This window comes from Serratia sp. NGAS9 (assembly GCF_009905295.1).
Classification (GTDB): domain Bacteria; phylum Pseudomonadota; class Gammaproteobacteria; order Enterobacterales; family Enterobacteriaceae; genus Serratia; species Serratia bockelmannii.
In genome coordinates this window covers 114,979-172,649 of record NZ_CP047605.1, presented here as the reverse complement: position 1 = coordinate 172,649, position 57,671 = coordinate 114,979, and the positions used below count along the sequence as shown (strand labels likewise).

Annotated in this window: 44 protein-coding genes, 1 tRNA gene and 1 other RNA gene (1 of these 46 running past the window's edge); 7 read left to right on the top strand and 39 right to left on the bottom strand. The window is 60.0% G+C overall.

The window, feature by feature from the left end; genetic code table 11:
• Window positions 1–306 precede the first annotated feature (306 nt).
• From wecG to trxA, 14 genes are all read right to left on the bottom strand, one after another.
• Entirely contained in the window at window positions 307–1,047 is a 741-nt protein-coding gene (wecG, locus tag GUC32_RS00745; protein ID WP_025304866.1) for a lipopolysaccharide N-acetylmannosaminouronosyltransferase, read from the bottom strand.
• A gap of 14 nt (window positions 1,048–1,061) precedes the next feature.
• Window positions 1,062–2,429: an ECA oligosaccharide polymerase gene (gene wzyE, locus GUC32_RS00740; RefSeq protein ID WP_043142238.1), complete on the bottom strand. Its 1,368-nt coding sequence runs from the start codon at window positions 2,427–2,429 to the stop codon at window positions 1,062–1,064.
• Complete coding sequence (locus GUC32_RS00735; protein ID WP_060448382.1) at window positions 2,426–3,511, bottom strand: TDP-N-acetylfucosamine:lipid II N-acetylfucosaminyltransferase; 1,086 nt, start codon at window positions 3,509–3,511, stop codon at window positions 2,426–2,428. Before GUC32_RS00735 ends, wzyE begins: the two co-directional genes overlap by 4 nt.
• The gene (gene wzxE, locus GUC32_RS00730) at window positions 3,508–4,758 is read right to left on the bottom strand and encodes a lipid III flippase WzxE (protein WP_369435485.1); all 1,251 of its coding nucleotides are present in this window, start codon (window positions 4,756–4,758) and stop codon (window positions 3,508–3,510) included. Before wzxE ends, GUC32_RS00735 begins: the two co-directional genes overlap by 4 nt.
• A 1-nt stretch (window position 4,759) precedes the next feature.
• Complete coding sequence (rffA, locus tag GUC32_RS00725; RefSeq protein WP_049203642.1) at window positions 4,760–5,890, bottom strand: dTDP-4-amino-4,6-dideoxygalactose transaminase; 1,131 nt, start codon at window positions 5,888–5,890, stop codon at window positions 4,760–4,762.
• Window positions 5,877–6,608: a dTDP-4-amino-4,6-dideoxy-D-galactose acyltransferase gene (rffC, locus tag GUC32_RS00720; RefSeq protein WP_043142245.1), complete on the bottom strand. Its 732-nt coding sequence runs from the start codon at window positions 6,606–6,608 to the stop codon at window positions 5,877–5,879. Before rffC ends, rffA begins: the two co-directional genes overlap by 14 nt.
• Window positions 6,586–7,467 carry a glucose-1-phosphate thymidylyltransferase RfbA gene (gene rfbA, locus GUC32_RS00715; protein WP_043142249.1) on the bottom strand — a complete coding sequence of 294 codons (882 nt, stop codon included), beginning with the start codon at window positions 7,465–7,467 and terminating at the stop codon, window positions 6,586–6,588. The genes rffC and rfbA overlap by 23 nt, the downstream gene beginning before the upstream one ends.
• A gap of 48 nt (window positions 7,468–7,515) precedes the next feature.
• Window positions 7,516–8,589: a dTDP-glucose 4,6-dehydratase gene (gene rffG, locus GUC32_RS00710; RefSeq protein WP_187181939.1), complete on the bottom strand. Its 1,074-nt coding sequence runs from the start codon at window positions 8,587–8,589 to the stop codon at window positions 7,516–7,518.
• The gene (wecC, locus tag GUC32_RS00705) at window positions 8,580–9,842 is read right to left on the bottom strand and encodes a UDP-N-acetyl-D-mannosamine dehydrogenase (RefSeq protein ID WP_049203647.1); all 1,263 of its coding nucleotides are present in this window, start codon (window positions 9,840–9,842) and stop codon (window positions 8,580–8,582) included. The genes rffG and wecC overlap by 10 nt, the downstream gene beginning before the upstream one ends.
• Window positions 9,839–10,969, bottom strand: a complete 1,131-nt coding sequence (wecB, locus tag GUC32_RS00700; protein WP_043142254.1) for a non-hydrolyzing UDP-N-acetylglucosamine 2-epimerase — start codon at window positions 10,967–10,969, stop codon at window positions 9,839–9,841. The genes wecC and wecB overlap by 4 nt, the downstream gene beginning before the upstream one ends.
• An 85-nt stretch (window positions 10,970–11,054) precedes the next feature.
• Entirely contained in the window at window positions 11,055–12,107 is a 1,053-nt protein-coding gene (wzzE, locus tag GUC32_RS00695; RefSeq protein ID WP_033631474.1) for an ECA polysaccharide chain length modulation protein, read from the bottom strand.
• A gap of 27 nt (window positions 12,108–12,134) precedes the next feature.
• The gene (wecA, locus tag GUC32_RS00690; protein WP_025304855.1) at window positions 12,135–13,232 is read right to left on the bottom strand and encodes a UDP-N-acetylglucosamine--undecaprenyl-phosphate N-acetylglucosaminephosphotransferase; all 1,098 of its coding nucleotides are present in this window, start codon (window positions 13,230–13,232) and stop codon (window positions 12,135–12,137) included.
• A gap of 296 nt (window positions 13,233–13,528) precedes the next feature.
• The gene (gene rho / locus GUC32_RS00685) at window positions 13,529–14,788 is read right to left on the bottom strand and encodes a transcription termination factor Rho (protein ID WP_004934188.1); all 1,260 of its coding nucleotides are present in this window, start codon (window positions 14,786–14,788) and stop codon (window positions 13,529–13,531) included.
• Window positions 14,789–15,188: 400 nt separating this feature from the next.
• Window positions 15,189–15,515, bottom strand: a complete 327-nt coding sequence (gene trxA / locus GUC32_RS00680) for a thioredoxin TrxA (RefSeq protein WP_025304854.1) — start codon at window positions 15,513–15,515, stop codon at window positions 15,189–15,191.
• A gap of 131 nt (window positions 15,516–15,646) precedes the next feature.
• Between trxA and rhlB the strand changes: the two genes are divergently transcribed.
• Together rhlB and ppx are read left to right on the top strand one after the other, a co-directional pair.
• Window positions 15,647–16,933 carry an ATP-dependent RNA helicase RhlB gene (gene rhlB, locus GUC32_RS00675; protein WP_025304853.1) on the top strand — a complete coding sequence of 429 codons (1,287 nt, stop codon included), beginning with the start codon at window positions 15,647–15,649 and terminating at the stop codon, window positions 16,931–16,933.
• A 5-nt stretch (window positions 16,934–16,938) separates the two neighbouring features.
• On the top strand, window positions 16,939–18,435 hold the full coding sequence (gene ppx / locus GUC32_RS00670) for an exopolyphosphatase (protein WP_043142260.1): 1,497 nt from the start codon (window positions 16,939–16,941) through the stop codon (window positions 18,433–18,435).
• Between the two features lie 32 nt (window positions 18,436–18,467).
• Here the strand turns inward: ppx and rep are convergent, their stop codons facing one another.
• A complete protein-coding gene (gene rep / locus GUC32_RS00665; protein ID WP_043142264.1) occupies window positions 18,468–20,492 on the bottom strand; it encodes a DNA helicase Rep in 2,025 nt (674 codons plus the stop codon).
• 109 nt (window positions 20,493–20,601) lie between these two features.
• On the opposite strand from rep, the gene ppiC reads away from it, so the two are divergent.
• Window positions 20,602–20,883 (top strand): peptidylprolyl isomerase PpiC, encoded by a 282-nt coding sequence (gene ppiC, locus GUC32_RS00660; protein WP_004934175.1) that lies wholly within the window; start codon window positions 20,602–20,604, stop codon window positions 20,881–20,883.
• Between the two features lie 26 nt (window positions 20,884–20,909).
• Here the strand turns inward: ppiC and GUC32_RS00655 are convergent, their stop codons facing one another.
• From GUC32_RS00655 to bcsR, 9 genes are all read right to left on the bottom strand, one after another.
• Window positions 20,910–22,412 carry a pitrilysin family protein gene (locus GUC32_RS00655; RefSeq protein WP_164100153.1) on the bottom strand — a complete coding sequence of 501 codons (1,503 nt, stop codon included), beginning with the start codon at window positions 22,410–22,412 and terminating at the stop codon, window positions 20,910–20,912.
• Window positions 22,413–22,672: 260 nt separating this feature from the next.
• The gene (locus GUC32_RS00650) at window positions 22,673–23,959 is read right to left on the bottom strand and encodes a dicarboxylate/amino acid:cation symporter (RefSeq protein WP_089196399.1); all 1,287 of its coding nucleotides are present in this window, start codon (window positions 23,957–23,959) and stop codon (window positions 22,673–22,675) included.
• A 273-nt stretch (window positions 23,960–24,232) separates the two neighbouring features.
• Window positions 24,233–26,239 (bottom strand): biofilm formation regulator HmsP, encoded by a 2,007-nt coding sequence (gene hmsP, locus GUC32_RS00645; RefSeq protein ID WP_025304849.1) that lies wholly within the window; start codon window positions 26,237–26,239, stop codon window positions 24,233–24,235.
• A gap of 228 nt (window positions 26,240–26,467) precedes the next feature.
• A complete protein-coding gene (gene bcsC / locus GUC32_RS00640; protein ID WP_369435484.1) occupies window positions 26,468–29,941 on the bottom strand; it encodes a cellulose synthase complex outer membrane protein BcsC in 3,474 nt (1,157 codons plus the stop codon).
• Window positions 29,923–31,035 carry a cellulose synthase complex periplasmic endoglucanase BcsZ gene (gene bcsZ / locus GUC32_RS00635; protein ID WP_043142331.1) on the bottom strand — a complete coding sequence of 371 codons (1,113 nt, stop codon included), beginning with the start codon at window positions 31,033–31,035 and terminating at the stop codon, window positions 29,923–29,925. Before bcsZ ends, bcsC begins: the two co-directional genes overlap by 19 nt.
• A 5-nt stretch (window positions 31,036–31,040) precedes the next feature.
• A complete protein-coding gene (gene bcsB / locus GUC32_RS00630) occupies window positions 31,041–33,347 on the bottom strand; it encodes a cellulose biosynthesis cyclic di-GMP-binding regulatory protein BcsB (protein ID WP_089181522.1) in 2,307 nt (768 codons plus the stop codon).
• A 62-nt stretch (window positions 33,348–33,409) separates the two neighbouring features.
• Window positions 33,410–36,013, bottom strand: coding sequence for a UDP-forming cellulose synthase catalytic subunit (gene bcsA / locus GUC32_RS00625; RefSeq protein WP_060434820.1), 2,604 nt, complete (start codon window positions 36,011–36,013; stop codon window positions 33,410–33,412).
• Window positions 36,010–36,750 (bottom strand): cellulose biosynthesis protein BcsQ, encoded by a 741-nt coding sequence (gene bcsQ, locus GUC32_RS00620; protein WP_025304844.1) that lies wholly within the window; start codon window positions 36,748–36,750, stop codon window positions 36,010–36,012. The genes bcsA and bcsQ overlap by 4 nt, the downstream gene beginning before the upstream one ends.
• 3 nt (window positions 36,751–36,753) lie before the next feature.
• On the bottom strand, window positions 36,754–36,945 hold the full coding sequence (bcsR, locus tag GUC32_RS00615; RefSeq protein ID WP_043142275.1) for a cellulose biosynthesis protein BcsR: 192 nt from the start codon (window positions 36,943–36,945) through the stop codon (window positions 36,754–36,756).
• A 189-nt stretch (window positions 36,946–37,134) separates the two neighbouring features.
• On the opposite strand from bcsR, the gene bcsE reads away from it, so the two are divergent.
• Genes bcsE through bcsG form a run of 3 tightly spaced genes read left to right on the top strand, consistent with a single transcriptional unit; the run spans window position 37,135 to window position 40,545 of the window.
• The gene (gene bcsE, locus GUC32_RS00610; RefSeq protein WP_043142277.1) at window positions 37,135–38,703 is read left to right on the top strand and encodes a cellulose biosynthesis protein BcsE; all 1,569 of its coding nucleotides are present in this window, start codon (window positions 37,135–37,137) and stop codon (window positions 38,701–38,703) included.
• Complete coding sequence (gene bcsF, locus GUC32_RS00605; RefSeq protein WP_004934139.1) at window positions 38,690–38,893, top strand: cellulose biosynthesis protein BcsF; 204 nt, start codon at window positions 38,690–38,692, stop codon at window positions 38,891–38,893. The genes bcsE and bcsF overlap by 14 nt, the downstream gene beginning before the upstream one ends.
• Window positions 38,890–40,545 carry a cellulose biosynthesis protein BcsG gene (bcsG, locus tag GUC32_RS00600; RefSeq protein ID WP_043142279.1) on the top strand — a complete coding sequence of 552 codons (1,656 nt, stop codon included), beginning with the start codon at window positions 38,890–38,892 and terminating at the stop codon, window positions 40,543–40,545. The genes bcsF and bcsG overlap by 4 nt, the downstream gene beginning before the upstream one ends.
• A 298-nt stretch (window positions 40,546–40,843) precedes the next feature.
• Here bcsG and dppF read toward each other — a convergent pair whose 3' ends face one another.
• The 14 genes from dppF to GUC32_RS00530 all read right to left on the bottom strand — a co-directional run bounded on the left by dppF (window position 40,844) and on the right by GUC32_RS00530 (window position 56,269).
• On the bottom strand, window positions 40,844–41,833 hold the full coding sequence (gene dppF / locus GUC32_RS00595) for a dipeptide ABC transporter ATP-binding subunit DppF (RefSeq protein ID WP_015376237.1): 990 nt from the start codon (window positions 41,831–41,833) through the stop codon (window positions 40,844–40,846).
• Window positions 41,830–42,810 carry a dipeptide ABC transporter ATP-binding protein gene (gene dppD / locus GUC32_RS00590; protein ID WP_004934132.1) on the bottom strand — a complete coding sequence of 327 codons (981 nt, stop codon included), beginning with the start codon at window positions 42,808–42,810 and terminating at the stop codon, window positions 41,830–41,832. Before dppD ends, dppF begins: the two co-directional genes overlap by 4 nt.
• Window positions 42,811–42,825: 15 nt before the next feature.
• A complete protein-coding gene (gene dppC, locus GUC32_RS00585) occupies window positions 42,826–43,728 on the bottom strand; it encodes a dipeptide ABC transporter permease DppC (protein WP_025304838.1) in 903 nt (300 codons plus the stop codon).
• Between the two features lie 11 nt (window positions 43,729–43,739).
• Window positions 43,740–44,759: a dipeptide ABC transporter permease DppB gene (gene dppB, locus GUC32_RS00580; protein ID WP_038630050.1), complete on the bottom strand. Its 1,020-nt coding sequence runs from the start codon at window positions 44,757–44,759 to the stop codon at window positions 43,740–43,742.
• 170 nt (window positions 44,760–44,929) lie between these two features.
• Entirely contained in the window at window positions 44,930–46,537 is a 1,608-nt protein-coding gene (gene dppA, locus GUC32_RS00575) for a dipeptide ABC transporter periplasmic-binding protein DppA (protein ID WP_025304836.1), read from the bottom strand.
• Window positions 46,538–47,138: 601 nt separating this feature from the next.
• A complete protein-coding gene (locus tag GUC32_RS00570) occupies window positions 47,139–48,830 on the bottom strand; it encodes a glycosyl hydrolase family 18 protein (protein ID WP_197837325.1) in 1,692 nt (563 codons plus the stop codon).
• Between the two features lie 424 nt (window positions 48,831–49,254).
• A non-coding RNA gene (locus GUC32_RS00565) (RtT sRNA) lies at window positions 49,255–49,383 on the bottom strand.
• 36 nt (window positions 49,384–49,419) lie between these two features.
• Window positions 49,420–49,496, bottom strand: a tRNA-Pro gene (locus GUC32_RS00560).
• 120 nt (window positions 49,497–49,616) lie between these two features.
• Window positions 49,617–50,948, bottom strand: coding sequence for an MFS transporter (locus GUC32_RS00555; RefSeq protein ID WP_049209000.1), 1,332 nt, complete (start codon window positions 50,946–50,948; stop codon window positions 49,617–49,619).
• A 95-nt stretch (window positions 50,949–51,043) separates the two neighbouring features.
• A complete protein-coding gene (gene uhpB / locus GUC32_RS00550; protein WP_060434829.1) occupies window positions 51,044–52,588 on the bottom strand; it encodes a signal transduction histidine-protein kinase/phosphatase UhpB in 1,545 nt (514 codons plus the stop codon).
• Complete coding sequence (uhpA, locus tag GUC32_RS00545) at window positions 52,585–53,175, bottom strand: transcriptional regulator UhpA (RefSeq protein ID WP_025304832.1); 591 nt, start codon at window positions 53,173–53,175, stop codon at window positions 52,585–52,587. The genes uhpB and uhpA overlap by 4 nt, the downstream gene beginning before the upstream one ends.
• Before the next feature lie 123 nt (window positions 53,176–53,298).
• Window positions 53,299–54,993: a kdo(2)-lipid A phosphoethanolamine 7''-transferase gene (eptB, locus tag GUC32_RS00540; protein WP_025304831.1), complete on the bottom strand. Its 1,695-nt coding sequence runs from the start codon at window positions 54,991–54,993 to the stop codon at window positions 53,299–53,301.
• A gap of 225 nt (window positions 54,994–55,218) precedes the next feature.
• The gene (locus GUC32_RS00535) at window positions 55,219–55,644 is read right to left on the bottom strand and encodes an organic hydroperoxide resistance protein (protein WP_004934114.1); all 426 of its coding nucleotides are present in this window, start codon (window positions 55,642–55,644) and stop codon (window positions 55,219–55,221) included.
• Between the two features lie 160 nt (window positions 55,645–55,804).
• Window positions 55,805–56,269 carry a MarR family winged helix-turn-helix transcriptional regulator gene (locus GUC32_RS00530; RefSeq protein WP_025304830.1) on the bottom strand — a complete coding sequence of 155 codons (465 nt, stop codon included), beginning with the start codon at window positions 56,267–56,269 and terminating at the stop codon, window positions 55,805–55,807.
• A 96-nt stretch (window positions 56,270–56,365) separates the two neighbouring features.
• On the opposite strand from GUC32_RS00530, the gene GUC32_RS00525 reads away from it, so the two are divergent.
• Entirely contained in the window at window positions 56,366–56,965 is a 600-nt protein-coding gene (locus tag GUC32_RS00525; protein ID WP_025304829.1) for an HD domain-containing protein, read from the top strand.
• On the opposite strand, the gene GUC32_RS00520 is transcribed toward GUC32_RS00525, so the two are convergent.
• A protein-coding gene (locus GUC32_RS00520) for a carbohydrate porin (protein ID WP_025304828.1) crosses the window boundary here: on the bottom strand, window positions 56,966–57,671 show its 3' portion. The gene runs 689 nt beyond the window's last position; 706 of the gene's 1,395 nt are visible here — the last part of the coding sequence; the start codon falls outside the window, past its right edge; its stop codon occupies window positions 56,966–56,968.

Here is a 57,671-nt window from a genome sequence, read left to right as displayed (position 1 = left end):
TCATTATTAAAAGAATAAATCATCCCCTGCCGTTCGGGTTGGCATCAACGGGTAGTCGGAGCGAAGTTACCGTGAGAAGAACATCGTTCAGCGCTGTCGCATCAGGCTTCAGCGGCCGGGGATAATTTCCGGGCGGTATCGTTTCGCATTTCGCCGCTATAAGCAAACCGCAATTTAAAACTTTATGGAATAAATGCGGCTGCGTTTAGGGCTGGGGGTTATAGATATGCGGGAGAAACGTGCAAAAGCAGATTATTGGTACAGCAGACCGGAGCGGAACAGCACTTTCCGCCCCGGATGTAGAGGTTACATCTTGCCGCTGTAGTAGTAGCCGACAAACTTCAACAGCTTCAACTGCCGGCCGATGCGGCTGGGCTGGCTGAGCAGGCGGTAGAGCCACTCCAGACCGAGGTTCTGCCACACCTTGGGCGCACGCTTCACGTGGCCGGTAAAGACGTCGTAGGTGCCGCCCACGCCCATGTACAGCGCCTGCGGATGCACCTTGCGGCAGTCGCGCATCAGGATCTCCTGCTTCGGCGATCCCATCGCCACCGTCACGATAGCGGCACCGCTGGCGCGAATACGCTCGAACAGCGCCTCACGTTGCTCCGGTTTGAAATAGCCATCCTGGCTACCCACCAGGTTGACATTCCACTGGCTGCGCAGCTTTTGCTCGGTTTCCGCCAGCACCTCCGGTTTGCCGCCGACCAGGAAGACCGGCGTGCCTTCACGACCGGCGCGCTGCATCAAGGCTTCCCACAGATCGGCGCCCGCAACGCGCGAAACGTCCGCCGCCGGGTATTTGCGGCGAATCGAGCGCACCATGCTGATGCCGTCGGCGTACTTGTACTCCGCCTCATCCAGCAACGCATGCAGCGCCGGGTCCTCTTCCGCCTTCAGGATCTTTTCCGCGTTCATGGCCACCAGCGTGCCCTGTTTGACCCGGCCGCCGTCGAACAGAAAGTCCATGCAGTGCGCCATATCGCGAAAGCCCCACAGGCTGAAACCGCGCAGCTCATACTGCGGCACCGAAATCTTTGTTTCCATCGTTCTCATTACCCTTACAAAAGACCGTTCGCCCGAGGCGGAGACGCCAGCGCGCGGGCGCGCGTCACTCTGGCCTTGATGAGCCCGGCGGTATCGAACAGCCAATACAGCAACTTCGCCAGCACCAGACAGGCGCCGAAAATAATGCAGAAGAACACCACGCGCGACACGAATGAGTCCACCCCTTCGCGCGCCAATACGATTATGTTGAACACCGCACCGAAGCAGAAGCCTTGCAGAATGGCCGCCTTATAGCGGTTCGGTTCGGTTTTACCCAACTCATACAGCCAGTCGAACCACTTGATGATCATGCCCACCAGAATCGCGCCGAGCGGGATAAACAGCGCGCCGCCCATCACCACCAGCGAACCGATCAGCGTCGGGGATATCGCCAGCCCGGAGTGGTTGTTCAGCACTTCCCAGGTGAAATAGTTGGCCGAGTTCAGCACCACGTCCGGCCGGCCTGGCCATAGCCAGGTTGGGATAAAGACGTAGAAATCACGCAGGATCGGCGCCAGGCCCTGGAAATCGATCTTGTCGTAATTTTGCAGCAGCAGCGCCAGATTTTCCCACGGCGAGAAAGTATCGCGGGTCAGATAAAGGAAGGTATAAAACGCTTCCGCGCCGCTGACGTCCAGGCTGTAGCGCTTCAACGCCAGCCAGAACATGCCGACCACACCGAATATGCCCGCCGCCGCCAACATCCACAGCGTGATCCAGCCGCGCACGATACCGATAAACAGGAACAGCGCGAAGGCGATGATGATATTGGCGCGGGTGCCGCCGACGATGACGTAGGTCAGAATGCCGAACGCCACCGTCGCCACCAGGAACAAGAACCAGGCGCGCAGATCCTGCCGCAGGAAATAGACCACCAGCATCGCCGGAATGAAGAAGTAGAAGAACCGTTTGAGCGCCACGCCGGACACGTCGCTGGAGAAGATCTGGCTGTAGGAATTGAGCTTGAACAGCAGGAAGCCGTTCTGCATGAAGAAGATACCCACGGTCCCGATCGCCACCAGGGCCAGCAGCACCCAGGTCATATGGGTTTCCACCCGGTTCATGGTGAACAGCGCCGCACGCGGTTGAGAGCGGCGCTTGCGCAGCCGGGTCTTGTAGGTGACGTAATAGATGGCGTAAAACGCCGTCGCCGACAGCAAGGCGTACAGCAGAAACTCCACCGGCACCACCTCGACGTCAAACTGAAACACCAGCAGACAGGTCAGCGGGAAGCCGAAATAAAACGTCAGCAAATACAGCAGCGAGAAGAAGACGTTGAAGTTAAAGCGCACGCGCCGAAACTCCTGGTAGGTCAGCGTCAGAATAAACGTCAGGCTGACCAGGTAGACGACGAACAGACCGCCGAATTGCGCCAACGTCATGAGTGCTCTCCCGCCGCCAGCGCCAGGGCTTGCTGCCAGCCATCGACATAGTTCGGATTAAAGAAGGCGATCGCCTGTTTATCCACCGCCGCCAGCTGACGCTGCGCTTCGCGCACCACCGCCTCGTCGAGCGAGTCACCGTAGAACAGCACCGGCAGGTGCTGTTCCGCCAAATCCTGCCAGAACGGGTTCTGCCGGCTGAGCACGAAAGGCACGCCAAACTGAATCAGCAGGCACAAGGTGCCTATCCCCTGCTGGCGATTGAAAATGAAATAGCCGAGATCGCAGGCGCGCAGAATATTGAGGTAGTCTTCAAATGCCACCTGCTGCGTGAGCAGCTGCAGATTTTTCTCGCCGAACAGCGGCAATCCGGCGGCACGCACCTGCTCGATGTAAGCGTCGTTATTGGCCGGATAGCCCATCGGCAGGATCACGCGCACGTCGGCGCCGAACTGCTGATGGATCGCCTGCAGTGCTTCGATATGCCGATTGCTGCGATCGCCGGAGTTGCCCACCAGAATCGTCATCGGCCCGGCCAGATTTTTCTCGACGTGAACGTCGGTCAGCGCCGGATCCATGCGGGTCGGGAAGTACAGCAGCGAAGCCGGTACCCGCGCATGGCGCTGCTGGTAGTGAATCACGTCGCCGCGGGTAGCAAATACATTCCCCACCCGCCCCTGGGCAATGCGGCGCAGCAGATAAAACAGCCTGAATTTCCAGCTTGTGGCGTCTTCGTACAGATCGGCGCCCCAAATATGCCAACTGACCTGACGCGCCTTGATCTTGCCGCTCAACAGCGCCAGCCACAGCCCCGGATTAAACTGGCCGTGTAGGAAGAAGCGCGCAGCGCGATCAGCCTGGGCGCGGGCGATCACCGCCGCCGCCAGGCTTTTCTTATCGGCGTAAGGCTCAATATTCAGGGCGGGGAAATCCCCCAGTGCCGCCACATCCTTGGCCGCCACCATAAAATGCCGCGTCTGCTCAGCCGGCAAACGCGGCGCCAGCACGTCGTTGAAGAAGCGAAGCACCGTCTGGTTATGATGCGGGATATCGGATCCCAGAACGTGAATCAGTGTGGTCATACTCGTCTACGATAAATAAGAAACACGCAGCTACAGAGCGCGAAATACACGATGTAGGTTGCCATATAGGCCTGAGCCGCCCCCAGCGCGCCGTGCTGCGGGATCAGCCAGTGCGAGAACAGCGTCAGCAGCAGAAACTGGCTGACTTCCGTCAGGATATAAAAGCGCAGCGACGCTTTAGCGATCACCAGATAGCCGAACACATAAGCCCCGACTTTCAGCACGTCACCCACCAGTTGCCAGGCAAACAGATCGCGCATGGCGACGAATTTATCCGAGAACAGCAGCCAGATAGCGAAATCGCGCAGCACCCAGACCGTAAAGCTCGCTGCCGCTACCGCCGGCAGCACGAATTTCAGCGAGCGCACGATCTCCCGCGAGATAGCGCCCTTGTCCGTCAGCCGCGACAGCGTCGGCAGCAGATAGACGGTAAACGAGGCGGTGATAAACTGCAGATAGGCATCGGAAATGCTGCTGACGCCTTGCCAGATCCCCACCTCATCCCAACCGTAATGCGCGGCCAGCAGGTTTCGCATCATGACGTAGGCCACCGGCAGCGTCACCGAGGTGATCAACGCCATGACAGTGAATTTGCCGAGGTTACCGGCCACCCGTTTGTCCCAACGCAGCGCCAAATAGCGCAGCGGCAGCGTTTTGCGCCGCCACAGCATCAGCCCGGCCGGCAGCACCACCAACGCCGGCACCAACGCCAGCCCCGCCAGCGCGCCTTCATAGCTACCCAGCTTGAAGCACAGGTAATATGCCACCACGCCGATCAGGCTGCCGCCGATCACCGCCAGCGCATTGCCCATCGCGTCGCGATAGCCTTTCAGCACCGCCATGAACAGGTTGGCGTAGGCGATGCCCATCTGAATGAAAGCGACGGCGCGCACCACGCCGACGTAATCGGCATGCCCGAACAGCCCGATGCTGATCGGTTCGGCGGCGAACAGAAACACCAGCGCCAGCAAGGTCGAAAAGCCCAGCACGATGCTCGACGCGGTACCGACCGCCAGGCGCAAACGCTGCGGATCCTGATGGTACTCCGCAACGTATTTGGTTATACCGTTAAAAATACCCGCGCCGGACAGCACGCCCAGCACGGTGATCAACTGGCGAAAGTTACCCGCCTGCCCCACGCCGCTGGGGCCAAACGCTACCGCCAGCAGTTTCACCACCAAGAGCCCCACGCCAATTTTGATCAGCGTGGAGCCGGCGGTCCATATCGATGCTTTTGCCAACGACATATCAGGCAAAGAAGCTCAGGATGGTATTGATTACCGTACGCTGATTGACATCAGACATATTGTAGAACAGCGGCAAGCGCACCAGACGCGCACTTTCCTGCGTGGTGTAACGATCTTCGCCGGCAAAGCGGCCAAACTGTTCGCCGGCCGGGCAGTCATGCAGCGGGATATAGTGGAACACGGCCATGATTTCGGCTTCCTTCAGGTAGTCGATAAAGGCCGTGCGCTCTTCGATATCACGCAGCTTGATATAGAACATGTGCGCGTTATGCACGCAGTCGGCTGGGATGCTCGGCAGTTCGATGCGGCCGGCCTTTGCCAACGACAGGAAGCTGTCGTAGTACTTCTGCCACAGTGCCAAACGGCGCTGGTTGATGCGTTCCGCCACTTCCAGCTGGCCCCACAGGTAAGCGGCCTGCAGGTCAGACATCAAATAGCTGGAACCGATGTCGCGCCAGGTATATTTATCGACCTGGCCACGGAAGAACTGGCTGCGGTTGGTGCCTTTCTCGCGGATGACTTCCGCCCGATCGATCAGGGCCGGATCGTTCACCAGCGTCGCGCCGCCTTCGCCGCCGGCGGTGTAGTTTTTGGTTTCATGGAAGCTGAAGCAGCCGATATGGCCAATGGTGCCCAATGCCTTGCCTTTGTAGGTCGACATCACACCCTGCGCGGCGTCTTCCACCACGAACAGGTTATATTTCTTCGCCAGCGCCATGATGGTATCCATCTCGCAGGCAACGCCGGCATAGTGCACTGGCACAATCGCGCGGGTTTTATCGGTGATCGCCGCTTCGATTTTGGTTTCGTCGATGTTCATGGTGTCCGGACGCAGGTCGACGAACACCACTTTGGCACCGCGCAGCACAAAGGCGTTGGCGGTTGAAACGAAGGTAAAGCTCGGCATGATCACTTCGTCACCCGGCTGAATATCCAGCAGGATGGCGGCCATTTCCAACGACGCGGTGCAGGAAGGCGTCAACAACACTTTCGCGCTGCCGAAACGCTGTTCCATCCACTGCTGGCAGCGACGGGTAAAGCCGCCGTCGCCGCACAATTTGCCGCTGCCCATGGCAGCCTGCATATATTCCAGTTCAGTGCCAACAACCGGTGGAGCGTTAAATGGAATCATGTCTACCTCTGTATAACCAGTACGCGGTGCTTTCAATCACGGCACCCTGTCGTTGATAGAGTCGTAATGCGGCGATATTGCCTGTCTGGGTCGCGACCCGCAGGCGCTGCATTCCTTGCCGCCGACATTCGGCCAGCGCCGCAGTCATCAGCCGAGTGCCAATGCCCCGGCCTGATACGCCGGGGAAAGCCGCCAGCAGGCCGATACGCATTTCCTGGCCGCCAATGTCACGCAGGCTGACAAATCCCTCTGGCCGCCCCTGTTCGTCCAGCGCCAACAGGCACTGATGATCGAAGGTGCCCAGAACGGCCTTTTCGATCCACAAAGCATAAAACCGGCCGCTGTCATCAGGTTGATACCAGGGGGTACGAAAGCGGCTGACGGTGAACGCCTGAGCCGCCGCGGTGCGCAATGCCGGGATATCGGCTTCTGCCGCCAGGCGGGACGTCTGGGCGACGAAACCCGGTTCAACCACGTGATCATGCTCAAGAGCCAGAACCAGATCGACCTCGCCCTCAACCAGGCGAAATCCCAAATCAGCCAGACCGTCCGCCAACGCAAGGTGCTGAGCGGGGACTTTGGCCTGCACCAAGGCATAAGCCGCCAGATCGGCTTCGGCAAGCGCCGGAGCCGAGGAGGAGAAGCTGAGTTTCGCGCTGTCTAGCGCGAAAAACTCGCTTTCCCACGCCAAAGGCTCAATAGTGGCGTGGACGCACATGCAGCAGATCCAACAGGTACTTACCGTAACCGGTTTTCGACAAGGCGTTGGCGGCACGTTTGAGTCCCTTGTCATCCAGCCAACCGTTGCGCCAGGCAATTTCCTCTAGACAGGCGATTTTAAAGCCCTGGCGTTTTTCTACCGTCTGCACGAAGCTGCTGGCTTCCAGCAGACTGTCGTGAGTCCCGGTGTCCAACCAGGCGAAACCGCGTCCCAACAGCTCGACGGTCAGTTCACCGCGCTCCAGATACATCTGGTTGATGCTGGTGATTTCCAGCTCGCCGCGCTCAGAAGGCTTCACCTGCTTGGCAAACTCCACCACTTGGCTATCGTAGAAGTACAGACCGGTCACCGCCCAATCGGATTTCGGTTTCTTCGGTTTCTCTTCGATCGACAGCGCACGGAAGTTGCCGTCAAACTCCACCACGCCAAAGCGTTCAGGATCCATGACCTGATAACCGAACACGGTGGCCCCTTCGGTGCGGGCCGCGACGGTTTTTAATTTCGGGCTGAAAGATTGGCCGAAGAAGATGTTATCGCCCAACACCAGGCAGCAAGAATCGCCGTTGATAAACTCCTCGCCGATCAGAAACGCCTGCGCCAGACCTTCAGGCTTAGGCTGCGCAGCGTAGCTGAGATTGACGCCGAACTGTTCGCCGTTACCCAACAAACGTTCGAAGGACGGCAGATCTTCCGGGGTCGAGATGATCAAAATGTCGCGGATCCCCGCCAGCATCAGTACCGACATCGGGTAATAGATCATCGGCTTGTCATAAATCGGCAGCAGTTGCTTGGACACGCCACGAGTGATCGGATGCAGACGCGTACCGGAACCGCCAGCCAGAATAATACCTTTCATACTTACTCCAAAAACCGCCGCGCCGCCGCAGAGCGACGCGGCGTTAAATTAATCTGACAACCCTAAACGCTCGCCGGCATAAGAACCGTCTTGCACCCGGCGCCACCAGGTTTCGTTAGCCAGGTACCAGGCTACCGTCTTGCGAATGCCGCTTTCGAAGGTTTCCTGCGGCCGCCAGCCCAACTCACGATCGATTTTGCCAGCGTCGATGGCATAACGCATGTCGTGGCCCGGGCGATCCTTCACGTAAATGATGAGATCGCGGTAGTTCGCCACGCCTTCTGGTTTGTTTGGCGCCAGTTCCTCCAGCAGATCGCAAATGGTCTGTACCACTTCGATATTCTTGCGCTCGTTGTGGCCACCAATATTGTAAGTTTCGCCCACCACGCCTTCGGTCACGACCTGATAGAGCGCACGCGCGTGATCCTCGACATACAACCAGTCACGCACCTGCGCGCCGTTGCCGTATACCGGCAGCGGTTTGCCGGCTACCGCATTCAGGATCACCAACGGAATTAACTTCTCCGGGAAGTGATAAGGACCGTAGTTATTCGAACAGTTAGTCACGAGGGTCGGCAAACCGTAGGTGCGTAACCAGGCACGCACCAGATGATCGCTCGACGCCTTGGAGGCGGAATACGGACTGCTCGGCGCATAGGGCGTGGTTTCGGTGAACAGATCGTCGGTGCCGTGCAGGTCGCCGTACACTTCGTCGGTGGAGATATGATGGAAACGGAAAGCCAGCTTCTTCTCCGCCGCCAACGGCTGCCAGTAATGGCGCGCCGCTTCCAGCATCGTGTAAGTGCCAACCACGTTAGTCTCGATAAAGGCCGCCGGGCCGTCGATAGAACGATCGACGTGGCTTTCCGCCGCCAGGTGCATCACTACATCCGGTTGATACTGGGCAAATACCCGATCCAACCCGGCGCGATCGCAGATGTCGACCTGCTCAAAAGCATAGCGCTCGCTCTCGGCCACCACCGCCAGCGACTCGAGGTTACCGGCATAGGTCAGCTTATCCACCACCACCACGCTGTCGCCGGTGGCCTCGATGATGTGCCGCACAACTGCGGAGCCAATGAAACCGGCACCACCGGTAACTAAAATACGTTTCAACGCCATACTCCTTTGGTATCAACAACCCATGTTTGTTTTACATCTTCCGGCCGGATGGCCCTGAACTGTTGGTGATCGACCAACATCACGATCACATCAGCCTGCTGCAACGCCTCGGCAATCGGCGTCAACGTCACATGGCCCGCCAGCGACTTCGGCAACTGTTCGACGTTCGGTTCCACCGCCAGCGTTTCGCCGACGTGCCATTCGGCGATCAGGTGCGCCACCTCTACCGCCGGGCTTTCACGCAAATCGTCGATATTCGGCTTGAAGGCCAGGCCGAAACAGGCAATTTTCACCTCGGACGCGCGCTTGTCGGTGGCGGCCAGGCAATCGGCCACCGCCGCTTTCACACGGTCGACCACCCACAGCGGTTTGCCGTCGTTCACCAGGCGTGCGGTGTGGATCAGGCGCGCCTGCTGCGGATTCTGCGCCACGATAAACCACGGATCGACGGCAATGCAGTGACCGCCGACGCCCGGCCCCGGCTGCAGAATATTCACCCGTGGATGGCGGTTTGCCAGGCGGATAAGCTCCCAGACGTTGATCCCCTGCTCGGCGCAAATCAGCGACAGTTCGTTGGCAAAGGCGATATTCACGTCGCGGAAGCTGTTTTCCGTCAGCTTGCACATCTCGGCGGTGCGCGAATTGGTGATCACGCATTCGCCCTCGAGGAAAATCTTGTACAGCGCGCTGGCGCGCTCCGAGCACTTCGGCGTCATGCCGCCGATCACGCGGTCGTTTTGAATCAGCTCCACCATCACCTGCCCCGGCAACACGCGCTCCGGGCAGTAGGCGATATTCACGTCCGCCGCTTCACCCGCGTGCTGCGGGAAGCTGAGATCGCTGCGCGCCTGCGCCAGCCATTCTGCCATTTGTTCGGTGGCGCCCACCGGCGAGGTGGACTCCAGGATCACCAGATCGCCTTTTTTCAGCACCGGCGCCAGCGATTTCGCCGCCGCTTCGACATAGGCCAGATCCGGCTCGTGATCGCCTTTGAACGGGGTAGGCACTGCGATCAGGAACGCATCGGCCGCCCGTGGTTTGGTCACCGCCTGCAGGAACCCGCCGTCGACGGCGTCCTTGACCACTTTATCCAGATCCGGCTCAACGATGTGGATCGCGCCGCGGTTAATGGTATCTACCGCATGTTGGTTAACATCTACACCCACCACTTTTTTCTTGCGGGAGGCAAACGCCGCCGCCGTTGGCAAGCCGATATAACCCAGGCCGATAACCGAAATAGTGTCAAAACTCATAGTTTCACCTGATGATTCTTTAAAGCTTCGAGGATACGCTGACAGGCATGCCCGTCACCGTACGGGTTGTGCGCCCGACTCATCGCGTGATATTCGCTTTCGTCCGTCAACAGCCGGGTCACCGCTTCAACAATTTTGGCCACATCGGTGCCGACCAGACGCACCGTGCCCGCATCTACCGCCTCCGGGCGTTCGGTGGTGTCGCGCATCACCAGCACCGGTTTGCCTAACGAGGGCGCCTCTTCCTGAATGCCGCCGGAATCGGTCAGGATCATGTAAGCCTGGGTCATCAAATAGACAAACGGCAGATAATCCTGCGGTTCGATCAGCATGACGTTGTCGATGCCTTTCAAAATGCGATTCACCGGCTCACTGACGTTTGGATTGAGATGCACCGGATACACCACCTGCACTTCCGGGTGATTGCTGGCGATCTCCGCCAGCGCGCTGCAAATCCGCTCAAAGCCGCCGCCAAAGCTTTCGCGGCGATGGCCGGTGACCAAGATCAGTTTCTTGTCGGCGTCGAGGAACGGGTAACGCTGTGCCAGGCCCGCGCGCAGCGCAGCATCACTCATCACACGGTCGCGCACCCAGAACAGCGCGTCGATTACCGTATTGCCGGTCACGAAAATGCGGTTGTCCGGCAGCAGCTCGCGCAACAGGTTTTGGCGCGAGTTCTCGGTTGGCGCGAAATGGTACATCGCCAGATGGCCGGTCAGTTTGCGGTTGGCCTCTTCCGGCCAGGGAGAATACAGATTGCCGGTGCGCAGCCCGGCCTCGACATGCCCAACGGGGATGCGTTGATAGAACGCCGCCAGGCTGGTCGCCAGCGTGGTAGTGGTATCGCCGTGCACCAGCACCACATCCGGTTTGAAGTCTTCCAGCACCCCTTTCAACCCTTCCAGGATGCGACAGGTGATTTCCGTTAGCCCCTGGCCGGGTTTCATGATGTTCAGATCGTAATCCGGCGTGATCTCAAACAACCGCAATACCTGATCCAACATCTCACGATGCTGTGCCGTTACGCAGACTCTTGCGTCAAAGGCCTCATCCTGGGCCAGTGCATGTACCAGCGGCGCCATTTTAATGGCTTCAGGTCTGGTGCCGAAAACAGTCAACACTTTCACAGCGAATCTCTTTTGGTCGGTTAATCGCAGGCACCGCCTGCGAATGGGGAGCTCACGCGCCTGCATCAGATTATTATATTATTTTTTAACTACGCGGCCGACGCGCCAAGGCAACACCCGCGCCAACCAAAGCGCCCATCGCGCCCCACAGAATCAGCCAGAATACCCGGCGTGGGCTGTCACGTTTTACCGGCTCTTCCGGCGTGCGCAAATAACGATAGGTCTGGAACTTCTCATCCAACGTCGGGCCAACGTTCAGCGTCGCCAGCATCGCGCGGTTCTGATCGTAATCCAGATCGTAGGTCGGGCCGGAGGCCTGCAGGCCTTCCAGACGTGCCTGCAGCATTGGCCGGCCCAGCAGGAACAGATCCGAATCCGGCAGTTGCTCGGCCGGCGTGTCGGTTTGCGTGCGGCTAATCCCCTGGCTTTCAGCGATTTTCAGCGCCTGCTGCGTGGTATTCAGCTCGCGCTTGTAAACCGACTCTGCCACCGCTTCCTGACGCTTGACCTGCGCCTTCATCGAGGTGGTGCGAGCGGCCCATGCCCCTTGGATCTCTTCGTTCAGGTGCAGAGCAGCACGGTGGCTGGCGAAAGCCACGTATTGACGCAGCAGGCGGTTGGCGTCCGCGGCGGTTTCCGCCGTCAGCTTCACGCCGTCGTTCGGGACTTTTTTGTCGTCACGCGGCGTGAACAGGATGTTGTTGATCAGCTCGTCGAGCAGCGCCGCATCGGCGCGGGCATCCCCTTCCTGACGTTGCTTGTAATAATCACTCTGCAGCCAGAAATCGCGACGCGTATCGTAAGCCGCCAGTTGCATGATGAACTCATTGTACGCTTCATCCGCGATGCTCGGCTGATCGCCCGCCGTCGCCGGCAACGTGCGCACATCCAGATTGCGCAGGAACTGTTGCTGGGAGTAGTAACCGCCCAGCGCATTCACCGTGGGTTTGTCGGTGATTGCGGTCGCGCTCCATTCTTGCTTAACCAGATAAGAGACGATCAGCGCGACCGCCGCGAACAGCACCGCAATGCCGATTATCCACGGTTTGCCGCGCCACAGGGTGCAGCACAGGCCGCGGATATCGAGTTCGTTATCCACCGCCGGGGTATGCTTGTCAGACGTTGTTTCTGGATTCATCACAGCCAAAAAGCCTCTGGTCTCTGGTTAAGGTACTTGCTTGTTATCGCCCGAACGCCGCAGCCGGCGCTTGATACGCTTAATGTACCGCGCAACCCGCCAGGCGCGCTTGATGCAGTAACCGTACAGGAAGAAAGCAAGCAAGAATAATGCCAACATAACCCACTCAGGGATAAAAGTCAGGCGTTCGCCGATCACGCCCACCGCCGCCAGCAATGCGGCCGCCAGGGTGATCAATACGAAAGCCTGCCGTGGCGTAAAGCCGGCGCGCATGATCAGGTGGTGAATATGTTGACGATCGGGAGAGAAGGGGCTCATCCCCTTGCGTAAACGACGATACATGATTGCTATCATGTCCATCAGCGGAATAGCGATGATCCACAGCGCAGTCACCGGGTTAATCGAGTGTGCCTTGCCCTGCGAGCTTTGCAACAGCAGCCAAATGGCGGTAAAGCCGATCAGGGTACTGCCGGCATCCCCCATGAACACCTTATAACGGCGGCCGAGGATGCCGAGGTTGAGCAAAATATAGGGAACGATGGTGGCGATCATCGCAAAGCACCAGAACGCCATCTCATGGTGACCGCTCAGGTACAGCAACAGACCCAGCGCGCCGAAGGAAACGCATGACAGCCCACCCAGCAGGCCATCAATGCCATCGACCATGTTGAAGGCGTTGATCGCCGCCCATACCGCGAACAGCGTCACCAAATAGCCGAACGGCCCCAGCAACATCTCCCAGTCGCCCAGCACATGGCCGAAGCTGCGCAGATACAGACCGGCGAACACCATCATGGCGATGCCGACCAACGCCTGCACCAGGGCGCGGATCTTAACGCTGATGTCAAAACGATCGTCAAGCGCGCCCACAAACACCAGAATGCCGGCGCAGGTGAGGTAAAGCTTGGCGTGCGCGATAGGCTGTTCGGAGATCCAAAATGCGAAGCACAATCCGGCATAAACGGAAATACCGCCGACCAGAGGAATCAGCCCCTGATGGCGTTTGCGATAATTGGGTTTATCTACCAGACCAATACGTTTTGCCGCCTTGCGGGCAACAAAGAGAAAAGCCAAAGAAAACAGGAAAACAAATAGAATTTCAGTACTCATAGTGAGTAAGTTCACAGTTAACAGATCTCTGTAGAAGATAAGGCAGCTTACCACGGGCAATAGCTTGTGCCATCGGCCCCCGCCACCTTTCGGTCATTTCCTATGACAACGGTGATTCATGCCTATTTTCTTCGCATCGGCTGACAAAACGACAGCAGCAAAGCCGACCGACGCAACGCCGACCGACAAACAAGATGAATTCTCAATAAGTCGAGGAAACAACTTACTTTTCCATTACTGCTACTTATCGTATCCGCCAAAAGCGAAAAACGCCACGACTAGGCGTGGCGTTCAGCGAATTTTTTAACGAATTATGAGCGTTTCATCATATCGAAGAATTCATCGTTGGTTTTAGTCATCGCCAACTTATTAATGAGGAACTCCATCGCGTCAATCTCACCCATCGGGTGAATGATTTTGCGCAGGATCCACATTTTTTGCAGCTCTTCGGAGGTGGTGAGCAGCTCTTCTTTACGGGTACCGGAGCGGTTGTAATCGATCGCCGGGAATACGCGTTTCTCGGCGATTTTACGCGCCAAGTGCAATTCCATGTTGCCGGTACCTTTAAATTCTTCGTAGATCACTTCGTCCATCTTCGAACCGGTATCAACCAGCGCGGTCGCGATGATGGTCAGGCTGCCGCCCTCTTCCACGTTACGTGCCGCACCGAAGAAACGCTTCGGACGATGCAGGGCGTTGGCGTCCACACCACCGGTCAGCACCTTACCGGAAGCCGGTACCACGGTGTTGTAGGCACGCGCCAGACGGGTGATAGAGTCAAGCAGAATGATCACGTCTTTCTTGTGCTCAACCAGGCGTTTGGCCTTCTCGATTACCATTTCGGCCACTTGCACGTGGCGCGAAGCCGGTTCGTCGAAGGTCGATGCGATCACTTCACCTTTCACCAGGCGCTGCATCTCGGTCACTTCTTCCGGACGTTCGTCGATCAGCAGCACCATCAGCACGCAGTCTGGGTGGTTGTAAGCGATACTCTGCGCAATGTTCTGCAGCAGCATGGTTTTACCGGCTTTCGGCGGTGCCACGATCAGGCCACGCTGGCCGCGGCCAATCGGTGCCGCCAGGTCCAGTACGCGCGCCGTCAGGTCTTCGGTCGAGCCGTTGCCGCGCTCCATCCGCAGACGGGAATTGGCGTGCAGCGGCGTCAAGTTCTCGAACAGGATCTTGCTGCGGGCGTTTTCCGGCTTGTCGTAGTTGACTTCGTTGACTTTCAACAGGGCAAAATAGCGCTCGCCTTCTTTTGGCGGACGAATCTTACCGGAAATGGTGTCACCTGTGCGGAGGTTGAAGCGGCGGATTTGGCTAGGGGATACATAGATGTCGTCGGGACCGGCGAGGTAGGAACTGTCTCCAGAGCGGAGGAAACCGAATCCATCCTGCAATATCTCGAGCACGCCGTCGCCGAAGATATCTTCTCCGCTTTTCGCATGTTGCTTCAGAATGGAGAAGATAATGTCCTGCTTGCGCATGCGGGCAAGGTTTTCCAGCCCCATATTTTCGCCGAGAGTAATCAGCTCAGAAACCGGCGTATTCTTTAATTCGGTAAGATTCATAGTGGTGGGTTCTTAAACTCGGGGTATGTCTCGAACTTGTATCGTGAATGGTATGGCAGCGAGATGCGTGCCTGTTTACTGGACGTTCGATCACCGGGCGCAGAGCCGTCGCGGTAAGAAATGGCTTACATCGGGCGCACGCATTGACGGTTGAAGATCGAAGGTACCTTAAAAATGATTTTTGCAAAACCGTTTGATTGCCAAAACACGGGCTGAGTTCAGTTTACTTTCAACGCCAGTGGTTCGACACAGAGTATAGCTTTAGATTCAAACTCTTTAGATTTAAAACTTCGGGCAAGTTCTATATGCAGTGTGGTTAAACTTAACACGCTTCTTGGCAGGCGTCTAGCGGTGAATTGAACATCACCGCCAGGCACCTGATACTGGGCTTCCCGCTCGATTACAGATTCGCGTTCAGGAAATCTTTGAGCTGACCTTTAGACAACGCGCCAACCTTGGTCGCGGCCACTTCACCGTTCTTGAACAGCAACAGCGTAGGGATGCCACGGATACCGTACTTAGGCGCGGTAGCCGGGTTCTGATCGATATTCAGCTTGGTGATGGTCAGTTTGCCTTCGAACTCTTCGGCAATCTCATCCAGAATCGGAGCAATCATCTTGCACGGCCCACACCATTCAGCCCAGAAATCGACCAGGATCGGCCCTTCCGCATTCAGCACATCGGCTTCGAAGCTGCTGTCAGTCAGGTGAATAATTTTATCGCTCATGTTCTACTCCACAGGATTATGTCTACCTTGTTGGTGTAGCATTAACCAACTCAAGGTGATTTTATTGCACCGCGTTTATTTCAACGGATGTGCTTTCGTAAAGCAATAGTTAGCTGATATTCTACCACACTATGAGCAAAACACACTTGACCGAACAGAAGTTTTCCGACTTCGCCCTGCACCCGTTAGTCCTTGAAGCCCTTGAGAAAAAAGGGTTTCACAATTGCACGCCTATCCAGGCGTTAGCATTGCCGCTCACGCTCTCCGGGCGTGACGTTGCAGGTCAGGCGCAAACCGGTACCGGAAAGACGCTGGCGTTTTTGGCGTCTACTTTTCACTATTTGCTGACTCACCCGGCGAAACAGGATCGCCAGACCAATCAGCCGCGCGCCTTGATCATGGCGCCTACGCGTGAACTGGCGGTGCAAATCCACTCCGATGCTGAAGCGCTCTCCCAGAGCACCGGCCTCAAACTGGGCCTGGCCTACGGCGGCGACGGCTACGACAAACAGCTGAAAGTGCTGGAAAGCGGCGTGGACATTCTGATTGGCACCACCGGCCGTTTAATCGATTACACCAAGCAGAACTATGTCGATCTCGGCGCGATGCAGGTTGTCGTGCTGGATGAAGCCGATCGCATGTACGATCTTGGCTTTATCAAAGACATCCGTTGGCTGTTCCGCCGTATGCCTACGGCCGATCAACGCCTGAACATGCTGTTCTCCGCTACCCTGTCCTATCGCGTACGCGAATTGGCCTTCGAGCAGATGAACAACGCCGAATATGTTGAAGTGGAACCGGAACAGAAAACCGGCCACCGCATTAAAGAAGAGCTGTTCTACCCGTCCAACGAAGAAAAAATGCGTCTGCTGCAGACGCTGATCGAAGAAGAGTGGCCGGATCGCGCCATCATCTTCGCCAACACCAAGCACCGCTGCGAAGACATCTGGGGCCATCTGGCCGCCGACGGTCACCGCGTCGGCCTGCTGACCGGTGACGTGGCGCAGAAAAAACGCCTGCGCATCCTCGACGATTTCACCAAGGGCAACCTGGATATCCTGGTCGCCACCGACGTCGCCGCGCGCGGTCTGCACATTCCCGCCGTCACGCACGTCTTCAACTACGATCTGCCTGACGACTGCGAAGACTACGTGCACCGCATCGGCCGTACCGGCCGAGCAGGCGCCAGCGGCCACTCCATCAGCCTGGCGTGTGAAGAGTACGCGCTCAACCTGCCGGCGATCGAGACCTATATCGACCACAGCATTCCGGTGAGCAAGTACAACAGCGATGCGCTGCTGACCGATCTGCCGGCGCCGAAGCGCCTGTCGCGTCCGCGCGGCGGCAACGGCCCACGTCGCAACTCCGCGCCTCGTCGCGGCGGCGCGCCGCGCAGCAACCGTAAACGCCCGAGCTGATCGCCATGCTCAGCTCCAGCACGCTTTATGCTGCCATCGACCTCGGCTCCAACAGCTTCCACATGTTGGTGGTGCGCGAGGTAGCCGGCAGCATTCAGACTCTGGCGCGGATCAAGCGCAAGGTGCGCCTGGCGGCCGGGCTGGATCAGCACAATCACCTGTCGCATGAGGCCATGCAGCGCGGCTGGCAGTGTCTGCGGCTGTTCTCTGAACGCCTGCAGGACATTCCGCGCGAGCAGATCCGCGTCGTCGCCACCGCCACGCTGCGCCTGGCGTCCAACGCCGATGAGTTCCTGCAGGTCGCCGAGCAAATCCTCGGCTGCCCGGTGCAGGTGATCAGCGGCGAAGAAGAGGCACGGCTGATTTATCACGGCGTCGCGCACACCACCGGCGGGCCGGATCAGCGGCTGGTCGTCGACATCGGCGGCGGCAGCACCGAACTGGTCACCGGCACCGGCGCACAGGCATCGCAGCTGTATAGCCTGTCGATGGGCTGCGTTACCTGGCTGGAGCGCTACTTCAGCGACCGCAACCTCGGGCAAGAAAACTTCGAGCGCGCCGAACAGGCCGCGCGCGAAATGGTGCGGCCGATCGCACCGCAGCTGCGCCAGCAAGGTTGGCAGATCTGCGTCGGCGCTTCCGGCACCGTGCAAGCGCTGCAGGAGATCATGGTGGCGCAAGGCATGGATGAACGCATCACCCTGCCCAAGCTGCGCCAGTTGAAACAGCGTGCCATTCAGTGCGGCAAGCTGGAAGAGCTGGAGATCGAAGGGTTGACGCTGGAGCGCGCGCTGGTCTTCCCGAGCGGCCTGTCCATTCTGCTGGCCATTTTCCAGGAGCTCGGCATCGAGAGCATGATGCTGGCCGGCGGAGCGCTGCGTGAAGGCCTGGTTTACGGCATGCTGCATCTGCCGGTGGAGCAGGATATTCGCATCCGCACCATCCGCAACCTGCAGCGCCGTTACCTGATCGATACCGAGCAGGCCGAACGCGTGAGCCAGCTCGCCGCCAATTTCTCGCAGCAGGTCGCCAACGAATGGCAGTTGGACGCACGATGTCGCGAGCTATTGCACAGCGCCAGCCTGATCCACGAACTCGGCCTCAGCGTCGATTTCAAGCAGGCGCCGCAACACGCCGCCTACCTGATCCGCCATCTGGACTTACCCGGCTTTACCCCGGCGCAGAAAAAACTGCTGGCCACCCTGCTGCAAAACCAGAGCAACCCTCTCGACCTGTCGCTGTTGAACCAGCAAAACGCCCTGCCGCCGCGCACCGCGCAGCGTCTGTGCCGCATTTTGCGCCTGGCGATCATCTTCGCCAGCCGCCGCCGCGACGACACGCTGCCGGCGGTGCGTTTACGCGCCAATCAGGACGATGAACTGACGGTGATTTTGCCGCCGGGGTGGCTGGAACAGCATCCGCTGCGCGCCGAGGCGCTGGAGCAGGAAAGCCACTGGCAGAGCTACGTCCACTGGACGCTGCGGTTGGAAGAACAACGTTGAAATGACCAGGGCGCGATGAGCGCCCTGTCTTTTTAATTCCCGCCTTTGGCCTTGGCCAGCTGGGCGCGGATATTGGCCAGATGGCTCTGCCCTTTCTGCATCCGCTCCTGCGGGCTTACCACTTTGCGCTCGGTTTCCCACGCCAAATCGTCCTGCGGCAACTCCAGCAGGAAGCGGCTCGGCTCCGGCCGCACCAGCTCACCGTACTGACGGCGCTCGCGGCACAGGGTGAAGATCAGCTCTTTTTGCGCGCGGGTGATCCCCACATAGGCCAGACGCCGCTCTTCGTCGACATTGTCTTCGTCAATGCTGCTCTGGTGCGGCAGCAGGCCCTCTTCCATGCCCACCAGGAACACGTAAGGGAACTCCAGCCCCTTGGAGGCGTGCAGCGTCATCAGCTGTACCTGATCCAGTTCTTCTTCGCTTTCGCCGCGCTCCATCATGTCGCGCAGGGTGAAGCGCGTCACCACCTGGGTCAGCGTCATCGGCTCGTCCAAATCGTTGCCTTCCAGCATCTCCGTCATCCAACCGAACAGCGTGTTGACGTTCTTCATCCGCATTTCGGCGGCCTTCGGGCTGGTCGAGGTTTCAAACAGCCAGCTTTCATAATCCACGCCGCGGATCAGATCGCGCACCGCCGCCACCGGCTCACGCTCCGCCTGTTGAGCGATGCCGCCCAGCCAATGGGTGAAGCGCTGCAACGATTCCAGCCCGCGCCCGGTCAAGTGCTGGCTCAGCCCCAGATCGAAACTGGCGTGGAATAAACTCTTATTGCGCTGGTTGGCCCATTCGCCGAGCTTCTGCAGCGTCGCCGGGCCGATCTCGCGCTTGGGGGTATTGACGATGCGCAGGAAGGCGCTGTCGTCCTCCGGGTTGGTCAGCACGCGCAGGTAGGCCAGCAGATCCTTGATCTCGGGGCGCGAGAAGAACGAGGTGCCGCCGGAAATCTTGTACGGAATGCGGTTCTGCATCAGCATCTTTTCAAACACCCGCGACTGGTGGTTGCCGCGGTACAGGATCGCATAGTCGCCGTAGTTGGTCTTTTTCACGAAGTGGTGGGCGATCAGCTCCCCCACCACCCGCTCGGCTTCGTGCTCCTCGTTGTTGGCGGTCACCACTTTCAGCTCTTCGCCATACCCCAGCTCGGAAAACAGCCGTTTTTCAAACACGTGCGGGTTATTGGCGATCAGGATATTGGCCGCCTTCAGAATGCGCTCGCTGGAACGGTAGTTTTGCTCCAGTTTGATCACCTGCAGCGCCGGGAAATCCTCCTTCAGCAGCACCAAGTTCTGCGGCCGCGCGCCGCGCCAGGAGTAGATCGACTGGTCATCGTCACCCACCACGGTAAAGCGCGCGCGGTTGCCCACTAACAGCTTCACCAGCTCGTACTGGCTGGTGTTGGTATCCTGGTATTCATCCACCAGCAGGTAGCGGATGCGCTGCTGCCAGCGTTCGCGCACCTCTTCGTTGCGTTGCAACAGCAGCGTTGGCAACAGGATCAGGTCGTCGAAGTCCAGCACGTTGCACGCCCGCATATGGGCGTGGTACAGGCCGTAGCAGTGGGCGAACAGCTTGTCGCGCTCCGAGCGCGCCAGCTCCGCCGCCCGCTGGGGATCGATCAGGTCGTTTTTCCAGTTGGAGATGGTCGAAATCAGCTGCGCCACCAGCGTTTTATCGCTTTCCAGCCACTTTTCGGTCAGCTCTTTCAACAGCGCCAGCTGATCCTGGTCATCGAACAGCGAGAAGTTGGATTTCATCCCCAACGCCACGTATTCCCGCTTGATGATCTCCAGCCCCAGGGTATGGAAGGTGGAAATCATCAGCCCGCGCGCCTCTTTGCGCCCCAGGGTTTGCGACACGCGCTCTTTCATCTCGCGCGCGGCCTTGTTGGTAAAGGTCACGGCGGCGATGTGCCGCGCCTGGTAGCCGCAGTGGTGGATCAGGTGGGCTATCTTGTTGGTGATAACGCGCGTCTTGCCGGAACCGGCACCGGCCAACACCAGGCAGGGCCCGGTAACGAATTCGACGGCTTGTTGTTGGCTGGGGTTTAATCGCATGGTGCTGGCTTGCTCGGCTGTAAAACGTGGAAGGGAATTGTAGCAGAAAGCGCCGACGAGATTTAGCGGGTATAATCAGCGCAATTTTCGCATCGACAAAGGCAATACCATGGCAAAAACGGCGTGCGCCCTGCACATTCTGGTAGACAATGAAAAGCTGGCCAACGAGCTGCTGGCCAAGCTGAAGCGCGGCGTCAGCTTCGACACGCTGGCGCGCAAATACTCGAGCTGCCCGTCAAAACGCAACGGCGGCTCGCTGGGCGAGTTCAACAAAGGCGCGATGGTGCCGGCGTTCGATAAAGCGGTGTTCAGCATCCCGCTGCTCAAACCTTACGGCCCGGTCAAAACCCAGTTCGGTTACCACATCATCAAGGTGCTGTACCGCAACTGAGGGGGCCTGAGCCCCCCTGCGGCGAATTACTGCGCGCTGGCGTCCGTCGCCGGCGCTGCCACCGCGGCGTCGGCCGGCTTGGCGTCTTCCGTCACCACCGCCGGCGCCGGCATCATGATGCCGTCATAGGTTTCCTGCAGCTGCTTCATGCTCATTTCCGGCTCGCCCTTCGGCTGCATCAGCACTAGCGTCGCCTCCTGAGAAAGCTGCAGCTTCAGCGCCTGATTCAGCGTCTCCAGCGTCAGGCTGGACAGGAACTCCTGGCGCAGCTTCTGATACAGCTCCGGCGCGATATCCACCACCCCGCTCTGTTGCGAGCGCAGACGCTGGCTCATCAGCACATCGGTGTCGGTACGGGCGTAGGTCGCGAACAGCTTGCTCAGCTGATCGTTTTTCTGCGCCAGCAGCGCATCGAATTCTTCTTTCGACAGGCCGTTGTCACGCACGTTGGCCAGCTCGCGGGCAATAAAGCCCAGGCTGCCGTTCAGATTGTTGTTCGGCGTATCCAGATGAATGGCGCACTGCCCTCGTTGATACTGCACGCGGCAGTCAAAGCCCAGATGCAGGCTCTTCTGTTCGCTTTTTTCCAGCGTCTGCTGGAGATGCCAGAACAGCGCCTCGCGGGCGAGATCGCCACGCCAGTAACGAAGCAGGCTCTGCGAATCGCGAATCGGGTGCCACGGCGAATCCCACATGATCGACAGCGTATCCTGTTTCACCTGCTCGCTGATCAGGCTCACCGGCTGCTGCGGCAGCGGTGTCAGCGTCGGCATCGGGGCCGGGGTTTCACGTTTGCCTTGCAGCGGCGAGAACGCCTTGTTGATCTGCTCGCCCAGGCTGCGGCTGTCAACCTTGCCGACCACGAACAGCGTCATGGCATCCGGGGTATACCACTGTTGGTAGAATTTCTTCAGCTGCTCGAGGTTGACCGGCCGTTTTGCCGGCTGCGCCGGATCGTGCGCCAGCAGCGTCGAGCCTTTCAGGCGGTAACGCCACCAGACGTCTTGGGTATTAGGCGGGAAAGTGCCGACCGGATTGATGCTGGAATTCATCACCGCATGCACCGTATGCTCGTCGATCGCCAATTTGCCGGTGGTATCTGCCAGCCAGGCCAGCGCTTCTTTCAGCAGGTCGGGCCGGTTGTTCGGCAGACTGAGGTTATACATGGTGAAATCATACGAGATGATAGCCGGCGGCAGCGGCCGCTCGTTGTCCACGCTCTGCTGCCACAGGGCGCGCAGCTGCGGGGCCGTGAAGCTTTCGCTACGCGCCAACGCCAGCCGCGGCAGCAGATGGGCAAAGCCGGTCTGCTGAGAAGACTCCACCAAAGAGCCGGTATTGACGATCAGCCGCAGTTCAACGCGGTCACTCGGCCGCTGCGGCGTATCGAGAATCTGCCATGAAAACCCGTTGGCCAACGCCCCCTGCTGCCAGGCAGGGTCGGGTTGTAGTGCTTCAGCCTGCACGCTGCTACTGGCTGCAGCCAATAGCAACCCACCAACTATAAGATGAATTCTGGTGCCCTGCATGTGAACCCCTACTTAATGACTATCCAATTTCTTATGCAAATGCGTGTATTCCATTCAATGGAATCATAAAAATACGCCCTGAGTTTCACGGTGGGGCGGAAAGCAGAAAGTGTACCACCGTGTTAGACCGCGCGCCTTTGCGGATGTCACTCATTAGAGTGAAAAATAATGGATTGCGGGGTTTTTAATGCAAAAAATCGTTACGAGGCAGAGGAAGAACCTCACCGGCCGCGGATGCGGCCGGTGATTTACCGCCGATATCAGGCGGAAGGCAGCGTTTTGTCCGCGCCGGAGTTTTTGTTGTTCAGCGTGTCTTTCAGCTGTTTTTCATCCAGCTGGTTACACCATTTTGCCACCACCACGGTCGCCACCCCGTTGCCCACCAAGTTGGTCAACGCACGGGCTTCCGACATGAAGCGGTCGATGCCGAGGATCAGCGCCAGGCCGGCCAGCGGCAGGTGGCCGACGGCGGAGATGGTGGCGGCCAACACGATAAAGCCGCTGCCGGTGACACCCGCCGCCCCTTTGGAGGAAAGCAGCAGCACCACCAGCAGGGTAATCTGATGCATGATGTCCATGTGGGTATTGGTCGCCTGCGCGATAAACACCGCGGCCATGGTCAGGTAGATAGAGGTGCCGTCCAGGTTGAAGGAGTACCCGGTCGGAATAACCAGACCCACCACTGATTTCTTGCAGCCCAGCTTCTCCATTTTATCCAGCATGCGCGGCAGCGCGGATTCGGACGACGAGGTCCCCAGCACGATCAGCAGCTCTTCTTTGATGTAGTTGACGAATTTGAAGATGCTGAAGCCGTTGGCGCGGGCGATGCTGCCCAGCACCACCACCACGAACAGGATGCAGGTGATATAGAAGCACACGATCAGTTGGCCGAGTTGCACCAGGGTGCCGACACCGTATTTACCGATGGTAAACGCCATAGCGCCGAAGGCCCCCAGCGGCGCCAGGCGCATGATCATGTTGATGATGCCGAAAATCACCCGCGAGAAGCTGTCTATCACGTTGTAGATCAGCTGCCCTTTGTCGCCCAGACGATGCAGGGCGAAGCCGAACAGTACCGCGAACAGCAGCACCTGAAGAATGTTGCCGCTGGCGAACGCGCCGATCACGCTGCCGGGGATGATGTCCAGCAGGAACGGAATGATGCCCTGCTGCTGTGCCTGCTCGGCGTAGACCGCCACCGCCTTGGCGTCCAGCGTGCCGGGATCGACGTTCATGCCGGCGCCCGGTTGCACCAGGTTGACGATCACCAGACCGATAATCAGCGCGATGGTGCTGACGATTTCAAAATACAGCAGCGCGATGGCGCCGGTGCGCCCCACCGCCTTCATGCTTTCCATGCCGGCGATGCCGGTCACCACGGTGCAGAAGATCACCGGTGCGATGATCATCTTGATCAGTTTGACGAAGCCATCGCCCAGAGGTTTCATCTCGGCGCCGAGGTCAGGGTAGAAATGGCCAAGCAGGATACCCAGCGTGATCGCCGTCAGTACCTGAAAATAGAGGCTCTTAAAGATCGTTGTTTTCATATGAACATCCTATGGGGGGAAGACACGCACCAGGCAGCAGTCTAAAAATCCAGCCTGTTCATTGCTTGCGCGGAAAATAACACCCACTTAACAACATGGAAATAATTTGTTGCACCCGCCCTTGCGGGTTGATGTGAATTTAAGAGCTGAAACGCGTCAGTCGAGGTGCAAAGCTGAAAATTGCGTAAGCCTTTGTTTGCACTAACGCAAAAGAGGTATATGAAGAATGGCGATTTTCGGACGGGGAAAAGTACCGGAAAGGTCACGCGGCGCTCACGGCGCCGCGCGGCAAAACTCGGCTTCGAACGCTTCGCGCGGCAGCGGCCGGGCGAACAGGAATCCTTGCCCGCTGCGAATGCCGTGCTGCAGCAGCCAGTCGCGCTGCCCGGCGTTTTCCACGCCTTCGGCCATCACCGGTAACGCCAGCACTTCGGAGATCGAACTGACGATACGCGCCATCGCATCGTCGGCCGGCAGCCCCTGAATGAAGCTGCGGTCGATTTTAATCAAATCTATCGGCAGGGATTTCAACCGGTTCAGGTACTCCAGGCTGGAGTAGCCCATGCCGAAGTCATCTAGCGCGATAGACAATCCCAGATCGTGCAGCTCACGCAGCAGCGCCAGCGCGTGGTCGAGATCGTCGATGCGTACCGTCTCGGTGATCTCCAGCAGCAGCTTGCGCGGATCGATCCGATACTGCGCCAGCAGGTTTTTCAGATGCGGAACAAACGCCTCATGTTGCATCTGAATACCGGAAACGTTGACCGCCAGCGGCAGCGCAATGCCGCGTTGCTGCCAGTCTGCCAGGATGCGGCAGGACTCTTCCAACACCCAGTTGCCGAGAGGCACGATCACACCCAGCTCTTCCGCCAGCGGGATAACGTCGGCCGGCAGGGTATAGCTGCCGTCATACTGCTGCCAACGCAGCAGCGCTTCGGCGCCGATCACCTCGTTGGACTGCATGTCGATCTGCGGCTGCAGGAACAGCGTGAAATGCCGCTGCTCGATGCCGTGCAAGATCTCGCTCTCCTGGGTCAACCGCTTCTGCGTGCGTTCCGTCAGGCTGGGCTCGAAGAACAGGATCTGATTTTTTCCTTCGCGGTGCGCGGACATCATCGCCGAGGTGGCGCTGCGCAGCAGCTGTTCCGCACTCTCCCCCTGATTGAGGTAGTGCGCGATGCCGATACTGGCGTTGGGCCGCAGCGCCAAACCTTCCAGCGTCAACGGCGCGTTGATCTCCGCCATGATACGCCGCGCCAGCTGCATGGCGTGGAACGGCCGCTCGATGCCCTTGGCCAGAATGGCGAATTCGGTATTGCTCAGCTGTGCCAGCACGCCGTTTTCGTCGATGCAGCCGCGCAGCTTCTTCGCCAACGCCAGCAGCAACGCTTCACGCATCGCCGGGCTCATCACGCCAGACGCTTCATGCAGCGTCTCGATGCCGATCACCAACAGGTTAAAACGCTCGGGGCGCAGGCTGGAGGCGATATGCTGTTCCAGCAACGCGTTCAGCAACGCCGGATTTGGCAATTCGGTCACCGGGTGGCGGGTGCTCAGGCGGCTCATGTCGGCATGCGCCTTGGCCAACGTCTGTTGATTGCGGTTGTAGTTGCGCACCAGCAGGCCGAGCTCGTCGTCCTGGTGCAGCGCCGGCAGCATCAGTTGGTGATAGGGCGCTTCGTCCTGCGAGATGTTCTCCAGCTCTTTGGCCATCGCGCGCAGCGGGTGCACCATCAACCGGTTCATGCACCAGGTGATGGCCACCGACAGGATCAGCGCCAGCAGCAGGTAGGTCGACAGCATGGTCGACAAAATGCTGAGGATAAACTGGTACATGCGGAACGAATCGGCCTGCAGCACCAGATAGGCCAGCGGCTGCTGGTTGGCCGGCACCCGTTCCAGCGAATAGAGCGGCACGGAAATTTGGATAGGCAGTTCAAACAGCCGGGCGATCAGCGTCGGCACCGGCCGCTCCGGCGGGAAATTGGCGTGCAGCGCCTGAAACTCGTTCGGCAAGACGATATCCGCCCGGCTGAGAATGCCGACCGGCAACAGGGTGTTCAGCACCCTTTTGGCTTCCGGCACGTCCATCCGCAGCACCGCTTCCGCCAGCGGCTGGCGCACGGAGTGAGCGATATTCTCCAGTTGCTGGGCGTAGTCATCCCTGCGCTGCTGCACAAAGTGGAATAACTGGATCACGATAAAGATGCAGATCGTGACCAGCGCCACGCCGGACACTGTCGCCATCTGCTTAATCGTTAACGAACGCCTGACCCGCAAACCTGCTCTCCGTGAAATCGGGCTAAAACAAAAAGGGGGCTGACTCTCACCCGCCCCCTCGAACCGGGCTGAGTATACTCGATCATCGGCTGTTTTTATCTGGCTATGCCGCAGGCAAAACCAAGAAAATCGCGGGTTTCAGTCTTTTCCTAAAGCGAACAAACACGACCCGGACACAGGGTAACAAAACTCCCCGGCGTCCGACACTCCGAATCTTTCCCCTTCCGACTACTTAAAGTCGGCGTAAGGCGTCAGCGGCTGCGGCGGCAAATCGAGATCCCCCTGCCAGCCGGCCAGGGAATAGCGCAGATAAATCAACGCGTGGCTCGGCGTATAGTCCTTCGCCTGTTGAATGTCGATGCCGGCGCCGAGCGTCCAGTGCGAACTGAGACGGCGTTCGACGATTGCCCGCAGGGTATAACCGACGCCGCTCGCGGAGCTGCCGTCCTCGACGGCGAACTTATCGGGCAACGAATCCGGGATCAGCCCCTGCAGTGGATAACGGCGCTGGCTGTCGGTTTTGGAATGGGACAGCGAAACCGAACCGCCCAGCTCCCACGACCAGTTCTCGGTGCGCTGACGGTAGTTGACCGGCAGCGACAGAGACAGGTATTGCTGCGGGCTGTAATAGCCGCCCTGCCCCAGCGAATAACCACTCAAATCCTTCTGGTAATGCCACAGCATGGTATTGAGCCCGACGCTCAGGCGGCGATTGTCTTCGTTGATCAGCTTGTAGTAGTAACCGGCCATCAACCGCTGCCGCTGGTTGTCCGCCACATTCTTGCCGGTAATCTGGTGCGCGCTGAGATCGGCCCATACGCCGTTCGCCTCGCCGCGATCGTAGCTGGCGCTCAGGCTGACGCCGGTGGCGCGCACGCCACCCCAGGTGGTACCGGTGTTCGGATCTTTGGCACCGCCGAACGCCAGCAGCGAGCTGGAGATCGGCCGCCGCGAGGCCGCCAGCGTCCAACCGATGTGGTTCCAGTCGCCGCTGTAGGCCAGGCCGCCGGTCCAGTCGACCACCTCAAAGCCCATCGGCGTCGTGCCGATATCGGCGGCCCAGCGATCGTTTTTCCAGCCGGCCGCCACGCTGGTGCCAGTGGTTTTCTGGTGTTCATCGCCGCGGCACCCTTGCGTGTTGCAAGTGCCGAAGGTCTCGTAATAGTGGCCGCTGCCGTCGGTCGAGAAGCGGCCGGCATCCAGCTGCACGGTGTCAGTGCGCAAGAAGGCGCGCCCGTCATACAGCGGCATGTCCACCTGCAGCATGGTGTCGTGCGCGTTGAAGTCGGAAATGCCGCCGGTGCCGCTCGAGCGCCAGTAATCGTGATCGAGCGTGACGTTCACGTCTTGCTGTCGATACAGATCCGCGGCGTCGGAGCGGATGCCGCGTTTCAGCCAGTCGTCGCCCGCGTTATTGCGCGTCAAATAAGTGTAGCTGTCATTATCCTGCGGCAGCGTCGGCGTGATGCCGCCGGCCACCATCGCCTGCCGGAAATCCTGCTGCGCCCGCTCAGGCTGTTGCTGAGCCCGCTCCAGACGGGCGGCGTCACGGTAGATCAGCGCCTTGGTCTGCCCGACGGGTTCTGAAGCCGCCGCCGTTTTCAGCCGGCCGAAGAGCGCGTCGGCCTGCTGCGCATCGCCGACCGCACTCCAGGCGTTGGCAACCCGCCGTTGGCTGTTGAGCGAAGCGTCTTGCGGCTGCGGTTCGGTTTTCAGCCGCTGGCGCGCCGCGTCAAGATCTCCCTGCGCCACATAGGCTTCGATCTCGCCCAGCTGCGCATCCGGGTTGTTCGGTTCACGGCGTTTCACCCGCTGATAGTCGTCCAGCGCCGCCGCATACTCCCCGCGCGCCAGCGCCCAGTCGGCGAGCAGCAAATCGATGCGCGTGTCCGCCGGCTGCCGGCGCAGATAGGCTTCCGCCGCCGGTTCGTCACCGGCCGCCCGCAGCCCTTCGGCATGCGCGATCGTCGCCTGCATTTTCAGCCGCTGCGCCAGTTCGCGCATGTTGTCGTTCCACTGCGCCGCCGGCAGCGTATTGAGCTGCGCCAGCGCCTGCCTGTCGCGATCGCTGCCGGAAAGATAGAGCGCATAGGCGTAGGTCAGCTGCGGATTGGCGTGCTGGCGCTGCGCCAGCTGCCGGAACAGAGCGTCCGCCTGCTGCGGCTGCCCAGCCTGACGCAGCGCCTGCGCGTAGCGATAGGTCAGCCAGACATCGTCGGGATCCATCGCCTGGGCGCGGCGATAAATTTCCACCGCCTGTTGCCACTGTTGCTGCTGCGCCAGCGTCTCCGCCTGCTGTTTCAACATGTCGAGCCGCAGCCCGTCGAAGGTGCTGCGCAGCTTGGCCTGTTGGCTGCGCGGCAGGCCGCTGAGATAGGCCAGCGCTTTTTCCGGCGACTGCCGTTGATAGATATTCACCAGGCCGCGCAGCGCGCTGCCGTTGCCGGGATCGCGTCGCAGCGCCTGCTGATAAAACCCTTCCGCCGCGGCGTCATCCTCGCTCGCCACCGCCACATCGCCCAGGCCGATAAACGCATCGCCGTCGCTGTCGTCGAGCTGGCGCGCCTGCTGATATTTCTGCCGAGCCAGCGCGAGATTGCCTGCCTTGAGCGCTTTGTCGCCCTCGTCGATCGCCAGCCAGTAGCCGGTGCTCTTGATCAGGCTTTGCCATTTGCCGCTGCCGTAGCCATTCTTGTCGGCGGCCAGCGCCTGGCGAAACAGCTTCAGCGCCTGCGGGCGGTTACCGGCGCGCGAATAGGCCTGGCCGAGCGCGCCCAGCACCTCGGCGTCGTTCGGCGCTGCCGCCAGCGCCTTTTGCAACGCCGGAATGGCCGCCCGGCTGCCACCTTTATCCACCTGCGCCAGGCCGCGCACCCGCGCCTGATAAGCCGGATCGGCCAACAGTTTCTGTTGTCTGGCCAGCTCTTCACGGGCGCGGGTCGCCTGATCGCCGGTATCGAACACGCCGAGGAAGCGGTTGAGCGCCGCCACGCTTTGCGCGTTGACCGGCATCGCTTTGACCTTGTCCAGCCACAGATCGGCGGCATCGCCGCGCCCGGCCGGATCGGCCGCGATCTTCTGCAGCAGTTCATAGGCCTGCGCGTCCTGATTCTGACTGAACAGCATGCGCGCCAGCGACATGCGCAGCGCCACGTTGCCGGAATATTGCTGGTCCAGCGCCTGCAACTGCTTTAACGCCTTCGCCTCCTGCCCCGGCAAACGCGCCACCAGCCGCCAATACTCCACCGCCAGATCGAGCGTCGGCGGCTCGCCGTGGAACAGCGCATCGTACTGCGCCTTGGCCTCCGGCAACCGGCCGGCGGTCGCCATCAGGCGCGCCTGCTGCAGCTTTTGCCGGGTTTCCGGCTGGGTCAGCAGCATGTTCATTTGCGCCTGGCGATAGGCGCTGGACTGCGGCGCGAGGGTTTTCAGCTTGTCCAACTGCTGTTGCGCCAGCGCCATGTTGCCCTGCCGCAGCGCCAAACGCATGCGCGCGGCGATCACGTCCGGGTTATTCGGATCCATCAGCTCGAGCCGGTACAGCGACTGGCGCACCAGATCGTCCTTGTTGCCGGCCTCGCCAATGCGCACCTGCTCCAGCAGCCACTGCTCCGGGGCCACGGCCTCCGCGGCGCGCGCCTGCGGCAGCATCGCCAGGCTCAGCGGAATCAAATTCAGCCAGTTTATTTTGAAGTTGTGCATTGGCCGTCCCACGAGGGTTGCAATTCACCCTGACGATTAAAGCGATAACGTTGTTGATCCCACCCCTGACCGAACAGCGTCAGCGAGGCGCTGAAATAAGCGTCGTCACCCGGCGGATGTTCGCTGATGCGTTGCCGCTGTGTCGCCAGCGCCTCGGCCTGCGTCGCCAACATCGGCAGCATTGAGGCGGAAAAGCCGACCGGGCCGTCACCGGTGGTTTTGCCGCTGGCGGTATCGGTTTTCTCCGGCGGCACACCCTGTTTGGCGGTGAGCTGCGCCATCGGCTGGAAGCGTGCGAGCAGCGCCGCCTTATGCTCATCGTCGTCCGCCAGCATGCCGGCCCACAGATAGACCCGAATCGCGTCGTAGCTGCCGACGTTCGGCTTGACGGTATCCGGCTGCCAGCCGGTGCCGACTCGCCACACCACCCAGTCCGGTGAGAAGCCGTGCGGCGCGCTGTCCAGCCACAGCCGCTGATTGACCTGGCGCATCGCGCGCCACGGGCCGTTCAGCGCCGCAAAACGCGCCAGCAGCTGCGGCGGCAGGTAGCTGGGGTTCAGCCGCCAGCGATCTTCCGCCACAAACCCGACTTTGCCCGGCAGCAACATCAGGCCCAGGCCGGGGATGTCGGCCACTTCCTCGCGGCCGATGCGTTGCAGCAGCAGCGTTCCCAGGGTTTGATAACGCCGGCTTTTCCACAGGCGGCCGGCTTCGAGCAGGTTATAAGCGATCCACAGATCGGCATCTGACGCCGAGTTGGCGTCCAGCACCTTCCACTGCTTGTCGTCGCTCTCGCCCCACAGCCAGGCGGGCAAACGGGCGCTGAGATCGCCCGCCGCCAGGTTGTTCTCCGTCCAGGCCAACAGCCGATCGAAGGTCGGCCGGTCGTTGGCCACCAGAGCGAAGAACAGGCCGTAACTCTGTCCCTCGGAGGTGGTGATCTTGTTCGGACTGCTCGGATCGATCACCCGCCCCTGCGGGCTGATGTAGAATTGCTTGTACTGTTGCCAGCCCGGCCACTCGCAGACCGCCGCCGCGCTGAACGCACACAGCAGCAGCATGCCGAGCGACAGGCGTTGCAGCATCGCGCTCACCGCCGTCAATCCCGATCTTCAGGCGCCAGACGACGCCGGCTGAAGGCCTTCAGGCCGCGCCACAGCATCAGCCCCAGGATCACCACCAGCACCACCGCGATCACCGCCAGCAGGACCGGATGGGTGGAGAGGGCATACCACAGCCGCTCCCACCACGGCAGGTGGCCGACATAGTAAATATCGCCGACGCGCAGGCTGTTGACCCCTGATTCGCGGATCACCGCCACCGAACCAAACACCGCGGCGCGCTTGCCGCTGTCCAGCAGGGCATTGTTGAGCAGCTCATAGCCGCGCGGGCTGTCCGCCAACAGCGCCACGATGCTGCGCTGGTCGTTGAACGGCGACTGTACGCCGATGATCGCCGACATTGCGCCCTCGGAGCTGACGGTGGTCTTGCTGTCCGGCTTGGTGTCCTCTGCCAGCACTTCCGCACTCGGCAGCGGCGGCTGCCGCGTCGGCTGTTTCACCCAGCTTTGGGTCGCGTCCACCAGCAGACTGATTTTCTTGTCGTCGCGCAGCGCCGGCGGAATGGTGCCGACCATCAGGATGTCGTCGTCGCGATCCTTGGCCTGCGACCAGTCGTCGCTCAGCGTGAAGGCCAGCGCCGGATAACCGGTTTGCGCGCCGATCACACCCAGCGCGTTCAGCAGCGCGCTGACCTGCGCCGGCTGCGGTTTCTGGTTCACCAACACCAGCGTTTGCGACAGATCCGCCAGGCGGCTGAATGGGAAGCCGGCGTTGGCGAAGGCGCGCAGGTCCGGCATCGCCATAAAGTGGCGGTAGCCGGAGAAATCGATGGTAGACGCACCGTCGATCACCGCATGGTTTTGCGTGAAGGAATAGGTTTCGCAGCGCCCTTCCGCGCCGCTGGCCAGCAGCGTGGTGTAGTCAAAGTCAAAACGCAGCTGGTTGGTAGCCCCCAGCCGCAGCGCCGGGATATTGACGTTCTTGTCGGAGTCGAGCAGCCCCTGCGTCAACGGCAGGCGCAGCAGCTGCGCGCCCTGTTCGTGTTCCGGCACCAGCGAGTACGCCTGCACGAACTGGTTGTTCAGGCTGACGCTCAGCCGCGAACCGTCCTGAATGCGCGGCGCGGTATAGCGGTATTTCAGGTGCATATCGATGCCGGTGCTGCGGATCAGGAACAGGTCCGGCGGCAGGTTCATGGTCAGCGAAATCGGGCCAGGCTCGATGCCGCTGGTTTGCAGCTGTTCGGCATATTGCTGCAGCTCGGCGAAGGTCATCGGCCGATCGGTGCGCACCCAGTTCGGCGCGTCGTAAGGCTGGCGCGGCGCGAGCTGTTCCACCTTGTCCACCGTCACGTTCTGGCCGCGGAACAGAATGTTGCCCTGCGCGATGCCCTTCACCGCGGTGATCAAATCGTTGTCGTCACGCCCCTGAATCAACAGCAGTTTGACGTACGGATTGTCGGGGTGGCTGATCATCTCCACCGTCGGGCCGTTGACCGCCGGATAATCGCGCAGGAAATCCGGGCGCTGCGAGTTGGTGGCGAACACCACCGCGTGCTGCGTCGGCAGCGCGTTGTACAGCGTCGGGAAGGATTGCCCGCGCCACTGCGCCTTGCTGCCGAACCAGGAGGCCAGAATACCCGCCGCGCGCTGCTGGGTGAGGTCAGGCTGGCCGGCGAACACCATCGGCAGCGTCAGCGGCCGATTGTCACGGCTGTCGAAGAACGGCTCAGGGAAGTGCGACAGCTCGTTTTTCACCGGCAGCGTCTGGAAACGCAGCTTCAGCGCGCTGGACTTGCTGACGTCGAGCCACAGCGAGGTGCTGGCCGGGTTTTCGCAGATGTTCTGATAATGACCGACGAACACCAGCCGGACGCGGTTAAAATCGGTGATATAGCGCGGATCGATCACCATCTGGATGCGATTGGGCTTGCCCAGTTGCTCTTTGGCGAGGGTAGTTACGCCCATCAGTTCGTCGTTCAGATAGACCTTGACGTGCGACTCCACCGGGATCAGCGCCGGTGACGGCGTAAACTCCATATCGAGCATCGCCTGCGAGACCACCTCATCGCTGCGCACGCCGAATTCGATCTGTCCGTCCGGCCGGGTGCCGCGCAGAACAAAGGTGCCCGGCGGCGGCGCTATCTGCGCAAACGACAGCGATACGTCGCGCACCGGCGCATTCGGATCCTGCGGTGCGGTGGCCAGCGGTGGCGCGGTCGCCGTATCGGCCGCCGCGGCGATCGGCGGCTGGGCCGCCACGGTCGGCGCGGTGGCGGTTTCGGCCTGCGACAGGGTACTGATGCCTAAGGCCAGAGCAGTTAACCAGGTTATTTTTCGCGTCATCGTATCATCATCAATGTTGGAGCCTGTTCACCGGGCGAGTGAGCGGGCGGTTGAACTCGCAGCTAACCCACTGTTTCTTGTTGACCCAAGGTCGGATCCCTGCCGACGCCGCGCGGAATAAACGACACGACCCAGGCGGTCAGCGACGTGACCCCGACCAGCAAACCGCGCACCAGCGGCGGCGCGTAGTCCGCCATGCGCACATAGCCCCGGAAGCCCAGCGCCAGCACGTCGCGCAGGCTTTCGATCGGCCGGTCTTCAGGGAACCCGTCCTGCCACAGCGCCCAGGTATCGGCGCGGGCGAAGGTGCACTGAATGAAATCGATGTGTTCACGGGTAGAGAGACTGACCAGACGCACCCCCACCTTGTTGCCGAAGGCGCGCGTCACCACGCAGGGGAAGCTGTACTCCTGCTGGCCACGCTTGAGCAGCAGCGAGGCTTTGTCGCCGTCTTTCAACGCGTTTTCCACTCGCATCTCAATGCCCACGCCGCCGTCGGAGTAATCGCGCAGCGTGCAGGGGTAGAGGTGGCCGTCGGCACGCGCGATCGCCGCCGGCATGGCGATCTCCACGCGGTGCGCCTGACGCACCTGCTTGGCCTCTACCGCCACCGCCACCGCGCCGCCGAGAATGGTCATGTTGTACAGCACCCACACTAGGCTGATGATCACCGTCATCACCTCGTCCGTCGGGCCATAGGCCAGCCGCCAGGCGCCGAACGCCAGCCCGGCCAGGTTAAGGATCACCAGGAACATATAAGGTCGGGTGATCACCCAGTCTACGTGCTCCTCCTCCACCAGCCCGCCCTTGGCGGTGACGTTGAATTTGCCCTTGTGCGGATTGAACAGCGCCACCGTGGTCGGCCGCGCGATATACCAGGCCAGCACCGTTTCATAGATTTCGCTCCAGAACGAATGGCGGTATTTCCCCTGGATACGCGAGTTGGTCAGGCTGGCGTGGATCATGTGTGGCAGCACATAAAGCGCGATCGCCAGCGCCGGCGCGAAGATGATGTAGGCATGCAGCAGCAAAAACGCCAGCGGTGCGGTGAGGAAGATCAGCCGCGGAATGCCCGACAGGAAGTGCAGCATGGCGTTGGCGTAGCACAGGCGCTGCGCCAGTTTCAGCCCCTTGCCCAGCAGCGGGTTGTCGAGCCGGAAGATCTGCACCATGCCGCGCGCCCAGCGAATGCGCTGGCCGATGTGCGCCGACAGGCTTTCGGTCGCCAGCCCGGCAGCCTGCGGAATGCGGATATAGGCCGAGGTATGCCCGCGCCGGTGCAAACGCAGCGAGGTGTGGGCGTCTTCGGTGACGGTTTCCACCGCGATGCCGCCGATCTCGTCCAGCGCGCTGCGGCGCAAGATGGCACAAGAGCCGCAGAAGAAGGTGGCGTCCCACATGTCGTTGCCGTCCTGCACCAGCCCGTAGAACAAGGTGCCCTCGTTGGGCGTCTGGCGGAAACGCCCCAGGTTGCGCTCGAACGGATCCGGCGAGAAGAAGTGGTGCGGGGTCTGCAGCATCGCCAGCTTTTTGTCTTTGAAGAACCAGCCCATGGTCAGCTGCAGGAAAGAGCGCGTCGGCACGTGGTCGCAGTCGAAAATCGCCACGAACTCGCCGGTGGCCTGCTTCAACGCGTTGTTGATGTTGCCGGCCTTGGCATGTTCGTGGGTCGGCCTGGCGATGTATTTCACCCCCACTTCGGCGGCGAACGCACGGAATTCGGGGCGATTACCGTCATCAAGGATATAGATATTCACCTTTTCCTTCGGCCAGTCGATGCCCAGCGCCGCATAGACGGTCGGCTTCACCACCCCGAGGTCCTCATTGTAAGTCGGCACCATCAAATCGATGGTTGGCCAGGTCGCGCTGTCAGCGGGCAACGGCACCGGCTGGCGATTAAGCGGCCAGATAGTCTGGAAATAGCCCAGCACCAGCACCACCCAGGCGTAAGTTTCCGCCACCAACAGCAACAGGCCGCACACCAGGCTAAGTGGATCGTCCCAGTTCAGCGTGGCGGTATAGCGCCACCACAGGTAACGGCAGGAGACGGTCAGCGACAGCACGATCAGCATCAGCGCAGGCAAGCGCCCCGGCACCCGGCGCACCACCATCGCGATCCCCCACAGCAGCACGACGAACACGAATTGCGCCGACAGATCGAACGGTTGCGAGATGCACAGCATGGCGAGGATCGCCGCCAGCACGCCGACCAGAATAAACAGCGCGCGTCGCATGCCGCGGTTCATGCGGCCGAGGCGCTCTACCGAACGCTGTTCCACGCCGGCGTTTTTCAGCCGCTGCGGCAGGCCCTGCAGCCAATCGGCGTAGCGCTGCTGCAGCCGACGCCACCCAGCGAAATAGTCACGCTGCACTGGCGCGCGGCCGCTGCGGAACAGCAGTAGCCACAGGCCCTGCAGCAGATAGCGCAGCGCATCCGCCGGGCGTGGGCGTTCGGCGGACAGATGCGGGAACCAGTAAGCGCGGCCGGTACGCACACGCTGCCAGGCCGGTGATTCAAAGCGCAGCAGCATCCACCCCAGCGCCACCAGCAACGTGGCAAAAAACGCGGTCAGCGCCGACGCGCCGTTGCGGCGATAGCCGCGGTAGCGCGCCTGCACCGCCTGACGCACCGGCGGCACCAGCAGCAGGCTCAGCACCCGGCTCATGGCGCAACACCCCGTTTGAGGTTGATCAGGCACCAGTTGGCCAGCGTCAGCACTTCATCCGCCGCCAGACTCTCGGGGCGGTACTCGCCCAGCGGCTGTTTGACCGCCAGCGCTTCCGCCAGCGCTTCATCGCGGTGGATCACCACCGGCAACAGACCGCTCAGGGTTTGCAGCCACAGCTGATGCAAATCCTGCTGCAGCTGGCTGGCGGAGGAGTAGTGATTGACCAGGAACCGGCAGTCGTTCGGCAGCGTCTGCTGATGGAGCCGTACCTGGCAGTTGGCGTCGGGGTTCAACAGCATGAACACGCTGTCGGCTAGCTGCAGCGCCTGCTGCGCCAGAGCGCCGTCCCCGATCGGAACATCCAATAGGATCCAGCGCTGCGGATCGCCGGCGCTCAGTTGGCGCAGGTTGTCGCGCCAGCGTTCGGGCAGCTGCTGACACTGACGCTGCACTTCCAGCCGTTCCGCCGCATTCAGGCGGCCAAACGGCAGAAAATCAAGGTTTTCACAATAACGCAGCGCGCCTTCCTGCCAACCGCCGCCGTCCTGCTCCGCGCGGGCCCAGCCGCGTGCCAGTTCGAACGGCGTGTTGAAATGCAAGCGCAGCAGATTATCCGGCGTGAAATCGATCGCCAACACCGACTCACCCAGCTGCTGCAACGCCCAGGCGAGCGCCGCCGTGACCGACGTCGTCCCCATCCCACCCCGCAGCCCTTGCAGCGCGATCACCGGCATAGATCAATGGCTCCCCACAGTCTGCGCCAATTCGGCCAACAGTGACCAGCGCGTCATCATGTGCGTTAGCCGCTCCTGCCGCGAAATATCGACATAGCTTAATTTCGGCAATGAAAAAGCCTGGCTGAGCGCCTGCAGGTCATCCTGGCTCTCCCCAGGCGCCGCTGCACGAAAATGGGTAGGTGCGTTATTCATTCTTCCGCCTTGGCGAAAATAGGCTATGTTAATTAACTATAGCAACGATACAAAAAGAGACAGGCAATAAGATGATTCTCAACAAATATTGCCGAATAGCGTCGGATATTTGTTATTGCCAGAGTAAAAATGGCTATCTTTAAATATAAACGCCTTTAGTCGGCTTTCAACGAAAGTAGAACACATCCTATGGCGCACTCTTTTTCTCTAGGCATTCGGCAGATTTGGGAAGAGCTCTCGGTGATGCAGGCTCCGGGGCTCTATTGGATCAATATCGACAGGCAAAGCGACGCCGCGTTGCTGTGTCGCCAGGTGATCGCCGCCCAGCCGGCCACTCACAAAGTCGCCCTGATCTGCAGCGGCGACAAACCCGAAAGCCTGCTGGCCGAGCTGGCTTCGCCCGCTTTGCAAAAGCTGCCGCTGTATCAATTACCAGAGAAAAAAGCCGCGCTGACGCAGCTGAGCGACGATCTGATGCGCGCCCTGCGGCCGCAGAATCGCTTGCTTATCCTGCTGGCCCACGCCAGCCTGTGGCAAACCTTCACCACCGAAGAGCTGCGCGAGTGGACACGTACCCTCGCCGCCTGGCTGCGGCGGCAGGGCTGCACGCTGTTGATCCTCAGCCACGGCGGCGGCATCAATAAGCTTAAAGGGCAGCTCAGCGCACAGCATCGTATCCTGAACGGCCTATCCAGCCTGCAATGGCAGCAGGACAGCGCGCAATATCTGGTGAACTGGTGGAGCACCGAAAACGGCATCAACGCCAATCAACTGCTGACGTTGTACGCCGCGCAACGCGGCTGGCAGGGCGAGGATGAAAATAGTCAACCCTCCCCCACCGCCTTGCGCAGCGACGAAGGTCAGTATCTGGCCGAACGCAGCATTCTGGAGGGCGCGCCGCCGCTGTCCGCCAACTGGCAGCTGTTGGAGAGCAACGACGAACTGGCGCAGCACGGCATGCTGAGACTCTCGGCAACGTTGATTTTCGCGTTGTATCAAAGCGACCAAATCGATCACCTGGCGCACCAGATCCACACCCTGCGACGCAGCCGCGGCAGCGGCCTGAAAATCGCGGTGCGCGAGATGAGCGCCAGCCTGCGCTACAGTGACGAACGGCTGCTGCTGGCCTGCGGCGCCAATCTGATCGTGCCGCACGTCGCGCCGCTGTCGCGTTTTCTCACCATGCTCGAGGGCATCCAGGGGCAGCGTTTCTCTCGCCATGTGCCCGCCGACATCGATGCGTTGCTGGCCGGTTTGCGCCCGCTGCAGCTCAAAGGCTATATGCGGCCGGAGGCGTTCAGCCAGGCGGTGCTTTCGCTGATGGGCAACACGCTGCTGCCTGAGGACGGCAAAGGCGTGATGGTGGCGCTGCGCCCGGCCACCGGCCTACGCGCCGAACAGGCGATGACCCTGTGCCACCTGCGGCGGTTCGGCGACGTGATGACCGTGGTGCAGGGGCGGCTGGTGCTGTTCCTGTCCACCTGCCGCATCAACGATCTGGATACCGCGCTGAAGTTCATCTTCCGCCTGCCGGTGGATGAAGCCTTCAGCAACCGGGTGGTGTGGCACCAGGACGTCGATATCGTTTCGGAAATCAAACGCATGGCCCAGGGGCACTGGCAGCTTTCGGCTACCGGTACCGCCGGCGCCGCGCCGCGCCCCAGCGTGGCGGTGGCCGAGGAACCCGTGGAACGGCGGCAGCCGGTCGCCTTCACGCTGTCGCTTGACCCGCAGGAGGAACCGCATGCTGAACCTTAACGATATCGTGCAACTGATCCTGCTGTGCGCGCTGATCTTCATTCCGCTGGGTTACGCCTTTCACCGGCGTTTTCCGCATTTGCGTCAATACTGGCAAAACCTGTTGTTATCGCCGCGCTATTTGAAATCCGCCGGTTTGTGGGTGCGCACTGGCTCCTCATCTCAGATTAAACGTAAGAAGCAGCCATGAATCGAAACTCGAATACGCAATCCGATAACGCTCTGTGGCGCTACTGGCGTGGGCTGGGTGGCTGGAACCTTTATTTTCTGGCTAAATTCGCCCTGCTGTGGTTCGGCTACCTGAATTTCCACGCGCTGCCGAACCTGGTGTTCATGGCGTTTCTGCTGATGCCGATCCCTTCGCAACGCCTGCATCGCTGGCGCCACTACCTCGCCATCCCGATCGGCATCGCCTTGTTCTACCACGACACCTGGCTGCCGGGCATCAACAGCATTCTCAGCCAGGGGTCGCAGCTGGCCGGCTTCAGCGCCCAGTATCTGCTGGAACTGGTCAACCGCTTTATCAACTGGCAGATGATCGGCGCGGCCTTCGTACTGTTTATCGCCTACCTGTTCGTCGCGCAATGGGTGCGCGTCACCGTATTCACCGTGGCGGCGCTGGTGTGGCTCAATATCGTCAACATTGCCGGGCCGGCGGTCTCACTGCTGCCCGCGACCTCCACAGCCTCGGCCGGCAGCGCCAATACGCCGGCCACGGCCGCGCCGGCGGCGGGGGACGCTGCGCCGGCGGACAGCCTGCCGCCGACCAGCGCCAACCTGACGGCCTACCTGAACCAGTTCTACGACCGGGAAAAAGGCCGCGCCACCGCGTTCCCGACCACCTTGCCCGCCGACGCCCAGCCGTTCGATCTGCTGGTGATCAACATCTGTTCGCTGGCCTGGGCCGATATGGACGCGGTCAACCTGCAGAATCATCCGCTGTGGTCGAAGATGGATATCATGTTCGACAGCTTCAATTCGGCCACCGCCTACAGCGGCCCGGCCTCGATACGGTTGCTGCGCGCCAGCTGCGGCCAGCTTTCGCATCATGATTTGTACCAGCCGGTGAACCAGCAGTGTTACCTGTTCGACAACCTGACAAAACTCGGCTTCAAGGAACAGCTGATGCTCGATCACTCCGGGGTATTCGGCAACTACCTGAAAGAGCTGCGTGAACAGGGCGACATGCAGGCGCCGTTAATGTCGCAGGCCGGCATCGGCAACGAGCTGACGTCGTTCGACGGTGAGCCGATTTATAACGATCTCGAATTGCTGACCCGCTGGCTGGATCAGCAGCAAAAAGGCGGCGACGGCCGCACCGCTACCTTCTTCAACGTCATCCCGCTGCACGACGGCAACCGCTTCGTCGGCGCCAACAAGAGCGCCGACTATCAGCCACGCGCGCAGAAGCTGTTCGATCAGCTGAACACCTTCCTCGATCAGCTGGAAAAATCCGGCCGCAAAGTGGTGGTGGTGATCGTGCCGGAACACGGGGCGGCGTTAGTGGGTGACAAGATGCAGATGTCCGGCCTGCGCGATATCCCCAGCCCGAACATCACCCATACGCCGGTCGGCATCAAACTGGTGGGCATGAAGGCACCGCATCAGGGCAGTCCACTGCAGATCAAAACGCCGAGCAGCTATCTGGCGCTGTCTGAACTGGTGTCGCGCCTGGTGGACGGCAAGGTCTTCAGCGAATCCAGCGTCGATTGGCAGACACTGACGCAGGCGCTGCCGCAGACCCCGGTCATCTCCGAAAACGACAACGCTATCGTGATGCAATATCAGGGCAAGCCTTACATTCGCCTGAACGGCGGCGACTGGGTGCCTTATCCGCAATAAGCGCGACCTCATCAACCTAAAGCACGCCGCCGGCGTGCTTTTTTATTAGGGTTTTATAATAGAAATGGCGAAACAGCTCGACCGACAGAATGTTATTAACAACAAACCATTGAATTCTATTATTCGATTATTATTTTCATGCGAAGATTCTTAAAAAAATAACGATTTGTCAGAATGACGTTAAGGGAATAATTTAAAAAATGGGTTGTCGCGATCGTTTACTGACTAACCCTTTGATTGAGTAATAAAAAACGCCGGCGTGATGCCGGCGTGAATTTAAGCGATGACGTTCGACGCCTTACGCCCCCGGATGTTCGTCCTGATCGACCGCAAAGCAGGCCACCATCTGCTCACCGTACTGTTTGAGCTGCGGCTGCAGCTGTACGCAGGTGCCAAAAGCGCGGCGGCAGCGGGCATTGAACGCACAGCCCGGCGGCGGATTCATCGGGCTGGGCAGCTCGCCGGTCAATTTGATGCGCTCGCGGCGCATATCCGGGTTTAACCGCGGCGTCGCCGACAGCAGCGCCTGAGTGTACGGATGACGCGGGTTGTTGAAGATCGCCTCTTTGCTGCCCTTTTCCACGCAGCGACCGAGGTACATCACCATCACCTCGTCGGCGATGTGTTCCACCACCGACAGATCGTGCGAGATAAACACATAGGACAGCCCCAGCTCCTGCTGCAGATCCATCATCAGGTTCAACACCTGCGCGCGCACCGACACGTCCAATGCCGACACCGGTTCATCGGCGATCACCACGTCCGGATTCAGCATCAGCCCGCGGGCAATGGCGATACGCTGGCGCTGGCCGCCGGAGAACATGTGCGGGTAGCGGTCATAATGTTCGGTCTTCAGGCCGACCTTCGCCATCATCTCCAGCGCTTTTTCCCGCCGTTCGGCGGCGCTGAGCGACGTGTTGATCAACAGCGGCTCCTCGAGGATCTGCCCGACCTTCTTGCGCGGGTTGAGCGATCCGTAAGGATTCTGGAACACGATTTGGATCTTCTGGCGTCGCAGTTTCTCGGCCGAGACGTCCGGCTTCAGCAGATCCTGCCCCTGGTAGTACAGCTCGCCGCCGGTCGGCACTTCGATCATCGTCAGCAGGCGGCCGAGCGTCGATTTGCCGCAGCCCGATTCGCCGACCACCGCCAGCGTTTTGCCGCGCTCCAGGGTGAAGGACACACCGTCGAGCGCCTTGACCAGCCGCTCCGGCGCGAACAGGCCCTTTTTCACCGGGTAATGCTTCTTCAGGTCAATCGCCTGCAGTAAAGGTTGATTCTGGCTCATACGGTCGGCCTCCCCGCATCATCCAGCGGTGTGTGACATTTAACCTGACGGCCGGGAATGCTGCGCAGTTCCGGCTCCTCGTTACGGCAGCGCTCGTTGGCGTACGGACAACGCGGATTGAGCAGGCAGCCGGTCGGGCGATCGTATTTGCCCGGCACCACGCCCGGCAGCGAAGCCAACCGCGCCTTGTCGGCGGCAAACTCCGGCAGCGCGCGCAGCAGTGCCTGGGTGTACGGGTGGCGCGGCGCGCGGAAAATCTCCGCCGCCTTGCCGGATTCCACCACCTGGCCGGCGTACATCACGATGATGTGATGCGCGGCTTCCGCCACCAGCGCCAGATCGTGGGTGATCAGCAGCAGCGCCATGTTTTCGCGCTGCTGCAGGTCCAGCAACAGCTCGATGATCTGCGCCTGGATGGTCACGTCGAGCGCGGTCGTCGGCTCATCGGCGATCAGCAGCTTCGGCCGACAGGCGATGGCCATGGCGATCATTACGCGCTGGCTCATGCCGCCGGAAAGCTGGTGCGGGTATACGTCCAGCCGCGAAGCCGGATCCGGAATGCCCACCTGGGTCAGCAGGTCGATAGCACGCTGGCGGCGAGTGCGGCGATTGCCGCCCTGATGCACCTTCAGCGCCTCCATGATCTGATAACCGACGGTATAGCACGGGTTCAGGCTGGTCATCGGATCCTGGAAGATCATCGCCACTTCGGAGCCCACCAGCTGGCGGCGCTCTTTTTCGGAGATCTTGCGCAGATCCTGGCCGTTGAACTCCAGCTTGTCGGCCATCACCTTGCCGGGGAAATCGATCAGGCCCATGATCGCCAGCGAACTGACGGATTTGCCGGAGCCGGATTCACCGACGATGCCGACCACCTGACCTTGCTCCACGCTGTAACTGATGCGGTCTACCGCGCGGAACGGGGTGCCTTCGTCACCGAAGTGCACCGAAAGCTTGTCTACATTCAATAACGCCATCTCTCTCGTCCTCTGTTACTGCTTGAGTTTGGGGTCGAGAGCGTCACGCAAACCGTCCCCCATCAGGTTGAATGCCAGCACCGTCAGCAGGATCGCCACGCCGGGGAAGGTCACCACCCACCAGGCACTTTGCGCGAACTGCAGCACGTCGGAGAGCATGGTGCCCCACTCCGGCGTCGGCGGCTGCGCGCCCATGCCCAGAAAGCCGAGCGCGGCCATGTCCAGAATGGCGTTCGAGAAACCGAGAGAAGCCTGCACGATCAAAGGCGCCAGGCAGTTAGGCAGAATATTGACGAACATCTGGCGCAGTGCGCCGGCGCCCGCCACCCGCGATGCGGTGACGTAGTCGCGGTTGACCTCCACCAGCACCGCCGCGCGCGTCAAACGTACATAGTGCGGCAGGGCGACGAAGGTCAGCGCCAGCGAAGCGTTAACGATCGACGGCCCGAATACCGCCACCAGTACCAGTGCCAGCAGCAGGCTCGGCAGAGCCAGCATGATGTCGACGACGCGCATGATAATCGCGTCCACCACGCCGCCGAAGTAACCGGCCAGCAGGCCGAATATCACGCCCATGATCAGCGACAGCACTACCACCAGGCAGCCGACCAACAGCGACAGCCGTGCACCGTACATCAGGCGCGACAGGACGTCGCGGCCCACGTCGTCGGTGCCGAGGATATATTGCCAGCTGCCACCCTCTTGCCACACCGGCGGCTTGAGCAGAGCATCGCGGAACTGGTCCGCCGGCGCATGCGGCGCCAGCACGCCGGCGCCGAGCGCGATCACCAGCATCAGAACGATATACACCAGGCCGACCACGGCCCCTTTATTGCGCTTGAAATAGTGCCAGAACTCCTGAAACGGGGTCATTGGCTTCGGCGCACCTTTAACTGCAGACTCAGTGATTTGAGACATGAGAGCGCCCCTTATTTCTTGTGGCGAATACGCGGGTTGACCACGCCGTAGAGCACGTCTACCAGCAGGTTAACCAGAATGATCATACAGGCGACCAGCAACACCCCGCCCTGCACCACCGGGTAATCGCGGCGCTGCAGCGCGTCGATCAGCCAGCGGCCCAGCCCCGGCCAGGAGAAGATGGTTTCGGTCAGAATGGCGCCGGCCAGCATGGTGCCGACCTGCAGCCCGATCACCGTCACCACCGGCAGCAGCGCGTTGCGCAGCGCGTGGACGACGATCACCCGCATACGGCTCACGCCCTTGGCGCGGGCGGTGCGAATGTAGTCTTCACCCAACACCTCCAGCATCGAGGAACGGGTCATGCGCACGATCACCGCCAGCGGGATGGTGCCCAGCACGATGGCCGGCAGGATCATGTGCATCACCGCGTCGATAAAGTCGCCCGGCTCGCCCCAGATCAGGGTGTCTATCAGCATAAAGCCGGTCAGCGGCTGGCTGTCGTCAAGGAATACCGTGTCGCTGATGCGCCCCGACACCGGCGTCAGGTTAAGCTGCACCGACACCAGCATGATCAGCATCATGCCCCACCAGAAAATCGGCATCGAATAGCCGGTCAGCGAGATGCCCACCGCAGTATGATCGAAGACCGAGCCACGTTTGACCGCCGCCAGCACCCCGACCGGGATGCCTACCAGCACCGCGAAAAGCATCGCGCAGAAGCCCAGCTCCAGCGTGGCCTGAAAGCGCGGAACGAACTCGCTCCAGACGGAGATGCGGCTTTTGAGTGAGGTGCCCAGATCGCCGTGCAGCACGTTGGACACGTAGGAGAAATATTGTTGATAAAGCGGCTTGTCCAGCCCCATTTCCGCCATCAGCTGCGCGTGGCGCTCGGCGGAGATACCGCGTTCCCCGGCCATGATGGTCACCGGGTCGCCGGGGATCATATGGACGAATGCAAAAGTCAGCAATGTAATGCCGATAAACGTTGGGATAACTAACCCCAAACGTCGGAGTATGAACTGCAACATATCCCGAACTCTCTGTATCAATGCCCGGCAGCTCATCGTCCGCCAGGCTTATTAACGCTCACATGCCTTTGAACGATTCGACGGCCATACGCCGGAGACTGGTCAGCAGGGGCTCAAACCTGTTGCGCCCCTGCAAGTCCATTCGTGCGTCTCCGGTAAAGCGGTCGAAATCAGTCTACAGAGACATTCTCGAAGTGATGCTTACCGAGCGGATCCACGACGTAGCCTTTCACTTCCTTACGCACAGGCTCGTACACGGTGGAGTGTGCGACAATCAGCGCCGGAGCCTGATCGTGCATCACCACCTGCGCCTGTTTGTACAGTTCGATGCGCTTGTCGTGGTTGGATTCGGCGCGCGCCGGTTGAATCAGATCTTCAAACGGCTTGTAGCACCAGCGGGAGTAGTTGGAGCCGTCTTTCGCCGCCGCGCAGCTGAACAGCGTGGCGAAGAAGTTATCCGGATCCCCGTTGTCGCCGGTCCAGCCCATCATCACCGTCTGGTGCTCGCCCGCTTTGGCGCGCTTGAGGTATTCACCCCACTCATAGGTCACGATTTTGGCTTTCACGCCGATCTTGGCCCAGTCGGCCTGGATCATTTCCGCCATGCGGCGTGCGTTCGGGTTGTAAGGACGCTGTACCGGCATCGCCCACAGGTCGATGCTGAAACCGTCGGCCATGCCCGCTTCTTTCAGCAACTCTTTCGCCTTGGCCGGATCGTAAGCGTAATCCTGCACCGCGTCGTTATAGCCCCACATGGTTGGCGGGATCAGATTCTTGGCCGCCTGGCCCGCGCCCTGATAAACCGCGTCGATGATCGCCTGCTTGTTGACCGCCATGGTCAACGCCTGGCGCACCTTCAGGTTATCCAGCGGCTTTTTCTCGACGTTGAACGACAGGTAACCCACGTTCAGGCCCGGCTGTTCCATCAGGTTGATGGACTTGTCTTGCTTCATGCGGGCGATATCGGCCGGGTTCGGGTACGGCATCACCTGACATTCGTTTTTCTGCAGTTTGGCGTAGCGCACGGAGGCGTCAGGCGTGATGGAGAACACCAGGCGATCGATCTTCGGCTTGGTGCCCCAGAAACCGTCGAATGCCTTGTACAGGATCTTGGAGTCTTTCTGGTATTGCAGCAGCTGGAACGGACCGGTGCCGATCGGATTCAGGTCGACTTTCTCCGGCGTGCCGGCTTTCATCATCACGTCGGCGTATTCGGCGGACAGGATGGACGCGAAGTCCATGCCCAGGTCAGCCAGGAACGGCGCCTCCGGGCGGTTCAGCACGAAGCGCACGGTGTTGTCGTCCACTTTTTCAATCTTGGCGATCAGCTTAGGCATGTCCATGCCTTCAAAGTATTCGTAGCTGCCGCCGGACACTTTGTGGTAGGCGTTGTTCGCATCCAACTGGCGCTCAAAGGAGAACACCACGTCGTCGGCGTTGAAATCGCGCGTCGGTTTGAAGTCTTTGTTGCTCTGCCACTTCACGCCTTTGCGCAGGTGGAAGGTGTAGGTTTTGCCGTCTTCGCTGACGTCCCACTTCTCAGCCAAGCCCGGCTGCAGTTCGGTGGTGCCGATTTTGAATTCGACCAAGCGGTTGTAGATCGGTACCGAGCTGGCGTCGTAGGTGGTGCCGGAGGTAAACAGCTGCGGGTTGAACCCTTCCGGGGAACCTTCAGAACAGTAAACCAACGTCTTGGCCTGTACGCTGGCCGCCACGGTCAGCGCGATCAGCCCAATACCGAATTTCAGAATCCCCGATTTACCCAAGGAACGTGTCATCGTTAGTGCTCCATTGTGTGATGTGATGTGTGTAATTGCCGCCAGACCTGTATTTTTTATTGCGTGGCCTGTGCGATCGGCGCCCGAAGGCAGAAGGCGTACGAGGAGAGAATGCCGGATGGAACGCATCGCGGCGGGGACGTCTGAGCGCGTGGAATTCACTCAAACAACTCTCGCTCTTACCCCTGAGGCTATCAAGTTGCCAACTGTTTGGGGTGTCGTCAATATAACCAGTGGGGATTTACGCAGACTGTGAGAAACAGCAAACAAACATAAAAAAAACCTTTTGTTAACAGTTCCAGCATGAAAATTTATGCTAAGCGGCCATTTTTAGCGCATTGGTCTGACCCTAACAAAGTTACTGGTTTTTAACTCCGTTAAAAAACGCCAAAACTTTGTTGCTGAATGATGAATATCTGAACGGTTATTTTTGTGATCGCCGTTAAAGACAGGAGGAAATGCTGAAGGATTACCCAAAAGGGTGAGTCCGATGAGCGCGTTTTGCACCGGGCAGGCCCACAATCTGTGCGGCGTAAAAAAACTTTCGGCTGCGAAAAAGCCGGGGGCGAAAGGATATCCCCCGGCAACGCACTGCAACCGATTATTGAACGCCGGCGCTATTGCCCAGGCTGGCGTTCATGCTGTTAAGAATATCGCCATTGTCCGCGTCGATCTCCCAGGAGAACAGGCCACCTAACTGCTTATCCAACACGTACTGGCCTTTGGCCTGCACCGAGCGGGCATCGTCGAAGGTGATCAGATCGCCGGTGGAAGGTTTGAACACGTAAGGCGCTTCCGCCGTGGCGTCGTAGGTATACTGCCACTCGCCGCTCATGAACTGGCTGGCGATTTGGCGGTAGTCCACGATGCCATTCTCCCAGGTGCCTTTAACCGGCCCGGTGGCGGTACCGGTGAACGGAATGTTGTTCTGGTAGCCGTTCACCCCGGTCCAGCCGCGGCCATACATGGCGGTGCCGACGACGATCTTGCCCGGCTTGACGCCCTGCGTCAGCAGCGCATTCACGCCGTTCACCGTGGTGTAGGCGGTATCCGGTTTCCAGGCCGGCGCATTCAGCGCGGTCTGATGCCCCAGGTTCTTCAGATCGAAGGCGCCATAGAAGTCGTAGCTCATCAGGAAGATGTGATCCATCGAGTTCTGCGCAACGTTGTAAGCCACCTTGTCGATCTTGTCCTTGCCAGCGCTGATGGCGGAGGTCAGCTCATACTTGCGGCCGGTTTCCGCCGACAGCTGATCCAGCATCGCCCGCAGCTCCTTCATCAGCAGCACATAGGTTTCCCCGTCTTGCGGGCTGCCCAGGTTAGGGTTGGCGCCTTTGCCGCCCGGGAACTCCCAGTCGATATCCACGCCGTCGAAGAACTTCCAGGTTTGCAGGAACTCTTTTACCGAACCGACGAAGCGATCGCGCTTCACCTTGTCGCCCATGAAGAAGAACGGGTCGGACAGCGTCCAGCCGCCGATCGACGGCAGAATTTTCAGGTCAGGATGCGCCTGCTTCAGCGCCATCAGCTGGCCGAAGTTGCCCTTGTAAGGGTCATCCCAGGCGGTCACGCCCTTCTGCGCTTTTTGCAGCGCGGCGAACGGATCGTGGATCGAGACTTTGAAGTCCTCGCGGCCCTGACAGGAGCGCTGCAAGGCCTGGAAACTGCCTTCGATCTCTTTCAGGCTGTCGTTGATGCCATTGCCGCCGCAGATCGGGATAAAGCCGTACAGCAGGTGGGTCAGGTTTTGCGCCGGGATCTTGTCGACGGTGAAATTGCGCCCGTAAACGCCCCACTCGACGAAATAAGAACCGACCACTTTGCCGGAGTTCTGTTTATACGGTTTATTCTTTTCCAGCAGCGGCTCTTTCAACGGCGCCAAATGGCTGCCGTCGGTGTCGGCCACCACAATTTCGGTGGCGTCGCTGGCGGTGCAGCCGTCGGCATTGCACAATGCCACCTGCATTTGATAACGGCCGCCTTTATTCACTTTAAAATTCGCCGTACCGGAAGAACCGGTTGAAGGGCCGCTCCACGCCTCTTTGCCATTTAATAAAATTTTTGCCGTCGTGCCGGTGTCGCCATTCCATAAATTCCAGGAGACAGAAACGTCGGCGGCATTTTTTACCTTCACCAGATTATTATAAGCGGTGGCCGCCTGATCGACTTCGACAATGGCGAACTTGGTGTTGCCCCAGGCGATGGTCGGCTTGCCCGGCGCGGCGGCCTGCGCCGCGGAACACAGCGTACTGCCGATCAACAGCGCCAACAGCGGTTTATTAAATTTGCGCATAACTGATTCCTTTATTCCGAGAGGATAAACATAAAAGAGTTAATCGTCGCTACGCATTGCCGAAGCGAAAAAATTCCGCAATAATCCACGAAGATTAACGTTAATAAATAATCACGGTATTTCCCACGCGACGGGAATAAGAGTTCCCGCGTTGTCCATTTAGACTATAGGTAAAAAAAACGTGAAAACAAGAGCGCTATCAATCGGGTTTTATTTGGCAAGCATGAATTTATTTAAACATGAAAATAAGAACCTAATGGGAATAAGGAATGTGAATTAATTAAGCGTAAAGGATAAATATATTTCACGAGGACGGCAGATTGAGGCACGCCATAAAGCGAAGCCGGTCGTAGCGAGGAGGTACTCATCCTCATAAACGACAGGCGAAAAAAAACCTGCTTTAAAAAGCAGGTTTTTCGAATGGTGGTCGGCGAGAGAGGATTACGCGCATCTTTGATGCGCGCCCTGCGGGCCGTTGCTAAAGCAACGTTGTCTCGCTTCGCGAGGCTCGAACCTCCTGCGGAGGTACTCATCCTCATAAACTACGGGCGAAAAAAAACCTGCTTTAAAAAGCAGGTTTTTCGAATGGTGGTCGGCGAGAGAGGATTCGAACCTCCGACCCACTGGTCCCAAACCAGTTGCGCTACCAAGCTGCGCTACTCGCCGATGCGGGGCGCATCTTACTGCTGGCGGTTATAGGCGTCAATCACTTTTTTTCCCCTGCATTTCAAGTGATGATAAAAGCGCCATAATGCGCTGCGCCGGGGGCTGCGCAGCGAATTTTACTCAGGCCTTGGCCGGTTTCAGCGCCGGCGTCTGCGCACGCAGGAACGGCAGCAGGAACAGCGCCGACAGGCAGGCGGCGATGGAAATCACCACGAAGAAGCCGTTCCAGTGCCAGACTTCCATCACTCGCGCAATCGGATAGCCGGACAGCGCTGCGCCCAGGTAGGCGAACAGGCCGACGAAACCGGTCGCCGCGCCCGCCGCATCCTTGTGCGAGCACTCCGCCGCCGCCATGCCGATCAGCATCTGCGGGCCGAAGATGAAGAAGCCGATGGCGAAGAAGCAGCAGGCCTGCAGCAGGTAGGTCACGCCCGGCATCAGCCACAGCGCCGCCACCGACAGGAAGATACCGATGGCGAAAATCAGGTTCATCGGGCCGCGGTTGCCGCGGAACAGCTTGTCGGAGCCCCAACCGGCCACCAGTGAACCGATAAAACCGCCCACTTCAAACAGCGAGATGGCCGAGTTGGCGGTCATCAGCGAATAGCCCTTTTCCTGCGTCAGGTAGAGGTTGCCCCAGTCGTTGATCGCGGTGCGCACGATGTACACCAGCACGTAAGAGACCGCCAACAGCCAGATGTACTTGTTGGTCAGCACGTAGCGTTTGATGATCTCGCGGTTGCTCAGCCCCTGGCCTTCCGATTCCTGCACCAGCTCCATGGCGTCGTTACGCCATTTGCCGACGCTCGGCAACCCCAGGGTGGATGGCTTGTCGCGCAGGCGCCAGCACATCAGCAGGCCGAGCACCACGCCGATGATGCCAGGAATGATCATGCCGTAACGCCAGCTGAAGTGCAGCGAGATAAAGCCCACCAGCAGCGGGATCAGCGCGCCGCCGACGTTGTGCGAGGTGTTCCAGATCGCCCACCAACTGCCGCGCTCGGAACGCGAATACCAGCTGGTGAGGATTTTGGAGCACGGCGGCCACCCCCAACCCTGGAAGAAGGCGTTGAGGATCCACAGCGTGCCCAGCATCAGCAGCGACGAGCTGAGGCCGAAGAAGATATTCAGCACCCCGGTCATGATCAGGCCCAACCCCATAAAGTAACGCGGGTTGGAGCGATCGCTGATCATGCCGGAAATGAATTTCGAGCAGCCGTAGGTGATGTAGAACAGCGTGCCGAGGATACCGACGTCGGACATCGTCAGACCCAGATCGCTCAGCATCGCCGGCATGATGAAGTTGAAGCTTTTGCGCGTGAAGTAAAACGCAGCGTAGCCGATGTACATGGTGCACATCAGCTGGATGCGCCAGTATTTGTAGCTGGCGTCGATCTGCCGTTGATCGGTGACCTGCGGCGCGTCCGAGCGGCTTTTAAGGAAAGACCACATGTGGAACCTCAGAGGATTGAATAAAGTGCCGCTATGATGCTCCCCGCGCGCGCGGGAGGCTTACGCCGGATTCCCGACGCAGTTAGGAGTTTTTCCTAGTTTTGCGCTTGCTCCGGTGAAACTGTGGGCAAGATCACACTCAAACAGGCGCCCCGCTCCGAGGTGAGCCGCAGGCTGCCGCCGAGGGCGCTGATGCGCTCCTGCATGCCGCGCAGGCCATACCCCGGCTGATGGTTTTCCGCCTCGAAGCCCACGCCGTTGTCGCGGATGGTCAGGGCGATCAGCGGCGCGGCGCCTTTGCGCGGCTGCAGGCGTGCGTCCAGCTCCAGGCGGCTGGCGCCGGCGTGGCGGCACACATTGGTCACTCCTTCCTGACACACCCGGTACAGCGTGATTTTCAGCGTTTCATCCAGCAGCTCGTCCGGTACCTGCCACTGCAGGCTGCTCACCAGTGACGCGTCCTGCGGCAGCGATTCCCGCAGCATCGCCGCCACCGCCGCCGACAGCGGCAGGTTGTTCAGCGCCGCCGGCCACAGCTGGGTCAGCACGTCGTGCACCCCGTCGTAGACCCGCAGCGCCAACGCATCGATGGTGTCGGCGCAGCCGATCACCGCCGGTTCCGGCGCCAGGCGTTTGACGATGCTGGCTTGGGTGCGGATCACGGTGATGGTCTGCCCCACTTCATCGTGCAGCTCGCGCGCCACCTCGCGCCGGGTTTGCTCCTCCGCCGTCACCAGCGCCCGCGCCAGCTGGCGGTTCTCCGCCAGCCGCAGCCGCAGCTGTTGATTCAGTTCGCGCTGGCGCTGAATGCCGGCGCCCAGCAGCAGCCCGGTCAGGCTTTGAGCCAGCAGCGACAGCAGCAGATCGCGGTGCGACTCCGGCTGCGGCGGCTCGTTGACCATCAGCGCCACGCCGTTGAGCAGCGTCGCCAACAACGCGCCCTGCCAGCCATAGCGATAAGACATGAACACGATAGGAATGGCCAGGCAGAACGGTGCGAAACGCCGCAGCTCGGCGGCGTTCACCTGCTGCTGCAGCCAGATGCTGAATGCAAACAGCAGCAGATAGCTGGCCAGGTGGCCCAGACGCAGCTCCACCGGCTTGTGGATCAGTCCCGGCTCCAGCGGCACCCAGATTTGGCGTGCCAGATAGTGCCACAACAGCAGGCAGGTCGGCGCGATGGTGAAACCGCCGGTCAGGCCGAGCAGCAGCGCACGGGCGCCTTCGCCGCTCACCAGCTGCCACACCAGCGCCTGCAGCAAGGCGGCGGTGGCCACCACCGCGCCCTGCAACAGCGGCCATCGCCATTCGCTGTCGCTCTGCTGATGGCGCAACAGCCACGGCGAGGCCAGCAGGCTGAGCAGCACCGTCAGCACCAGCACCGCCACCGACGCCCACAGCGCCGGGCCGTAACCGAACTGGTCCGCCAGCAGCGCCATCAGCAGCAGGTCGGCCAGCAGGATCCCCGGCCAGAAACGGTACGGGCTCTGCAGCAAAATGCCCATGCGCAGGCCAAACGGGAACAACAGCAGCGCCTGCCAGGGCGGGTCGATCAGCGCGGTGCCGATGCCCCACAGGCAAAACGCGCTGGCGGCATAGATGAAGAACAGCGCCAACTGGGTGATCAGACGCTGCGTCACAGGTTCAGCATCCGTCTGGCCAGCTCAACGTTGTTGGTGATGCCCAGCTTGGCGAACAGGTTGGCGCGATGCACATGCACCGTCTTCGGCGACAGCCCCAAGGCGGCGGCGATCTCGCGCACCTCCTGGCCCTGCGCCAGCAATAGCGCGATCTCGCGCTCGCGGCGGGTCAATGGATCCACCTTCACCCGCGCCAACTGCTGCGCGATTTCCGGCATCAGGTAGACGCCGCCGCCGGCGACGGTGCGCACCGCGGTGATCAGATCTTCCGGTTTGCAACGCTTGGAGAGGAAACCGCTGGCGCCGCGTTCCAGCGCCATTTCCACCAGCGCCGGGTTATCGTGCATCGACAGCATCACCACGCGGATGCCGGAAGGAATGTCCGCCAGCAGATCCAGCCCACTGCCGTCCGGCATCGAAATGTCGCAAATGCAGATTTCCGTCTCCAGCCCCGGCAGGCCGGCGCGCGCCTGCGCCGCGCTGCTGAACTCGCCCACCACCTGAATATCGGCCTCCAGCGACAGCAGCTGCACAAAGCCCGAACGCACAATGTCATGATCGTCGATAAACGCCACGCGCAGGGTCATGGAAATCTCCGGTTAGAAGGGGAAGTGCGCAAGTATACCGTATGCACACACCGGAATAATTGATGAAGAGAATGTATTGGGTGAAATTACCGGGTGCGCAAGGCAGGCACCCGGCGGGAGGGATCACAGACGGGCTGGCGCCGTTTTATCCTGTGGCAGATGGCACCAGTTGTTTTTATCCACGATGCCGCCATCGGGAGACGTGTATCCGAGGCAGCCAAGGAGGGTGTCAAACAGCTCGACATGGCGATGCGTTTTGCCGATGCGCTGCTGCGCCTGCAGCTGCTCAAAGGCGCTGAGGTGCTGCGGGTTTTCGAGGAACTTGTCCGACGCCCACACGATCATCGGCACGCGAAATTGCTCCGGCGGCGCCATTTCGCGCGGCGTGCCGTGCAGGTGCGTATTCTCACCGATCGATTCGCCGTGATCGGCGGCATAGAACACGATGGCCTTCTTGTCCCGCACCTGGTCGATCACATTACTGATAAAGCTGTCGGTATACAGCACCGTATTGTCGAAGGCGTTGATCAACTGGGCCTTGGTGCACGAATCATCCACCCCCATGCACTCCGGCTGATAGCGCGCATAGCTGCGCGGATAGCGCTGCGAGTACAGGTAGTGCGAGCCTTTGGTATGCAGGATCACCAGGTGTTTGCCCTTCGGATAACGCGCCAGCGACTCCTTCATTTCGTCCACCAGCAGCATATCGTCGACCGCCTTACCGTCGTTGCGCTTCTCGGATGCGATCATCTCGCGGAACGAATAGTTGTTCACCTCGGTGTTGTTGTAGAACCACACCTCGCTCTGCATGGCGAACAGCTCGGAAGAGAAGCCCAGATCCTTCAGCACCGCGAACACGTTCTGCTCTTTCAGCGTGCGCTGCGGGTTGTCTTCGGTGCCGCCTTCGCGCACGAACATGCAGCGCAGCGACAGCTTGGTAGCGGTGTCACACGACTCGCCGCGGAACGCCACCAGATTCTTCTCTTTAGACAGCCGCGGCGTGGTATCACGCTCATAGCCCAGCATGCCCATGTGATCCCAGCGCGTGGTCTCACCAATGATGAACACCACGTAGGTATCGTCGATATCCGCCGGTGGTACATAAGTGAAGTGTTTGCCCGGATCGAACATCGTGCTCTGGTCCTGGCTTTCGTCATAGCGGGTGTAGGCAAACAGCCCCAGCGCCGACAGCCAGTTGGACGGCAGATACGAGTGCGCTACCACGCCGCCGTAGCTCGGCAGATCGACGTTGGAGAGCTTCTCTTGCACGCTTTGCTCATCGTCCAGCATGCGCAGCGGCAGCCAGACCAACGCCACCACCGCCAGCAAGACCAGCAGCGGTTTGATGCGATGGCCGGGGGTTTTCAGCTGTTCGATCAGGGTGTAACGCAGGCTGTTTTTCCAGATCAGCAGCAGCGGCAAGGCGCTGAGCGCCACCATCCACAGCACAAAGTGCAGGCCAACCACCTCTTTCGACAGATCGATGTCGGTGGTCATCACCGACACCACGATGCCGTAGCCAATCACCACGTTGAAAAACGTCATGTAGTAGCTGGCAGCCACCGAAATCAACACCAGCAGCGAGGCGACGATGCGATAAAACAGCCGGCCGCCGAGCGATACCAGCCGCATGATGAAGAATGTGAACAGGACGATAGCGATGACTTCCGTCACCGCCGAAATAAGCTTAATCCCCTGAATGCCATGCGCCAACGAATCAAAACGGCGATAGAAAACGGACAGGTTGAGAAAGATGCCGATATAGATCGCTAACAATAACGATAAATTCTGCTGCGATAGCGATTTAACTTTGTTCATGTAACGCGGTGGCTCCGGGGGCGGTGTAGCGGTTCTGACTCAGTCAGACACTGATTGCGGCTTCTGGTTCAGCCAACCGGCAATAAGCGTTATTTTGCGGGTAATAATCAAGAGAATTCTCACAAAACGGACAAAATTTACCGTTTTTTTGAACGATTTTCAGGCAGGGCACGCAAGAAAATGGAGGGACAAACCCTCCATTTTTTCCATATTTCGGCAAAAATCTTACTTAACGTTCAGAGTCACATCGATATTTCCACGGGTAGCGTTGGAGTATGGGCACACCACGTGCGCCTTTTTCACCAGATCTTCCGCCACGCTGCGCTCGATGCCCGGCAGCGAGATATCCAGCTGCACTTCGATGCCGAAGCCGTTCGGGATCTCACCGATGCCGACGGTGCCGTCGATCTTGGCTTCGGCCGGGATTTTGACCTTTTCCTTCGCCGCGACAAACTTCAACGCGCCGAGGAAACAGGCCGAGTAACCGGCAGCGAACAGCTGCTCGGGATTGGTAACTTCGCCGCCGGCGCCGCCCATCTCTTTCGGCACGCCCAATTTCACGTCCAACACGCCGTCGGAGGAGGTCGCACGGCCGTCGCGGCCGCCGGTTGCGGTGGCGTGAGCGCGGTAAACCACTTTCTCAATAGACATCGTTCATTCCTTCTTGCTGGTTGGCGAGATGACTACGGCTTCCACGAGGTAAAGCCGGTCACATATTTATCTTTTGCGATTAAATCGCGCACTACTTATTTTTGACACTTATTAACCAGTGTAGACCACCCGTGCCGTTCTTGCGTCTGGCGGCGGTGGGTCAAATCTGATCGATCAGGCTGCCGCGCAGCTTTTCCAGCTGCTGTTTGAGCGAGACGATCTCGTCCAGGCTGCAGTCGGTGGCGCACATCACCGCCTCGGGCACCGATTGCGCCCGCTCGCGCAGCGCGCGGCCGGCTTCGGTAAGTGCGATGATCACCTGCCGCTCGTCGGTGGTGGCGCGATAGCGCACCAGCAAACCGGCGGTTTCCAGCCGCTTCAGCAGCGGCGTCAGCGTGGCGGAATCGAGGAACAGCCGCTCACCGATATCCGATACCGTCACCCGATCGCGTTCCCACAGCACCATCATCACCAGGTATTGCGGGTAGGTGAGTTCGAGCTGACTCAACAGCTTGCGGTAGACTTTGTGCAGCGCCAGGTTGGCGGAGTACAGCGCGAAACAGAGCTGCTGATCGAGCTGTAGCAGGTTCTTCGCCTTGGGTTGTTCGGTATCGGTGCTTTTCATGCGTACGAATATAGATAGCGCACGATGTAATCGCAAGCTATTTCTTGTGAGGTATGCTACCTTTTTTTATGCAGAGGATGCTCGGAGGGAAAGGAAATGACGAACACGCTTGTAGAACGCGCGCGCCGCTACGCCACCAAGGCGCATGCGGCCATCGATCAGCGCCGCAAATACACCGACGATCCGTATATCGTCCACCCGCAGGCGGTGATGGAGCTGGTGCGCAGCGTGCCGCACACCGAAGAGATGCTGGCGGCCGCCTGGCTGCATGATACGGTGGAAGACACACCCACCACCCTCGGCGATATCGACAGCCACTTTGGGCCAAAAGTGGCGGAACTGGTGCGGATGTTGACCAACGTCAGCCACGCCGAGGACGGCAACCGCTTCGAGCGTAAAAACCGCGATCGGCGCCACAGCGCCGGCGCGTCGCCGCAGGCCAAAACCATCAAGCTGGCGGACCTAATCGACAACACCCGCTCGCTGCTGGACTACGACAGCCACTTCGCCCAGACCTACCTGATCGAGAAACAGCGCCTGCTGGAGGTGCTGACCGAAGGCGACCCGACGCTGTGGCGCCAGGCCAGCCATATCGTTGAACAGGGGCTGCTCAGGTTGCAGCAACCACCGCACAACGTGCCGGCCAGCTGGTTCGAACACGCCCGCCGGCGCTACCGCGAGAGCGACGCGGCCTGATCAGAAGGTCACCACCGTTTTCAACGCCGTCACCCAGGCGTCCTGCGTCTCGCTGACGCCCGCCGGGTGATGCCAGTACTGCAGGCCCGGCTGCAGCTGTAGCCACGGCGTGACGTTAACGCGGTAATACAGCTCCGCCGTCACCGAGTGGCCCGGCACTGGCCGGTAGTTCGGATCGTGATAATCACTGATGCCGCTCATCTGGTTGAGATACCGCTGATTGTCTTTATAGCGGTCGCTCAGTTTCACCACCGAGACGCCGAGCCCCAGCCAGTCGTCCGGCCGCGCATCGAACAGCCCGCGATAGCGAATGCCGGTCGAGGTAGACCAGTGCAGGTAGTTACTGCGCTGATCTCCCAGCCCCAGGCTGTAAAACACGCTCAAGCCGCGGTTGACGTCATCCGCATGGCGCGTCACCTGCTGGTTGAAACCGGTATACAGGAACCAGGTGCGATCGTGGTTGCGATAGCCCTGCGGATCGCTGGCGCCCGGCCCGCCGGACACCCCTTCATAAAGATCGCTCTGGCGCGCGTTGGTGAACAGCACGCCCAGGTTATACACCCCCGGCAGCTGGTTGACGGCGTGGGTTTTCAGCTCCAGCTCCATCGGCAACAGGAAGCCTTTGCTGCCCTTGGTGGACCAACTCCAGGCGTGGCTGCGGCTGGGGGCGCTCGGGTTCTGCTCCATCACGCCGCCCTTGAGCGTC

Excerpts from the sequence above, each read along its gene's own strand:
- dppA (WP_025304836.1), bottom strand. The coding sequence starts at position 46,537 with ATGACACGTTCCTTGGGTAAATCGGGGATTCTGAAATTCGGTATTGGG.
- GUC32_RS00525 (WP_025304829.1), top strand. The coding sequence starts at position 56,366 with ATGACGAACACGCTTGTAGAACGCGCGCGCCGCTACGCCACCAAGGCG.
- bcsG (WP_043142279.1), top strand. The coding sequence starts at position 38,890 with ATGAATCGAAACTCGAATACGCAATCCGATAACGCTCTGTGGCGCTAC.
- rho (WP_004934188.1), bottom strand. The coding sequence starts at position 14,788 with ATGAATCTTACCGAATTAAAGAATACGCCGGTTTCTGAGCTGATTACT.
- bcsQ (WP_025304844.1), bottom strand. The coding sequence starts at position 36,750 with ATGCCGGTGATCGCGCTGCAAGGGCTGCGGGGTGGGATGGGGACGACG.
- bcsB (WP_089181522.1), bottom strand. The coding sequence starts at position 33,347 with ATGACGCGAAAAATAACCTGGTTAACTGCTCTGGCCTTAGGCATCAGT.
- ppx (WP_043142260.1), top strand. The coding sequence starts at position 16,939 with ATGCTCAGCTCCAGCACGCTTTATGCTGCCATCGACCTCGGCTCCAAC.
- ppiC (WP_004934175.1), top strand. The coding sequence starts at position 20,602 with ATGGCAAAAACGGCGTGCGCCCTGCACATTCTGGTAGACAATGAAAAG.
- bcsA (WP_060434820.1), bottom strand. The coding sequence starts at position 36,013 with ATGAGCCGGGTGCTGAGCCTGCTGCTGGTGCCGCCGGTGCGTCAGGCG.
- GUC32_RS00530 (WP_025304830.1), bottom strand. The coding sequence starts at position 56,269 with ATGAAAAGCACCGATACCGAACAACCCAAGGCGAAGAACCTGCTACAG.
- GUC32_RS00735 (WP_060448382.1), bottom strand. The coding sequence starts at position 3,511 with ATGACCACACTGATTCACGTTCTGGGATCCGATATCCCGCATCATAAC.
- bcsR (WP_043142275.1), bottom strand. The coding sequence starts at position 36,945 with ATGAATAACGCACCTACCCATTTTCGTGCAGCGGCGCCTGGGGAGAGC.
- uhpA (WP_025304832.1), bottom strand. The coding sequence starts at position 53,175 with ATGACCCTGCGCGTGGCGTTTATCGACGATCATGACATTGTGCGTTCG.
- wecC (WP_049203647.1), bottom strand. The coding sequence starts at position 9,842 with ATGAGTTTTGACACTATTTCGGTTATCGGCCTGGGTTATATCGGCTTG.
- eptB (WP_025304831.1), bottom strand. The coding sequence starts at position 54,993 with ATGAACAAAGTTAAATCGCTATCGCAGCAGAATTTATCGTTATTGTTA.
- bcsF (WP_004934139.1), top strand. The coding sequence starts at position 38,690 with ATGCTGAACCTTAACGATATCGTGCAACTGATCCTGCTGTGCGCGCTG.
- rhlB (WP_025304853.1), top strand. The coding sequence starts at position 15,647 with ATGAGCAAAACACACTTGACCGAACAGAAGTTTTCCGACTTCGCCCTG.
- bcsE (WP_043142277.1), top strand. The coding sequence starts at position 37,135 with ATGGCGCACTCTTTTTCTCTAGGCATTCGGCAGATTTGGGAAGAGCTC.
- GUC32_RS00650 (WP_089196399.1), bottom strand. The coding sequence starts at position 23,959 with ATGAAAACAACGATCTTTAAGAGCCTCTATTTTCAGGTACTGACGGCG.
- rfbA (WP_043142249.1), bottom strand. The coding sequence starts at position 7,467 with ATGAAAGGTATTATTCTGGCTGGCGGTTCCGGTACGCGTCTGCATCCG.
- rep (WP_043142264.1), bottom strand. The coding sequence starts at position 20,492 with ATGCGATTAAACCCCAGCCAACAACAAGCCGTCGAATTCGTTACCGGG.
- dppB (WP_038630050.1), bottom strand. The coding sequence starts at position 44,759 with ATGTTGCAGTTCATACTCCGACGTTTGGGGTTAGTTATCCCAACGTTT.
- GUC32_RS00570 (WP_197837325.1), bottom strand. The coding sequence starts at position 48,830 with ATGCGCAAATTTAATAAACCGCTGTTGGCGCTGTTGATCGGCAGTACG.
- wecG (WP_025304866.1), bottom strand. The coding sequence starts at position 1,047 with ATGGAAACAAAGATTTCGGTGCCGCAGTATGAGCTGCGCGGTTTCAGC.
- GUC32_RS00655 (WP_164100153.1), bottom strand. The coding sequence starts at position 22,412 with ATGCAGGGCACCAGAATTCATCTTATAGTTGGTGGGTTGCTATTGGCT.
- dppD (WP_004934132.1), bottom strand. The coding sequence starts at position 42,810 with ATGGCGTTATTGAATGTAGACAAGCTTTCGGTGCACTTCGGTGACGAA.
- bcsC (WP_369435484.1), bottom strand. The coding sequence starts at position 29,941 with ATGCACAACTTCAAAATAAACTGGCTGAATTTGATTCCGCTGAGCCTG.
- trxA (WP_025304854.1), bottom strand. The coding sequence starts at position 15,515 with ATGAGCGATAAAATTATTCACCTGACTGACAGCAGCTTCGAAGCCGAT.
- dppF (WP_015376237.1), bottom strand. The coding sequence starts at position 41,833 with ATGAGCCAGAATCAACCTTTACTGCAGGCGATTGACCTGAAGAAGCAT.
- wzyE (WP_043142238.1), bottom strand. The coding sequence starts at position 2,429 with ATGACGTTGGCGCAATTCGGCGGTCTGTTCGTCGTCTACCTGGTCAGC.
- GUC32_RS00555 (WP_049209000.1), bottom strand. The coding sequence starts at position 50,948 with ATGTGGTCTTTCCTTAAAAGCCGCTCGGACGCGCCGCAGGTCACCGAT.
- wzzE (WP_033631474.1), bottom strand. The coding sequence starts at position 12,107 with ATGAATCCAGAAACAACGTCTGACAAGCATACCCCGGCGGTGGATAAC.
- GUC32_RS00535 (WP_004934114.1), bottom strand. The coding sequence starts at position 55,644 with ATGTCTATTGAGAAAGTGGTTTACCGCGCTCACGCCACCGCAACCGGC.
- rffC (WP_043142245.1), bottom strand. The coding sequence starts at position 6,608 with ATGTGCGTCCACGCCACTATTGAGCCTTTGGCGTGGGAAAGCGAGTTT.
- rffG (WP_187181939.1), bottom strand. The coding sequence starts at position 8,589 with ATGGCGTTGAAACGTATTTTAGTTACCGGTGGTGCCGGTTTCATTGGC.
- wzxE (WP_369435485.1), bottom strand. The coding sequence starts at position 4,758 with ATGTCGTTGGCAAAAGCATCGATATGGACCGCCGGCTCCACGCTGATC.
- dppC (WP_025304838.1), bottom strand. The coding sequence starts at position 43,728 with ATGTCTCAAATCACTGAGTCTGCAGTTAAAGGTGCGCCGAAGCCAATG.
- rffA (WP_049203642.1), bottom strand. The coding sequence starts at position 5,890 with ATGATTCCATTTAACGCTCCACCGGTTGTTGGCACTGAACTGGAATAT.